The 47,963-nt window shown below is 73.1% G+C and carries 39 protein-coding genes and 2 pseudogenes; 28 read left to right on the top strand and 13 right to left on the bottom strand.

The genetic code is table 11. From position 1 onward, the window contains the following. From EAO77_RS09545 to EAO77_RS09555, 3 genes and pseudogenes are all read left to right on the top strand, one after another. Positions 1-300, top strand: a pseudogene (locus EAO77_RS09545) (SDR family NAD(P)-dependent oxidoreductase); the annotation flags it as partial. Between the two features lie 153 nt (positions 301-453). Beyond that, entirely contained in the window at positions 454-1,731 is a 1,278-nt protein-coding gene (locus tag EAO77_RS09550) for an acetyl-CoA C-acetyltransferase (RefSeq protein WP_147987595.1), read from the top strand. Between the two features lie 82 nt (positions 1,732-1,813). After that, positions 1,814-3,718 carry an AMP-dependent synthetase/ligase gene (locus EAO77_RS09555; RefSeq protein ID WP_147987596.1) on the top strand — a complete coding sequence of 635 codons (1,905 nt, stop codon included), beginning with the start codon at positions 1,814-1,816 and terminating at the stop codon, positions 3,716-3,718. A 143-nt stretch (positions 3,719-3,861) separates the two neighbouring features. On the opposite strand, the gene EAO77_RS09560 is transcribed toward EAO77_RS09555, so the two are convergent. Then, positions 3,862-4,065, bottom strand: a complete 204-nt coding sequence (locus EAO77_RS09560; protein WP_003967102.1) for a cold-shock protein — start codon at positions 4,063-4,065, stop codon at positions 3,862-3,864. A gap of 294 nt (positions 4,066-4,359) precedes the next feature. Between EAO77_RS09560 and EAO77_RS09570 the strand changes: the two genes are divergently transcribed. The 6 genes from EAO77_RS09570 (at position 4,360) to EAO77_RS09595 (ending at position 10,746) form a co-directional block, all read left to right on the top strand. Further along, entirely contained in the window at positions 4,360-5,241 is an 882-nt protein-coding gene (locus EAO77_RS09570) for a menaquinone biosynthetic enzyme MqnA/MqnD family protein (RefSeq protein ID WP_147987597.1), read from the top strand. 104 nt (positions 5,242-5,345) lie between these two features. Then, complete coding sequence (locus EAO77_RS09575) at positions 5,346-6,947, top strand: serine/threonine-protein kinase (protein ID WP_147987598.1); 1,602 nt, start codon at positions 5,346-5,348, stop codon at positions 6,945-6,947. Positions 6,948-7,058: 111 nt separating this feature from the next. After that, positions 7,059-8,258, top strand: coding sequence for a cyclic dehypoxanthinyl futalosine synthase (gene mqnC, locus EAO77_RS09580; protein ID WP_147987599.1), 1,200 nt, complete (start codon positions 7,059-7,061; stop codon positions 8,256-8,258). 7 nt (positions 8,259-8,265) lie between these two features. Then, entirely contained in the window at positions 8,266-8,865 is a 600-nt protein-coding gene (locus EAO77_RS09585) for a hypothetical protein (RefSeq protein ID WP_147989050.1), read from the top strand. A 251-nt stretch (positions 8,866-9,116) separates the two neighbouring features. Further along, positions 9,117-9,809, top strand: coding sequence for a demethylmenaquinone methyltransferase (locus tag EAO77_RS09590; protein WP_147987600.1), 693 nt, complete (start codon positions 9,117-9,119; stop codon positions 9,807-9,809). 25 nt (positions 9,810-9,834) lie between these two features. Continuing rightward, positions 9,835-10,746, top strand: coding sequence for a glutaminase (locus tag EAO77_RS09595; RefSeq protein ID WP_147989051.1), 912 nt, complete (start codon positions 9,835-9,837; stop codon positions 10,744-10,746). 68 nt (positions 10,747-10,814) lie between these two features. On the opposite strand, the gene EAO77_RS09600 is transcribed toward EAO77_RS09595, so the two are convergent. Next, positions 10,815-11,330, bottom strand: coding sequence for a GNAT family N-acetyltransferase (locus tag EAO77_RS09600; RefSeq protein WP_147987601.1), 516 nt, complete (start codon positions 11,328-11,330; stop codon positions 10,815-10,817). Between the two features lie 103 nt (positions 11,331-11,433). Here EAO77_RS09600 and EAO77_RS09605 point away from each other — a divergent pair, with 103 nt between their 5' ends. Then, a complete protein-coding gene (locus EAO77_RS09605) occupies positions 11,434-12,720 on the top strand; it encodes a geranylgeranyl reductase family protein (protein WP_147987602.1) in 1,287 nt (428 codons plus the stop codon). Between the two features lie 25 nt (positions 12,721-12,745). Here the strand turns inward: EAO77_RS09605 and EAO77_RS09610 are convergent, their stop codons facing one another. Next, positions 12,746-13,780, bottom strand: coding sequence for a helix-turn-helix domain-containing protein (locus tag EAO77_RS09610; RefSeq protein ID WP_147987603.1), 1,035 nt, complete (start codon positions 13,778-13,780; stop codon positions 12,746-12,748). 142 nt (positions 13,781-13,922) lie between these two features. Between EAO77_RS09610 and EAO77_RS09615 the strand changes: the two genes are divergently transcribed. Then, on the top strand, positions 13,923-14,798 hold the full coding sequence (locus tag EAO77_RS09615) for an NAD(P)-dependent oxidoreductase (RefSeq protein ID WP_147987604.1): 876 nt from the start codon (positions 13,923-13,925) through the stop codon (positions 14,796-14,798). 35 nt (positions 14,799-14,833) lie between these two features. Here EAO77_RS09615 and EAO77_RS39870 read toward each other — a convergent pair. Beyond that, positions 14,834-14,950: pseudogene (locus EAO77_RS39870) on the bottom strand (NAD(P)-dependent oxidoreductase); the annotation flags it as partial. A gap of 1,117 nt (positions 14,951-16,067) precedes the next feature. Here EAO77_RS39870 and EAO77_RS09625 point away from each other — a divergent pair. Beyond that, positions 16,068-16,853 carry an SDR family oxidoreductase gene (locus tag EAO77_RS09625; RefSeq protein ID WP_147987605.1) on the top strand — a complete coding sequence of 262 codons (786 nt, stop codon included), beginning with the start codon at positions 16,068-16,070 and terminating at the stop codon, positions 16,851-16,853. 231 nt (positions 16,854-17,084) lie between these two features. Here the strand turns inward: EAO77_RS09625 and EAO77_RS09630 are convergent, their stop codons facing one another. Next, positions 17,085-17,873, bottom strand: a complete 789-nt coding sequence (locus EAO77_RS09630; protein ID WP_147987606.1) for a C40 family peptidase — start codon at positions 17,871-17,873, stop codon at positions 17,085-17,087. 692 nt (positions 17,874-18,565) lie between these two features. Here EAO77_RS09630 and EAO77_RS09635 point away from each other — a divergent pair. The 14 genes from EAO77_RS09635 to nuoN all read left to right on the top strand — a co-directional run bounded on the left by EAO77_RS09635 (position 18,566) and on the right by nuoN (position 34,752). Further along, on the top strand, positions 18,566-18,925 hold the full coding sequence (locus EAO77_RS09635; RefSeq protein ID WP_147987607.1) for an NADH-quinone oxidoreductase subunit A: 360 nt from the start codon (positions 18,566-18,568) through the stop codon (positions 18,923-18,925). Between the two features lie 20 nt (positions 18,926-18,945). Further along, positions 18,946-19,500 (top strand): NuoB/complex I 20 kDa subunit family protein, encoded by a 555-nt coding sequence (locus EAO77_RS09640; RefSeq protein WP_030742049.1) that lies wholly within the window; start codon positions 18,946-18,948, stop codon positions 19,498-19,500. A gap of 88 nt (positions 19,501-19,588) precedes the next feature. Beyond that, a complete protein-coding gene (locus EAO77_RS09645) occupies positions 19,589-20,317 on the top strand; it encodes an NADH-quinone oxidoreductase subunit C (protein WP_147987608.1) in 729 nt (242 codons plus the stop codon). A gap of 55 nt (positions 20,318-20,372) precedes the next feature. Further along, entirely contained in the window at positions 20,373-21,689 is a 1,317-nt protein-coding gene (locus tag EAO77_RS09650; RefSeq protein ID WP_147987609.1) for an NADH-quinone oxidoreductase subunit D, read from the top strand. Continuing rightward, entirely contained in the window at positions 21,686-22,519 is an 834-nt protein-coding gene (gene nuoE, locus EAO77_RS09655; protein WP_147987610.1) for an NADH-quinone oxidoreductase subunit NuoE, read from the top strand. Before EAO77_RS09650 ends, nuoE begins: the two co-directional genes overlap by 4 nt. Then, positions 22,519-23,892, top strand: coding sequence for an NADH-quinone oxidoreductase subunit NuoF (gene nuoF / locus EAO77_RS09660; RefSeq protein ID WP_147987611.1), 1,374 nt, complete (start codon positions 22,519-22,521; stop codon positions 23,890-23,892). Before nuoE ends, nuoF begins: the two co-directional genes overlap by 1 nt. A gap of 88 nt (positions 23,893-23,980) precedes the next feature. Continuing rightward, the gene (locus EAO77_RS09665) at positions 23,981-26,485 is read left to right on the top strand and encodes an NADH-quinone oxidoreductase subunit G (protein ID WP_147987612.1); all 2,505 of its coding nucleotides are present in this window, start codon (positions 23,981-23,983) and stop codon (positions 26,483-26,485) included. Positions 26,486-26,490: 5 nt separating this feature from the next. Continuing rightward, entirely contained in the window at positions 26,491-27,855 is a 1,365-nt protein-coding gene (gene nuoH, locus EAO77_RS09670) for an NADH-quinone oxidoreductase subunit NuoH (protein ID WP_147989052.1), read from the top strand. Then, positions 27,818-28,480, top strand: coding sequence for an NADH-quinone oxidoreductase subunit NuoI (nuoI, locus tag EAO77_RS09675; protein WP_147987613.1), 663 nt, complete (start codon positions 27,818-27,820; stop codon positions 28,478-28,480). Before nuoH ends, nuoI begins: the two co-directional genes overlap by 38 nt. Further along, a complete protein-coding gene (locus EAO77_RS09680; RefSeq protein WP_147987614.1) occupies positions 28,477-29,316 on the top strand; it encodes an NADH-quinone oxidoreductase subunit J in 840 nt (279 codons plus the stop codon). Before nuoI ends, EAO77_RS09680 begins: the two co-directional genes overlap by 4 nt. Further along, positions 29,313-29,612 (top strand): NADH-quinone oxidoreductase subunit NuoK, encoded by a 300-nt coding sequence (gene nuoK, locus EAO77_RS09685; RefSeq protein ID WP_147987615.1) that lies wholly within the window; start codon positions 29,313-29,315, stop codon positions 29,610-29,612. The genes EAO77_RS09680 and nuoK overlap by 4 nt, the downstream gene beginning before the upstream one ends. 16 nt (positions 29,613-29,628) lie before the next feature. Then, on the top strand, positions 29,629-31,527 hold the full coding sequence (gene nuoL, locus EAO77_RS09690; RefSeq protein WP_147987616.1) for an NADH-quinone oxidoreductase subunit L: 1,899 nt from the start codon (positions 29,629-29,631) through the stop codon (positions 31,525-31,527). Position 31,528: 1 nt separating this feature from the next. Further along, positions 31,529-33,100, top strand: a complete 1,572-nt coding sequence (locus tag EAO77_RS09695; RefSeq protein WP_147987617.1) for an NADH-quinone oxidoreductase subunit M — start codon at positions 31,529-31,531, stop codon at positions 33,098-33,100. Then, a complete protein-coding gene (nuoN, locus tag EAO77_RS09700) occupies positions 33,097-34,752 on the top strand; it encodes an NADH-quinone oxidoreductase subunit NuoN (protein WP_147987618.1) in 1,656 nt (551 codons plus the stop codon). The genes EAO77_RS09695 and nuoN overlap by 4 nt, the downstream gene beginning before the upstream one ends. Before the next feature lie 604 nt (positions 34,753-35,356). Here nuoN and EAO77_RS09705 read toward each other — a convergent pair. From EAO77_RS09705 to EAO77_RS09730, 6 genes are all read right to left on the bottom strand, one after another. After that, on the bottom strand, positions 35,357-38,029 hold the full coding sequence (locus EAO77_RS09705; RefSeq protein WP_147987619.1) for a fumarate reductase/succinate dehydrogenase flavoprotein subunit: 2,673 nt from the start codon (positions 38,027-38,029) through the stop codon (positions 35,357-35,359). 138 nt (positions 38,030-38,167) lie between these two features. Further along, positions 38,168-38,986 (bottom strand): ABC transporter ATP-binding protein, encoded by an 819-nt coding sequence (locus EAO77_RS09710; protein ID WP_147987620.1) that lies wholly within the window; start codon positions 38,984-38,986, stop codon positions 38,168-38,170. Further along, positions 38,983-39,777 (bottom strand): ABC transporter permease, encoded by a 795-nt coding sequence (locus EAO77_RS09715; RefSeq protein WP_147987621.1) that lies wholly within the window; start codon positions 39,775-39,777, stop codon positions 38,983-38,985. Before EAO77_RS09715 ends, EAO77_RS09710 begins: the two co-directional genes overlap by 4 nt. Next, a complete protein-coding gene (locus EAO77_RS09720) occupies positions 39,774-41,138 on the bottom strand; it encodes an ABC transporter substrate-binding protein (protein ID WP_147987622.1) in 1,365 nt (454 codons plus the stop codon). The genes EAO77_RS09715 and EAO77_RS09720 overlap by 4 nt, the downstream gene beginning before the upstream one ends. Positions 41,139-41,154: 16 nt before the next feature. Beyond that, entirely contained in the window at positions 41,155-41,382 is a 228-nt protein-coding gene (locus EAO77_RS09725; RefSeq protein ID WP_147987623.1) for a ferredoxin family protein, read from the bottom strand. An 87-nt stretch (positions 41,383-41,469) separates the two neighbouring features. Beyond that, positions 41,470-42,240 (bottom strand): GntR family transcriptional regulator, encoded by a 771-nt coding sequence (locus tag EAO77_RS09730; protein ID WP_147987624.1) that lies wholly within the window; start codon positions 42,238-42,240, stop codon positions 41,470-41,472. A 243-nt stretch (positions 42,241-42,483) separates the two neighbouring features. On the opposite strand from EAO77_RS09730, the gene EAO77_RS09735 reads away from it, so the two are divergent. Then, positions 42,484-43,458: a helix-turn-helix transcriptional regulator gene (locus tag EAO77_RS09735; RefSeq protein WP_147987625.1), complete on the top strand. Its 975-nt coding sequence runs from the start codon at positions 42,484-42,486 to the stop codon at positions 43,456-43,458. A gap of 38 nt (positions 43,459-43,496) precedes the next feature. Continuing rightward, positions 43,497-44,360, top strand: a complete 864-nt coding sequence (locus EAO77_RS09740; protein WP_147987626.1) for a carbohydrate-binding protein — start codon at positions 43,497-43,499, stop codon at positions 44,358-44,360. A gap of 119 nt (positions 44,361-44,479) precedes the next feature. On the opposite strand, the gene fahA is transcribed toward EAO77_RS09740, so the two are convergent. Beyond that, the gene (fahA, locus tag EAO77_RS09745; protein ID WP_147987627.1) at positions 44,480-45,706 is read right to left on the bottom strand and encodes a fumarylacetoacetase; all 1,227 of its coding nucleotides are present in this window, start codon (positions 45,704-45,706) and stop codon (positions 44,480-44,482) included. An 88-nt stretch (positions 45,707-45,794) separates the two neighbouring features. Next, positions 45,795-47,885 (bottom strand): CocE/NonD family hydrolase, encoded by a 2,091-nt coding sequence (locus EAO77_RS09750; protein WP_147987628.1) that lies wholly within the window; start codon positions 47,883-47,885, stop codon positions 45,795-45,797. Positions 47,886-47,963 lie beyond the last annotated feature (78 nt).

Here is a 47,963-nt window from a genome sequence, read left to right on the forward strand (position 1 = left end):
CTGGTCCGCCTCACCTCGCCCGATCCGGCGTCGGCCGCCTCCACCCTGCGCTTCCTGCTCTCCCCCAAGTCGGCCTACGTGAGCGGCCAGGTCGTCGAACTCACCGACGCCGCACCGGCCGACGCCGACCCCGACCGCCCCCTGGCCGGCCGGACGGCGCTGGTCACCGGAGCCGCCCGCGGCATCGGAGCGGCCGTCGCCGAGGTCCTCGTCCGCGACGGCGCCCATGTGGTCTGCCTCGACGTCCCGCAGGCCCGGGCCGACCTGGTGCGCACGGCCGACGCGCTGAACGGCACCGCGGGGCGGGCTGGGGCAGGCCGAGCCTGCGGGTGAGGAAACGGCCGGGGGCCGTGCCGGTGAAGTGCAGATAGCGGTCGGCCATTGTCCTGACTCCCTGCTCGGTCGTAGATTTACCCGAGAGTAAGGTTACTCAAGAGTCAGGAGCTGGTCGAGATGGTGTCGATGATGCCTCGCAGGGTCGCCGTGATCGGCGGCAGCCGCATCCCGTTCGCCCGGTCCGACGGTCCCTACGCCACCGCGTCCAACCAGGAGATGCTCGGCGCGGCGCTGGAGGGTCTCGTCGGGCGCTTCGGGCTGACGGACCCGGGCGCGGTCGGCGAGTTCGTCGCCGGGGCGGTCCTCAAGCACAGCCGCGACTTCAACCTCGCCCGGGAGACCGTCCTCGGCTCCGGACTCGACCCGCGCACCCCCGCCTACGACATCCAGCAGGCGTGCGGCACCGGCCTGCAGGCGGTGATCGCCGTCGCCAACAAGATCGCCGTCGGCGGCGTGGAGAGCGGCATCGCGGGCGGCGCCGACACCACCAGCGACGCGCCGCTCGGCGTCAACGACGAGCTGCGCCGCATCCTGCTCGCCGCCCGCCGCGCGAAGACCGCCGGCGCCCGCCTCGCGGCGCTGTCCCGGATCCGCCCCCGGCACCTGGTCCCCGACATCCCGCGGAACGCCGAACCCCGTACCGGCCTGTCGATGGGCGAGCACGCCGCCGTCACCGCCCGCAGGTGGGGCATCTCCCGCGAGGACCAGGACCTGCTCGCCGCCACCAGCCACCAGCGGCTCGCCGCCGCCTACGAACGCGGCTTCCTGGACGACCTCGTGGTCCCCTTCCGCACCCTGGAGCGCGACCAGAACCTGCGCCCCGGCTCGACTCCGGAGAAGCTCGCCGGTCTGCGGACCGTCTACGGCAACGACGGCCCCGCACCCACCATGACCGCGGGCAACTCCACCCCGCTCACCGACGGGGCGGCCACCGTGCTGCTGGCGAGCGAGGAGTGGGCCGAGGCGCGCGGCCTCACGCCGCTGGCCTACCTCACCGCCTACGAGACGGCCGCCGTCGACCATGTCGCCGGTGACGTCACGGGCGGCGAGGACGGTCTGCTGATGGCGCCCGCCTACGCCGTCCCGCGCATGCTGGAACGCGCCGGGCTCTCGCTCGGCGACTTCGATCTGGTGGAGATCCACGAGGCGTTCGCGTCCCAGGTGCTCGCCACGCTCGCCGCCTGGGAGAAGCGGGGGCTGCCGCCCGTGGACCGCGACCGGCTCAACGTCGCCGGGTCCTCGCTCGCCACCGGGCACCCCTTCGCCGCCACCGGCGCCCGGATCGTCGCCACGCTCGCCAAGCTGCTCGCGGAGCGGGAGGGCCCGGCCCGGGGCCTGATCTCGGTCTGCGCGGCGGGCGGCCAGGGCGTGACCGCCGTCCTCGAACGCGCCTGAGCCGCCGTACGCCCCCGCACCCCGCACCCCGCACACCCGCACACCCGCAGGATCCGCCCACACCCCTGACGAGGAGCCGCACGTGTCCGCCGATCTGGTCCCTTCCGCCGCGCCCGCCCTGGTGGAGCCCCACAAGAAGCAGGTGAACGGAGTCGTACGGGAGGTGTCCGTACCGCCGCTGGCGCCTCCGGCCACCCGCGGCTCCCTCGCCGACATCCCCTTCGACAACGAGCGCGACGCCCCGGGCGAGGCCGTCCTCGCCCGGAAGGACGCCGACGGACAGTGGCGGGACGTCACGGCCGCCGAGTTCGCCGCCGACGTGCGGGCCGTGGCCAAGGGGCTCGTCGCGGAGGGGCTGCGGCCCGGTGACCGGCTCGCCATCATGGCCCGCACCACCTACGAGTGGACGCTGCTCGACTTCGCCGCCTGGGCCGCCGGACTCGTCACCGTCCCGATCTACCCCACGTCGTCGGCTTTCCAGGCCCGCTGGATCCTGGAGAACTCGGGCGCGGCGGCCTGCGCGGTGGAGAGCGCCGAGCAGGCCCGCCTGATCAGCCAGGAGCGCAGGCAGCTCCCCGGCCTCGACCACCTGTGGGTCTTCGACACGGGGGCCGTGGGGCAGCTGCGCAAGGCGGGCGAGCGCGCCCGGATACCCGAGGCGGTGCTGACCGCCCGCCGGGAGACCCTCACGCCCGACTCCGTGGCGACCCTGGTCTACACCTCGGGCACCACGGGGCGCCCCAAGGGCTGCGTGCTGACCCACGGCAACTTCTTCGCCGAGGTCGACAACGCCATCGAACTCCTGCACCCCGTCTTCAAGTCGGTCAGCAAGGAGCCCGCGTCCACCCTGCTGTTCCTGCCGCTCTCGCACGTCTTCGGGCGGATGGTCGCCATCGGCTGCCTGCGCGCCCGGGTGCGTCTCGGCCACGCGCCGTCGATCAGGACGGACGATCTCCTCGCCGATCTCGCCGGTTTCCGGCCGACCTTCCTGCTGGCCATCCCCTACGTCCTGGAGAAGGTCTTCAACACCGGCCGCGCCACGGCCGAGAAGATGGGCCGCGCCGCGTCGTTCGACCGGGCCGCGGGGATCGCCCGGCGGTACGGGCAGGCCGTGGAGGCCGCCGAGCAGGGCACCGGACGGGGCCCCTCGCTCGGGCTGCGGGCCGCCCGGGCCCTCTACGACCCGCTGGTCTACCGCCGCATCAGGGCCGCGCTCGGCGGCAAGGTCCGCTACGCGATCTGCGGCGGCTCACCACTCGGCAGCCGGCTCGCGTCCTTCTACGCGGGGGCCGGGATCCAGATCTTCGAGGGCTACGGCCTCACCGAGACCACGGCCGCCTCGACCGTCACCCCGCCGCTGCGGCCCCGGCTCGGCACCGTGGGCTGGCCGCTGCCCGGCACCGCGGTGCGGATCGCGGACGACGGCGAGGTGCTGCTGCACGGCGGCCACGTCTTCGGCGGGTACTGGGACCCCGAGCGGGCGGCCGCCGTGCCCGTCGTGGACGACGGCTGGCTCCCCACGGGCGATCTGGGGGCCCTCGACGAGGGCGGCTATCTGACGATCACCGGCCGGAAGAAGGACATCATCATCACCTCGGGCGGCAAGAATGTCGCCCCGGCCCCGCTGGAGGACTGGCTGCGGGCCCACCCGCTGGTGAGCCAGTGCATGGTCGTCGGCGACGACCGCCCGTACGTCACGGCGCTGATCACCCTGGAGCCGGACGGGCTCGACCACTGGCGGCGGATGAAGAAGAAGGCGGGCGTGCCGCTGGCGGAGATCGTCCGGGACGAGGAACTGCTCGCCGCGCTCCAGCGTGCCGTGGACGAGGCCAACCGGCTGGTCTCGCGGGCCGAGTCGATCCGCAGGTTCACCGTGCTCACCTCCGACTTCACGGAGGAAAGCGGCCATCTGACCCCGTCGCTCAAGCTCAAGCGGGCGGAGATCGCGCGGGACTTCGCGGCGGACATCGACGGGCTCTACCGGTAGGCGCCCGTGCCCGTGCCGGCGCCGTCGGGGGCGGGCTCCGGGCACGAGCCCCCGGGCACAGGCAGGAGCCCTGCCCCGTACGACGGTACGGGGCAGGGCTCCTTGGGTACTGCTAAGTCGTGCGCGATCGCCGACCCTGGCCCTTAGGCCGGGGTGACGTTCTCCGCCTGCGGGCCCTTGGGGCCCTGGGTGACGTCGAAGTTCACGACCTGGTTCTCCTCGAGGGAGCGGAACCCGGACGCGTTGATCGCGGAGTAGTGGACGAAGACATCCGGGCCGCCGCCGTCCTGGGCGATGAAGCCGAAGCCCTTTTCAGCGTTGAACCACTTGACGGTTCCGGTAGCCATAAGCCCTCCTTGGGCCAAAGGGTTGCCCTGCTCCAGAACCTGCAAGAAGTCTGAAAACGACAAAAGCCTGCGGGTTACATGCTCCGCAGGCTCTGTACTGCAAGGGAAACCAAACTGCAACTTGCGTCGAGCCTAGCACGCAGCGTGTGCGCAGCGGTAGAGGTGAAGATCACGTCACCCGTCCGTTTGACCGGGTGCCCGCCGGGCTGACCCGCGACCCCTCCGACGAGGGACGACGTGCCGGTGGTCGGCCCCGGCCGGGCCGCGGGACGGGCACGGGGCTAGCCTCACGATGTGGACAGTCACGGTGAAAGCACAGCAACCGGCATCCGGCGCAGCAGGCCGAGGGTCGGCCACATCCAGTTCCTGAACTGTCTCCCTCTTTACTGGGGGCTGGCCAGAACGGGAACCCTGCTCGACCTGGAACTGACGAAGGACACCCCCGAGAAGCTCAGCGAGCGTCTCGTCCGCGGTGAACTCGACATCGCGCCGGTGACCCTCGTCGAATTCCTGCGCAATGCCGATGAGCTCGTCGCCTTTCCCGACCTCGCCGTCGGCTGCGACGGCCCCGTGATGTCCTGCGTGATCGTCTCCCAGCTCCCGCTGGAGCGGCTGGACGGCCAGCGGGTCGCCCTCGGCTCCACCTCGCGCACCTCGGTCCGCCTCGCGCAGCTGCTGCTGAGCGAGCAGTACGGGGTGGCGCCCGACTACTACACCTGCCCGCCGGACCTGGGCGTGATGATGCAGGAGGCGCAGGCCGCCGTCCTCATCGGCGACGCGGCGCTGCGCGCCTCCCTCCACGACGCCCCGCGGCTGGGCCTGGAGGTCCACGACCTCGGCCGGATGTGGAAGGAGTGGACGGGGCTGCCGTTCGTCTTCGCCGTCTGGGCCGCCCGCAAGGACTATCTGGCCCGGGAGCCCGAGGTGGTCCGCAAGGTGCACGAGGCGTTCCTCGCCTCCCGGGACGTGTCCCTGGAGGAGGTCACCAAGGTCGCCGAACAGGCCGCGCGCTGGGAGGCCTTCGACGCCGAGCTGCTGGAACGCTACTTCACGACACTGGACTTCCGTTTCGGGACCGACCAGCTCGCCGGCGTACGGGAGTTCGCCCGCCGGACGGGGCCGACCACCGGTTTCCCCGCCGACGTGCACGTGGAACTGCTGGCCCCTGCCGGCTGATCCGGCAGCCCGCTCCGCCCGTCCGCCGCCCCAGGCTTTCCTGCCCCCGCGGCACTACTCTGACCCGACGGGCCAGGAGACCAGGACCGACCGGGGGAGTCGACATGCAGCCGCTGGATCCGGGTGAACCGCGCAGCATCGGGGGGTACCGGCTGCTCGGCCGGCTGGGCGCGGGCGGGATGGGACGCGTCTATCTCGGCCGCAGCGCCGGCGGGCGGACGGTCGCGGTCAAGGCCGTCCATCCGCACTTCGCGCTCGACGACGAGTTCCGGGCCCGGTTCCGGCGCGAGGTCGAGGCCGCACGGCGGGTGGGCGGCGAGTGGACCGCACCCGTCCTCGACGCCGGACCCGACGACCCCGTGCCCTGGGTGGCCACCGGATACGTCGCAGGGCCCGCGCTCTCCCAGGCGGTCGCCGCCCACGGGCCGCTGCCCGCGGACGCGGTACGGGTCCTCGGCGCGGGACTCGCCCGCGCCCTGGAGGCGGTGCACGGGCTGGGCCTGGTGCACCGGGACGTGAAGCCGTCGAACGTCCTGCTGACCCTGGAGGGCCCCCGGCTGATCGACTTCGGCATCGCCCGTGCCACCGACGGCACCGCCTCGCTCACCTCGACCGGCGTCTCCGTCGGCTCCCCGGGCTACATGGCCCCCGAGCAGATCCTCGGCAAGGGCGTCACCGGCGCGGCCGACGTCTTCTCGCTCGGGGCCGTCCTCGTCTACGCGGCGACCGGGCAGGCGCCCTTCGCCGGCGACTCCTCGGCCGCCCTGCTCTACAAGGTGGTCCACGAGGAGCCCGAACTGGGCTCCCTGGACGCCTCGATGCGCGAGATCGCCGGAGCCTGCCTGGCCAAGGACCCGGCCGCCCGCCCCGCCCCCGCGGAGCTCGCCGCCCGGCTCGACGAGGCGGGCGCGGACATCGGTCCCGGGAGCTGGCTGCCCGAGCCGGTGGTCCGCACGATCAGCCACGCGGCCGTCGAACTGCTGCACCTGGAGTCCTTCCCCGCCGGCGGGGACGCGGCGGACGCCCCCGGCCCGCCGGCCGTCCCCGCTCCGGCGGGGGCGTTCGGCCCGCCCGTCGAACCCGCCGGCCCGGCGGCGCCGTGGGCGCCCGCCCCGGGGCCGGGCGGGCTGTCGCTCACCGCGAGCGGCGGGCCCCGGGGCCGCCGCGTCAGCTGCACGCTGGCGCTCACCCTCGCCGGCGCGCTGGCCGCCGTGACCCTCGGCGGCGCCTTCGTGCTGGACCTGCTGCCCGGGGCCGGCGGCGGCGAGCGGGGCGCCGACGCCGGCAAGCGGCCCAGTGGGTCGGCGACCGCGTCCGAGGCCCCCGGCTCGGGGGACGCCGAGCCCGGCGGCCGGCTGCCGAAGGAGTTCGCCGGCACCTGGGAGGGCGCGATCACCGCGTCCGGCCTCCCGGCCGGGACGATGAAGGTCACCCTGAAGGAGGCGGGGACCGGCGAGCGCACGGGGGAGGCGGAGCAGACGGACATCCTCGGCAACGTCATCTGCGTGGACGTGCTGACCCTCGCCGAGGCGAAGGACCGCACGGTGCTCGTCGACTCGGAGGCCGGCCCGCGCAGCACCGGCGTCTGCACCACCGGCACCTCCCGGATCCGGCTCGAACTCCGCGGCGACGGACTGCGCTACGTCTCCTCCGACGACCGCGCCGGCCGGCCCACGGGCACCCTCGCCCGCGTCGGCGGCCGGTGACGGGGCCGGGCTCCCGGCGGGGCGCGGACGCCGCGCGCGGCCGCGTCCGACCCGTGGCGTAGCCTGGATCGGTCCGAAGATCCGCAGAAAACCGCCGAAGGGTGACGCCCGGTGACCGAGAAGGCCGACCTTCAGCCCGTCCTGGACCGTGCCGCCGCAGGGGGCCGGATCACCCCGGAAGAGGCGCTCGACCTCTACCGCTCCGCTCCGCTGCACGCCCTGGGCGCCGCGGCCGACGCCGTGCGCCGCCGCCGGTACGCGGGCACCGAGCACATCGCCACGTACATCATCGAGCGCAACATCAACTACACCAACGTGTGCGTGACGGCCTGCCGCTTCTGCGCCTTCTACGCCGCGCCGAAGGACACCGCGAAGGGCTGGACCCGCGACCTCGACGACATCCTGCGCCGCTGCGCGGAGACCGTCGAACTGGGCGGCACGCAGATCATGTTCCAGGGCGGCCACCACCCGGACTACGGCGTCGAGTACTACGAGAAGCACTTCTCGGCGATCAAGAAGGCGTTCCCGCAGCTGGTGATCCACTCGCTCGGCGCCTCCGAGATCGAGCACATGGCGCGGATCTCCGGAGTCTCCGCCGAGGAGGCCATCTCCCGTATCCACGCCGCCGGCCTGGACTCCTTCGCCGGCGCGGGCGCCGAGCTGCTGCCCGAGCGGCCGCGCAAGGCCATCGCGCCGCTCAAGGAGTCCGGCGAGCGCTGGCTGGAGATCATGGAGATCGCGCACGGCCTGGGCGTCGAGTCCACCTCGACGATGCTCATGGGCACCGGCGAGACCAACGCCGAGCGCATCGAGCACCTGCGGATGATCCGCGACGTGCAGGACCGCACGGGCGGCTTCCGCGCCTTCATCCCGTACACGTACCAGCCCGAGAACAACCACCTCAAGGGCCGTACGCAGGCGACCCTGTTCGAGTACCTGCGCATGATCGCCATCGCGCGGCTCTTCCTCGACAACGTCGCCCACATCCAGGGCTCCTGGCTGACCACGGGCAAGGAGGTGGGCCAGCTGTCGCTGCACTACGGCGCCGACGACCTCGGCTCGATCATGCTGGAGGAGAACGTCGTCTCCTCGGCCGGCGCCAGGCACCGCTCCAACCGCCTGGAGATCATCGACCTGATCCGCAAGGCGGGCCGTGTCCCGGCCCAGCGGACCACGACGTACGAGCACATCGTCGTCCACGACGACCCGGCCCAGGACCCGGTCGACGAGCGCGTCGTCTCCCACATCTCCTCCACGGCGATCGAGGGCGGCACGGCTCACCCGGAGCTGAAGCTGCTGGGCGCCGGCTGACGCCGTGGTGCTGACGATCCACGTCGCCGAGGCGTCGCCCGGGTCCGCCGTCCTGGTCGACGGCGGGTCCGTGGTGGGCGTGGGCCCGTACGAGGACCTGGTCGCCGTCCGCCCCGAGGCCAGGGTGCGGCGGTGGCCCGGGATCCTCACACCCGGGCTGCTCAACCCGTACGGTCCCGAACTGCTGGAAGGCTGCTACCACCCGGATCCGCGCGAGGCCGACGCGTTCGGCACCGAGCCGGTCACCGGGGAGCGGGCACAGGCACTCTTCAGGGCGGACGCCTCACGGCGCGGCGCGAGCGCCCGGCGCGGAGTGCAGCGGCTGCTCGCCCACGGCACGGTCGCCGTCGCGGGCGAGCTGCGCAGCCGCGCCGCCCAGGACGCCGTGCGCCGCGCCGGGCTCGCGGTCGGCCGCCGCCCCGGGACGCTGCCGGGGCCCCCGTCCTTCTCCCCGGCGCCGCTCGTCCTGCTCCCGCAGCCGGCGCCCGGCGCCCCCGCCCGCTTCGCCGTGTTCGACGTCCCCGACCGTGCCGCGCTGGTGCGCCGGGGTGCGTCGACCTGCGTGGCCACCGTCATCGCCGGCCGCCTGGTGTACCGGGCCCGCTGAAGGCCGCGCGCGGCCGCGGTCGCGGCGCGTGCGGCGACGCTCTCCTGGGGGCGCAGGACGGCCCCGCCACCGCCAGGACCATCCCCGCGCCCGGGGACGGCCGCTCCCCTCCGCGCGCGCCGGGCGGGGCACGCGGGCTCCCCGGGGGACCCGCCGCCCGTCCGCGCTCCCGCCCGACGCCCCGGAGGTGACCGGGCGGGGATCGCGGGGCAGCCCCGGCCGACGGGGGCGGGGCTGCTTCAATGGGGGTCGTGACCCGAGCAACCCTGGACAAGCAGCCGCACGAAGTCGCCTCGATGTTCGACGACGTGGCGGCGAACTACGACCTCACCAACGACGTGCTCTCGCTCGGCCAGGACCGGCGCTGGCGCAAGGAGGTCGCCAAGGCGGTCGACGCCCGCCCCGCGCAGCGGATCCTCGATCTCGCCGCGGGCACCGGCACCTCGTCCCTGCCGTTCACCGCCACCGGCGCGTACGTCGTGCCCTGCGACTTCTCCCTCGGCATGCTCCGCGAGGGCAAGAAGCGGCACCCGTGGCTGCCGCTGACCGCGGGCGACGCCACACGCCTCCCCTTCGCCGACGGGGTCTTCGACGCCGTGACGATCTCCTTCGGACTCCGCAACGTGCAGGACACCGGCCGGGCGCTGCGCGAGCTGTACCGGGTGACGAAGCCCGGCGGCCGGGTGGTCATCTGCGAGTTCTCGCACCCCACCTGGGCGCCCTTCCGCACCGTGTACGAGGAGTACCTGATGCGGGCGCTGCCCCCGGTCGCGCGCGCGGTCTCGTCCAACCCCGACGCGTACGTCTACCTCGCTGAGTCGATCCAGAGCTGGCCCGACCAGCCCGGTCTCGCCCGGCAGCTCCAGCACGCCGGCTGGTCGAAGGTGGCCTGGCGCAACCTGAGCGGCGGGATCGTTGCGCTGCACCGCGGCACCAAGCCGTAGGGCCGTGGAGCAGCAGGCCGTCGCCCTGGACTACCAGGCGGTCCTGGAGCAGGTCGCCGCCGATGTCGCTCCGCTGGTCGGCAGCGGCCGCCCGGCCGCGTACATCCCGGCGCTCGCCGGGGTGGACCCGGGCCGTTTCGGGATGGCCGTCGCCGATCTGCACGGCACGGTGTACGGGGTGGGGGACTGGCGGCGCCCGTTCTCCGCCCAGTCGATCACCAAGGTGTTCACGCTGGCGCTCGTCCTCGCCGCGGGCGGCGACGCCCTGTGGCGGCGGGTCGGCCGGGAGCCGTCCGGCAACCCGTTCAACTCCCTGGTGCAGCTGGAGTACGAGAACGGCATCCCGCGCAACCCGTTCATCAACGCCGGCGCCCTGGTCGTCACGGACGCGCTCCAGACCCTGACCGGTGACGCGAGCAGCGAACTCCTGGACTTCCTGCGCGAGGAGAGCGGCAACCCGGAGCTCGGCTTCGACCCGGACGTCGCCGCGTCGGAGGCCGCCCACGGCGACCGCAACGCCGCCCTGGCCCATTTCATGGCCTCGTACGGCAACATCGCGGGCCCGGTCCCGGCGCTGCTCGACCACTACTTCTGGCAGTGCTCGATCGAGATGAGCTGTGCCGATCTCACCCTGGCCGCACGGTTCCTGGCCCGCCACGGTCTGCGGGCCGACGGTTCGCGGCTGCTCACCCGCAGCGAGGCCAAGCAGATCAACGCCGTGATGCTCACCTGCGGCACCTACGACGCGGCAGGCGACTTCGCCCACCGGGTCGGCCTGCCCGGCAAGAGCGGCGTGGGCGGCGGGATCGTGGCCGTGGTGCCCGGGCGCTGCACGCTGTGCGTGTGGAGCCCGGGCCTGGACGCCCGCGGCAACTCCGTCGCGGGGGTCGCGGCACTGGACCGCTTCACGACGCTGACGGGGCTGTCGGTCTTCTGACGCCGCCGCCGCGGCGGCGCGGCGGGCGCGGCGGGCGTGGCGGCGTGGCCGCTGCGGCGCGGTGTCGGTCAGGCGAGGGCCAGCCGGAAGCAGTACCCCTGCTGCTTGCCCACGGGGGTCGTGAAGGACTCCGCGAGCTCCATCCCCAGCCGCCGGATCACCGCGATGGAGCGCTCGTTGCGCGCGTTCACCATCGCCACCACCTGCTCCACACCGGCGGCCTTCACCCGCTCCAGGGTGGTGCGGGCCGCGGCCGTCGCGTATCCCCTGCCCCACGCCGTGCGGGCGAGCCGCCAGCCGATCTCGATCTCGCCGACCGGCCCGAAGTCCGTGTGCGGCCACGGCTGGGCGCCCGTGAAGCCGACGACCTCGCCGTCGTCGTCGAGGATCGTCCAGAAGCAGAAGCCGTGTTCGGCGTCGTGCCGCCGCTGGCGGGCGGTGAGTTCCTCGTAGACCGACAGTTCGGCCGACCTGCCGCCGTGGAACTCCATGACGTCCGGGTCGGCGAAGATCCGGTGCCAGGCCAGGGCGTCCTCGTCCGTGGGGACACGCAGCCGGACAGCGGGGAGGGACCTGCCGCTCATAGATGGAGCCCTTCAGTCGGCGGAAGCGTACGCCCCCATAGACTGCACATGTCCTGTGCCGTTCGGTACGCAATATCGAATCGAATCTTCGGGAGATCCCGCCGTGACCGAAGCCCTCACCGAGCACACCGCCGATGTGATCGTCGTCGGCGCGGGCCCCGCCGGCTCCACGACCGCGTACTACCTCGCCAAGGCCGGCCTGGACGTGCTGCTGCTGGAGAAGACGGCGTTCCCGCGCGAGAAGGTGTGCGGCGACGGTCTCACCCCGCGCGCCACCAAGCAGCTGGTCTCCATGGGCATCGACATCTCGGAAGAGGCGGGCTGGCTGCGGAACAAGGGCCTGCGGATCATCGGCGGCGGCGTGCGCCTCCAGCTCGACTGGCCGGATCTCGCCGCGTACCCCGACTACGGACTCGTCCGCAAGCGCGACGACTTCGACGAGCAGCTCGCCCGGCAGGCGCAGAAGGCGGGGGCCCGGCTGTACGAACGGTGCAACGTCGGCAGCCCGGTGATCGACGACCGCACGGGCCGGATCACGGGCGTGCACGCCAAGCTCGGCGAGGAGAAGACCCCGGTCACCTTCCGTGCCCCGCTGGTCGTCGCCGCGGACGGCAACTCCTCGCGCATCTCGCTGGCGATGGGGCTGCACCGCCGCGAGGACCGCCCCATGGGCGTGGCCGTGCGCACCTACTTCACCTCCCCCCGCCACGACGACGACTACCTGGAGTCGTGGCTGGAGCTGTGGGACCGCCGCGGTCCCGGCGAGGACCGGCTGCTGCCGGGCTACGGCTGGATCTTCGGCATGGGCGACGGCACGTCCAACGTCGGCCTGGGCGTCCTCAACACCTCCTCCTCCTTCAAGGAGCTGGACTGGCGCGAGGTGCTGAAGGCGTGGTGCGCGTCGATGCCGGAGGACTGGGGCTACACCGACGAGAACATGACCGGCCCCATCCGCGGCGCCGCGCTGCCGATGGCGTTCAACCGCCAGCCGCACTACACCAAGGGCCTGCTGCTCGTCGGTGACGCGGGCGGGCTCGTCAACCCGTTCAACGGCGAGGGCATCGCCTACGCGATGGAATCCGGCCAGATCGCGGCCGACGTCATCGTCCAGGCCCACGCCCGCCGCACCCCCGCCCAGCGCGAGATGGCCCTCCAGCGCTACCCGAAGGTCCTCAAGGACACCTACGGCGGGTACTACACCCTCGGCCGCGCCTTCGTGAAGCTCATCGGCAACCCGAAGGTCATGAAGATCGCGACGCAGCGCGGTCTCACCCACCCGCTGCTGATGAAGTTCACGCTCAAGATGCTGGCCAACCTCACCGACCCGACCGGCGGCGACGCGATGGACCGCATCATCAACGGCCTCTCCAAGGTGGCCCCGAAGGCGTGAGCCGCGCCGCCGGGGGACGTCCGCGTCACCCGGCGGGGCGGCGCCCCGGTGCGCCGGTCGCGACGAACGACCGGCGGTAGTCACTGGGCGAGACGCCGAACGCCCGGGTGAAGTGGTGGCGCAGGTTCGCCGCGGTGCCGAGGCCGCAGCGTTCGCCGATCCGCTCCACCGGCAGCCCGGTGGCCTCCAGCAGGGACTGCGCGAGGGCGAGCCGCTGCGTCAGCAGCCAGCGCAGCGGCGTGGTGCCGGTGGCGGCCAGCAGCCGTCTGTGGAAGGTGCGGGGGCTCATCCGCGCCCGGCGCGCCAGGTCGGTGACGCTCAGCGGCCGGTCGAGATGCCGGGTGGCCCACTGGAGCACCGGACCGAGACCGTCGTCGTCGGTCTCGGGGAGAGCGTGCTCGATGAACTGGGCCTGTCCGCCGCTGCGGTGGACCGGGACGACGAGGCGGCGGGCGAGCCGCCCGGCCACCCGGGCGCCGAGGTCGCGTCGTACCAGATGGAGGCACAGGTCCAGGGCGGCCGTCGCGCCCGCGCTGGTCAGCACCCGGTCCTCGTCGGTGTAGAGCACGGAGTCGTCGACCCGCACCGCGGGGTGCCGGGCGGCGAGCTGTCCGGTGTGCTGCCAGTGGGCGGTGGCGCGCCGTCCGTCGAGCAGACCGGCGGCGGCGAGGGCGAAGGCGCCCGTGCACAGCGAGACCATGCGGGCGCCCGAGGCCGCCGCGGCACGCAGGGCGTCGACGAGGGCTTCGGGCACCGGTTCGCCGTCGTCGACGCAGGCCTCGGGGACGGAGGGCACGATCACGGTGTCCGCGCCCACGAGGCCGTCGAGCGGGTGGGTGGGACGCGGCGCGAAGAGACCGGGCCCGGGCGGCCCGGTGTCCGGGTCGCCGCAGAGCCGGAGGGTGTACCAGGGGTCGGCCAGGTCGGGCTGCGGGATCCCGAACACCGTGCAGGCGATGGTGAGTTCGTACATCTCCCACAGGGAGAGTCCGACCCGGGGATCGGGGACCACGGCGATCGCGACGACGCCGGGGCCCGGCGGAACGGGGGAGGCGTCCATGGCCCCGACCCTACGGCAGGATCTTTGCGGCAGTGGTCGTTTCTGCCGCTGTCGGGTGGGCGGGACGGTTGCGAGGGTGGAAGCCCTGACCGACCGGACCGACAGGACCGACCGGACCGACCGAAAAACGGAGCACCCACCCATGTCAGACGCCCTCTCCTCCCCAGCCGCTTCCGCGCCCGTCGCCGGGGGCGCCTCCGCCGGCCCGGTGTCCGTGATCGGTCTCGGCCGGATGGGCTCGGCGCTCGCCGGGGCCTTCCTCGCCGCCGGCCGCACGACGACCGTCTGGAACCGCACCCCGGCCAAGGCCGACGCCCTCGTGGAAGGCGGCGCGGTCCGGGCGGCTTCCGTCGCCGATGCGGTGGGCGCGAGCGCGCTCGTCGTGGTCTGCGTGCGTGACGCCGCCGCCGTCCGCGAACTGCTGGAGCCGGTGGCCGCGGACCTGGCCGGCCGCACCCTGCTGAACCTCACCTCCGGCTCGCCCGAGCAGGCCCGCGAGGACGCGGCATGGGCCGCCGGTCACGGCTGCGCCTATGTCGACGGGGCGGTGATGACCACGCCGCCCGGGGTCGGCGACCCGCGGAGCATGATCCTTTGCAGCGGTTCGGCCGCCGCGTTCGCGGAGCACCGGCAGACGATCGCGGTGCTGGGCGACCCCGTGGACCTCGGCGAGGACGCCGGGCTCGCCTCGCTCCACGACGCCGGACTGCTCGGACTGATGTGGTCGGTGTTCGCCGGCTGGCTGCACGCCACGGCTCTGGTCGGCGCCGACGGCGTCCCGGCACGGGCGTTCACGCCGCTGGCCGTCCGCTGGCTGGCCGGGGTGGGCGGCTTCATGGACACCTACGCACCGCAGATCGACGCGGGCAGCTACCCCGGTGACGACGCGACGGTCGACATCCAGCTCGCCGCCGTCCAGCACCTGCTGGAGGCATCCCGGGACCGGGGCGTCGACACGCGTCTGCCGGAACTGCACCGGGACCTGATGGCGAAGACGGTCGCGTCGTCACCGGGGTAGCTGCCCGCGTCGATCTGCGGTGCGTAGGTGTCCATGAAGCCGCCCACCCCGGCCAGCCAGCGGACGGCCAGCGGCGTGAACGCCCGTGCCGGGACGCCGTCGGCGCCGACCAGAGCCGTGGCGTGCAGCCAGCCGGCGAACACCGACCACATCGGTTGACGCTCGCCCCGCGGGCACGGGCAGGGACGGGGCCGTGGCTCAGCACGGTCGGCCGCTGCCCCGCGGGCCGGGGCGGAGTGGCCGCGGGGCAACTCCCGGACGTCGACGCCGCCGGACGTCGACGCCGCGCGGGGCGGGCGACCCCGGTACGGCGGGCCGGAGTCCGCCGCGGGCGGCCGGACGGCGCACGGCTGGTGCCGCGCCGCTCCGCCCCGCTGACCGCACCCGCGGGGCGGCGTCGACGTCCGGGAGTTGCCCCGCGGCCACTCCGCCCCGGCCCGCGGGGCAGCGGCCGACCGTGCTGAGCCACGGCCCCGTCCCTGCCCGTGCCCGCGGGGCGAGCGTCAACCGTCCGGGGCAGGCCCCGCGGCGACTCCGCCCGCGCCGGCGGGGCGAGGGCAGACCGCCGGGCCACCGGGCGACGGCCGACCGTGCTGCGTCACGTCCCCGTCCGCGCCCGCGGGGCGGCGTCGACCGTCCGGGAGTTGCCCCGCGACGACTCCGCCCGTGCCCGCGGGGTGGCAGGCGCGCGGAGCCGGCCCCGCGACGACTCCGTCCGGGGCCGCGGCGCGAGCGTCAACCGTCCGGGGCCGGCCCCCGCCACGACCCGTCTGCCGCCCGCAGGCCGAGCGTCCGGGTCCAGCCCGGCAACGGTTTCCGTCCGGGCGGTTGCCGGACCCCGCCACGACCCGTCTGCCGCCCGCAGGCCGAGCGTCCGCGTCCCGCCCGGCAACGGTCCCCGTCCGTGCCCGCGGGGCGGCGGCCGCCCGGGGGCCCCGGCCCCGCCACGGCGCCGTCCGTCGCCCGCAGGCCGAGCGTCCGGGTCCCGCCCGGCAACGGTCCCCGTCCGGGCGGGAGCCGGCCCCGCAACTACCCCGTCCGCGCCCGCAGGCCGAACGTCCGCGTCCCGCCCGGCAACGGTCCCCGTCCGCGCCCGCGGGGCAGCGGGCGCGCGGAGCCGGCCCCGCGGCGACTCCGCCCGTGCCCGCGGGGCGAGCGTCAACCGTCCGGCCCCGGCCCCCGCCACGACCCCGTCCGCCGCCCGCAGGGCGAGCCCGCCCGGCGGAAACCGGTTGCCCGGGGCGGGGGCGTTCGGCCAGCATCGCGTGGATGACTTCGCCATCCACCGCACCCGGCAGCACCGACGTCGACCGCCCCGTGGCCCTGGTGACCGGGGTGGGCCGCACCGCCGGGATCGGGGCCGGCGTCGCCGAGCGGCTCGCCGCGTCCGGCTGGGACGTCGCCTTCACCTACTGGACGCCCTACGACCGGCGCATGGCCTGGGGTGAGCAGCCCGGCGCGGCCGGCGGGATCACCGCGTCGCTGGAGCGGCACGGGGCGGCCGTGACGGCCGTCGAGGCCGACCTCGCCGACCCGGGGGCCCCCGCAACGGTCTTCGACGCGGCCGAGCGGCTGGGCCCGGTGACCGCCCTGGTGATGTGCCACTGCGAGTCCGTCGACTCCGGGCTGCTCGACACCACGGTCGAGAGCTTCGACCGCCACTTCGCCGTGAACGCCCGCGCCACCTGGTTGCTGGTGCGCGAGTACGGGCGGCGCTTCACCGGCGTCCACGGCACGGGGCGCCTGGTCGCCCTCACCAGCGACCACACCGCGGGCAACCTGCCCTACGGCGCCAGCAAGGGCGCGCTCGACCGCATCGTCCTGGCCGCGGCCCGGGAGCTGGCCCACCTCGGCGTCACCGCCAACGTGATCAACCCGGGCCCCGTCGACACCGGCTGGATGTCCGACGAGCTCCGGGAGGAGCTCCCCCGGCACACCCCGCTCGGCCGCCTCGGCACCCCCCGGGACACGGCCCACCTCGTCGACTTCCTGTGCTCGCCGCAGGGCCAGTGGGTCAACGGACAACTCCTGATGAGCAACGGCGGCCTCGCCTGACGGCCGGCCGCCCGCATGTCGGCCGCACCCGTGCCGCGCTCAGTGGCGAGGCCGGCCGGACCGGGCACGGCGTCCCTCCCGCACCGACCGGACGGTGAGGTTCCGGCGGCGCGACGCGCCCGCGAACCCGCGACGGCAGAACGCCCCCGCGACAGCACGACGGCCGCCGCCCGATCCGGGCGGCGGCCGTCGCCGTGTGTCCTTCGCGCGCCGGAGCGCGCAGGGCGGGCGTCAGAGGACGCGCACCGCACCGCTCGCCGGGTAGCCGGAGAGGTCCTGGATGACGACGCCCTTGCTGGAGTTGGCCGCGTCGAGGTACTGGCCGTTCCCGATGTAGACGCCGACGTGGTACGCCGAGCCGGCGCCGCCCCAGTAGAGGATGTCGCCGAGCTGGAGGTCGGAGGTGCCGACCTGGGTGCCGGCGACCGACTGGTCCTGGGAGACGCGCGGCAGGTCGATGCCGACCTGGCGGAACGCGGCCTGGACCAGGCTGGAGCAGTCCCACGCGTTGGGGCCCGATGCGCCCATCACATACGCGTCGCCCAGCTGGGCCTTGAGGAAGGCGATGACGGTGCCGGCGGAGCCGCTCGCGGGAGCGCTCGCCGCGGAGAGGGTGGTGCGCTCGGAGGTGCGGGAGGCGCGCTCCTGCGCCGCCGCCTCGGCGCGTGCCTTGGCCTCCGCCTTCTCCTTGGCCTCCGCCTCGCGGTCGGCCTCGGCCTTCGCCTGCTTGGCGGCCTTCTCGGCCTTGGCGGCGGCGGCCTCCTCCTGCGCCTGGAGCTCCAGGTCGAGGGCGATCTCCTGCGTGGCCGCGGCGGACTGCGCGACGTGGGCGGAGAGGTCCGCGGAGGTGAGGACGGGCATCTCGATGGTCTCGGTCACCGGCTCGGCGTTCGCCGGCCCGGCGGCACCTGCCACAGCGATGGTGCTGAGGAAGCCACCGGCAACTCCGGCGCGGATCGCGATTTTCGACGGGCCGCGGCGGGGCTTCCGGTGGCTGGGTATGTGAGCGGTGTGGGACATGAGTACAACCGCTATCAGGGCTTCCGGGTTCCCTTCAAGAAACGTGTGTTGCACCACAGTTACGACCGGAACCTGTGAATCCGCTCTGGATGGCCCTTTATTGACGCCGTAACGGGCGAATCGGGCATCCGTGATCACAGCTGTGATCATGTGGTTTCCATAAAAGGTCCGAATTGCCGGAGGCTTACCACCCCGGCCGACCGTTGGCCAAGCCCTCTTTTGTTGAAGTCTTGAGCGAGTGGCGCAGGTCACAGAAAGGTCAACGTCCGGGCGGCCGGGAGCTCGTGAACGCGTGCACGTGTCCACCGCCGTCCGGCCCGTCCCACGGTCGAGTGAGCGGCCGTCCCTTTATCACCCCACCGGCGTCCACTGCCAATTTGCTTGCATACGCCATCGCTTGATAGAGCGGCACCCCCTCCGACCAGCCATGACGGCCCCGGATGTCACGTCTGGTGATCATCCGTGAGCTTCGCGTACGAAGATCACCGCTCAGTGGGCTTCATGATCGTTCGTCGGGTGGTGGAGATCACAAACTCGATGACGAACCCCGTGTCGCAGATCACAGACCGACGGGCATAGGATGCGGGGCAGTCGGGCTTGTGAACTGCCTCACATGTAAGCGATCTTCGAGGCGGCGAACCGGTTGCCCGGTGCGGTCCAACGGTCAAGGACGACTGGAAGGAGCGAGGAGGGTGAATGCCTACGCGCCCATCCTTGTGCTCGGCGCCCTCGGGGCAGGGTTTGCGATCTTCTCCGTGGTCATGGCCACGCTTATCGGCCCAAAGCGCTACAACAGGGCGAAACTTGAAGCGTACGAGTGCGGCATCGAGCCGACGCCCGTCCCGGCCGGAGGCGGCCGCTTCCCGATCAAGTACTACCTGACGGCGATGCTCTTCATCATTTTCGATATCGAGATCGTCTTCCTCTATCCCTGGGCCGTCAGCTTCGACGCCCTGGGGATCTTCGGGCTCGTCGAGATGCTGCTCTTCGTGCTCACCGTCTTCGTCGCCTACGCGTATGTGTGGCGGCGCGGCGGCCTGGACTGGGACTAGAGGGGCGAAGGGGCACTCCCATGGGACTCGAAGAGAAACTGCCGAGCGGCTTTCTGCTGACCACCGTCGAGCAGGCCGCGGGCTGGGTGCGCAAGTCGTCCGTCTTCCCGGCGACCTTCGGCCTCGCCTGCTGCGCCATCGAGATGATGACGACCGGCGCCGGCCGGTACGACCTGGCCCGGTTCGGCATGGAGGTCTTCCGCGGCTCGCCGCGCCAGGCCGACCTGATGATCGTGGCCGGGCGGGTGAGCCAGAAGATGGCGCCCGTCCTGCGCCAGGTCTACGACCAGATGCCCAGCCCCAAGTGGGTGATCTCCATGGGTGTTTGCGCATCGTCGGGCGGAATGTTCAACAATTACGCGATTGTGCAGGGTGTTGATCACATTGTCCCCGTCGACATCTATCTGCCCGGCTGCCCGCCGCGCCCCGAGATGCTGATGGACGCGATTCTCAAGCTCCACCAGAAGATCCAGGGCTCGAAGCTCGGTGTGAACGCGGAGGAAGCGGCCCGCGAAGCGGAGGAGGCGGCCCTGAAGGCGCTCCCCACGATCGAGATGAAGGGGCTCCTGAGGTGAGCGACGCACGCGCGGCCGCCGGGCCGCAGCCGACGACGACAGCCGCACCTCTGCGCCGCGCGGGCGGAGAAGCGACCGGGGGGACACGATGACCGACGAGCCGAACCCGGAGAAGGAACTCTCCGGGCAGAACCTCCCCGGCCAGCGGGGCGACGGCGGCGAGGAGATCCGCGTCCAGCGCGGGATGTTCGGCGCCGGCGACGGAGGGGACACGTCCGGCTACGGAGGGCTCGTGCGCTCCGTGCGGCTGCCCGGAGCGGCGTCGCGTCCCTACGGCGGCTGGTTCGACGAGGTGGCCGACGAGCTGGAGGGCGCCCTGGAGGAGCAGGACCTCCTCCCGGAGAACGCCATCGAGAAGACGGTCGTCGACCGCGGCGAACTCACCTTCCACATCGCGCGCGAGCACCTGCCGACCGTCGCGCGCACGCTCCGCGACGACCCCGCGCTCCGCTTCGAGCTGTGCACCGGCGTCAGCGGCGTGCACTACCCCGAGGACAAGGGCCGCGAGCTGCACGCCGTGTACCACCTGCGCTCGCTCACCCACGGCCGGCTCGTCCGGCTGGAGGTCTCCGCGCCGGACGCCGACCCGCACGTCCCGTCGCTGGTGCCGGTGTACCCGACCAACGACTGGCACGAGCGCGAGACCTACGACTTCTTCGGGCTGGTCTTCGACGGACACCCGGCGCTGACGCGGATCATGATGCCGGACGACTGGCAGGGCTTCCCGCAGCGCAAGGACTATCCGCTCGGCGGCATCGCGGTCGAGTACAAGGGCGCCCAGATCCCGGCTCCGGACCAGCGGAGGTCGTACTCGTGACATCCCTTCCGTCTGCCGACCACCGCCCCTCAACGACTCCCTCCGGGAGGCTGTGATGACCACCGCAAGCGCGCGCGACACCACCGAGGGGCCGGTCTACACGGTCACCGGCGGCGACTGGGACGAGGTCGTCCGGTCCGCGGCCAAGGCCGACGACGAGCGCATCGTCGTCAACATGGGGCCGCAGCACCCCTCCACCCACGGCGTGCTCCGCCTGATCCTGGAGATCGACGGCGAGACCGTCACCGAGGCCCGCTGCGGCATCGGCTACCTGCACACCGGCATCGAGAAGAACCTCGAGTACCGGACCTGGACGCAGGGCACCACGTTCGTGACGCGCATGGACTACCTGACGCCGTTCTTCAACGAGACGGCGTACTGCATGGGCGTGGAGCGGCTGCTCGGCATCGAGGACCAGGTCCCGGACCGGGCGAACATCATCCGCGTCCTGCTGATGGAGCTCAACCGGCTCTCCTCGCACCTGGTGTGCATCGCCACCGGCGGCATGGAGCTCGGTGCCACCACGATCATGATCTACGGATTCCGTGATCGTGAACTCATTCTCGACATCTACGAGCTGATCACCGGACTGCGCATGAACCACGCGTACATCCGGCCCGGCGGCCTCGCCCAGGACCTTCCCCCGGGCGCCGTCGACCAGCTGCGCGAGTTCGTGAAGACCATGAAGAAGAACCTGCCGGAGTACGACAAGCTCGCCACCGGCAACCCGATCTTCAAGGCCCGTATGCAGGACATCGGGTACCTCGACCTCACCGGCTGCATGGCGCTCGGCGCCACCGGGCCGATCCTGCGCTCCGCGGGCCTCCCGCACGACCTGCGCAAGACCGACCCGTACTGCGGCTACGAGACCTACGACTTCGAGGTCCCGACCGCCGACACCTGCGACGCCTACGGCCGCTTCCTCGTCCGCCTTGAGGAGATGCGCCAGTCGCTGCGGATCGTGGAGCAGTGCCTGGACCGGCTGGAGCCGGGGCCGGTCATGGTCGCCGACAAGAAGATCGCCTGGCCCGCGCAGCTCGCGCTCGGCCCCGACGGTCTCGGCAACTCCCTGGACCACATCAAGAAGATCATGGGCACGTCCATGGAGGCCCTGATCCACCACTTCAAGCTGGTGACCGAGGGCTTCCGGGTCCCGGCCGGGCAGGCCTACGCCGCGGTCGAGTCGCCCAAGGGCGAACTCGGCGTCCATGTCGTCTCCGACGGCGGCACCCGCCCCTACCGGGTCCACTTCCGTGATCCGTCGTTCACCAATCTCCAGGCCATGGCGGCCATGTGCGAAGGCGGCCAGGTCGCCGACGTGATCGTGGCCGTCGCGTCCATCGACCCCGTGATGGGAGGCGTCGACCGATGACGGACGTATCGCTGGGCATGCCCGCACTGCCCGCACCCGACTACCCGGCCGACGTACGGGCCCGGCTGGAGGCGGACGGTCGGGAGATCATCGCCCGCTATCCCGGTTCGCGCTCCGCACTGCTGCCGCTGCTGCACCTGGTGCAGTCGGAGGAGGGCCACGTCTCCCGCACCGGCATGCGGTTCTGCGCCGAGCTGCTCGGCCTGACGACGGCCGAGGTCACCGCCGTCGCCACCTTCTACTCCATGTACCGGCGCAAGCCCTCGGGCGACTACCAGGTCGGCGTCTGCACCAACACGCTCTGCGCGGTCATGGGCGGCGACGCCATCTTCGAGGAGCTCAAGGAGCACCTCGGCGTCGGCAACAACGAGACCACCGAGGACGGCAAGGTCACGCTGGAGCACATCGAGTGCAACGCGGCGTGCGACTTCGCCCCCGTGGTGATGGTCAACTGGGAGTTCTTCGACAACCAGACGCCCGAGTCGGCGAAGAAGCTCGTCGACGACATCCGCGCCGGCGAGCAGGTCAGCCCCACCCGCGGCGCCCCGCTGTGCAGCTACAAGGAGACGGCCCGCATCCTGGCCGGCTTCCCCGACGAGCGCCCGGGGGCCGTCGAGGCCACCGGCGGCGCGGGGCCGGCCTCGCTGATCGGGTTGCGCCTGGCCAAGGGCGAAGGGGTCCCGGCACGCGTGGTCCATCCCCGCGGCGAGGTGCCCCGCGAGCGGCCCCAGCCCGGCTCCGAGCACCTGTCCTCGCACGACGCACCGCAGCAGACCTCGGCATCCGACCCGGAGCACCCGGCCGGACCCGTCGGCGAGGAGGGGGAGTGATGACCGTGTCCACCGAATACGGGGGCAGGCCGGAGGCAGGCGGAGACGCGAGCCCGGAGAAGCTGCTCGCCCCCGTGCTCTCGGCCTTCTGGGACGAGCCGGAGTCCTGGACGCTGGAGACGTACCGCAGGCACGAGGGCTACGAGGGCCTGCGCAAGGCACTCGCGATGACGCCCGACGACCTGATCGCCTACGTCAAGGACTCGGGCCTGCGCGGCCGCGGCGGCGCGGGCTTCCCCACCGGGATGAAGTGGCAGTTCATCCCGCAGGGCGACGGCAAGCCCCATTACCTGGTCGTCAACGCGGACGAGTCCGAGCCCGGGACCTGCAAGGACATCCCGCTGCTCTTCGCCAATCCGCACTCGCTCATCGAGGGGATCGTGATCGCCTGCTACGCGATCCGCTCGAACCACGCCTTCATCTATCTGCGCGGCGAGGTCGTGCCCGTGCTGCGCAGGCTGCACGAGGCCGTGCGTGAGGCGTACGAGGCCGGATACCTCGGCACCGACATCCTCGGCAGCGGACTCGACCTCGAACTCACCGTGCACGCGGGCGCGGGCGCGTACATCTGCGGCGAGGAGACCGCACTCCTCGACTCGCTGGAGGGACGCCGCGGCCAGCCCCGGCTGCGGCCGCCCTTCCCCGCGGTCGCGGGCCTGTACGCGTGCCCCACCGTGGTGAACAACGTCGAGTCCATCGCCTCGGTTCCCGCGATCCTCAACAAGGGCAAGGACTGGTTCAAGGCGATGGGCAGCGAGAAGTCCCCGGGCTTCACGCTGTACTCGCTCAGCGGCCATGTCGCGAGCCCCGGCCAGTACGAGGCCCCGCTCGGCATCACGCTGCGCCAGCTGCTCGACATGAGCGGCGGCATGCGGCCCGGCCACCGCCTCAAGTTCTGGACGCCCGGCGGCTCGTCGACCCCGATGTTCACCGACGAGCACCTCGACGTCCCGCTCGACTACGAGGGCGTGGGCGCGGCCGGCTCGATGCTCGGCACCAAGGCGCTCCAGTGCTTCGACGAGACGACCTGCGTGGTGCGGGCCGTCACCCGGTGGACCGAGTTCTACGCCCACGAGTCCTGCGGCAAGTGCACCCCGTGCCGCGAGGGCACCTACTGGCTCGTCCAGCTGCTCCGCGACATCGAGGCGGGCAAGGGCGTGATGACGGACCTCGACAAGCTGAACGACATCGCCGACAACATCAACGGCAAGTCGTTCTGCGCCCTCGGCGACGGCGCCGCCTCGCCCATCTTCTCCTCGCTGAAGTACTTCCGCGACGAGTACGAGCAGCACATCACGGGCAAGGGCTGCCCCTTCGACCCGGCGAAGTCCACGGCCTGGGCCGACCGACACACCACGGAGGTGTCCGCATGAGTCCGGCGCACGCGCCCCGCACCGGCCGCGGCCCCGCGGCGGGCCGCCGCACCACGACGACCGCCCTGCGCAGCGGGGAGGTGCGGGCATGACCGTCACCACGTCCGGATCCGCCGCCGCCGGCGGCGGAGCGGCGGTACCGCCCGAGGACCTCGTCACCCTGACCATCGACGGCGCCGAGATCTCCGTCCCCAAGGGGACGCTGGTCATCCGCGCCGCCGAGCAGCTCGGCATCGAGATCCCGCGCTTCTGCGACCACCCGCTGCTCGACCCGGCCGGCGCCTGCCGCCAGTGCATCGTCGAGGTGGAGGGCCAGCGCAAGCCGATGGCCTCCTGCACCATCACCTGCACCGACGGCATGGTCGTCCGCTCCCAGCTCACCTCGCCGGTCGCCGAGAAGGCGCAGCAGGGCGTGATGGAGCTGCTGCTCATCAACCACCCGCTGGACTGTCCGGTCTGCGACAAGGGCGGCGAGTGCCCCCTGCAGAACCAGGCCGTCTCGCACGGCCAGGCGGACTCCCGCTTCGAGGGGAAGAAGCGCACCTACGAGAAGCCGGTCCCCATCTCCACCCAGGTGCTGCTGGACCGCGAGCGCTGTGTGCTGTGCGCGCGCTGCACCCGTTTCTCCAACCAGATCGCGGGCGACCCGATGATCGAGCTGGTCGAGCGCGGCGCGCTCCAGCAGGTCGGCACCGGCGAGGGCGACCCGTTCGCGTCCTACTTCTCCGGCAACACCATCCAGATCTGCCCGGTCGGCGCGCTCACCTCGGCGGCCTACCGGTTCCGCTCCCGCCCCTTCGACCTGGTCTCCAGCCCGTCGGTGTGCGAGCACTGCTCCGGCGGATGCGCGAGCCGCACCGACCACCGGCGCGGCAAGGTCATGCGCCGCCTCGCGGCCGAGGACCCGGAGGTCAACGAGGAGTGGATGTGCGACAAGGGGCGCTTCGGCTTCCGCTACGCCCAGCAGCGCGACCGCCTCACCACCCCCCTGGTCCGCAATGACGAGGGCGTCCTCGAACCGGCGAGCTGGCCCGAGGCGCTCGCCGCGGCGGCCGGGGGACTCCGCGCGGCGCGCGGCCGTGCCGGTGTGCTCACCGGCGGCCGGCTGACCGTCGAGGACTCCTACGCGTACGCCAAGTTCGCCCGGGTCGCCCTGGACACCAACGACATCGACTTCCGGGCCCGCGCCCACTCCGCGGAGGAGGCCGACTTCCTGGCCGCCGCCGTGGCGGGCCGCGGACGGGACCTCGACGGCGGGGGTGTCACCTACACCGCGCTGGAGCAGGCCCCGGCCGTGCTGCTGGCCGGTTTCGAGTCGGAGGAGGAGGCCCCCGGGGTCTTCCTGCGGCTGCGCAAGGCCCACCGCAAGCACGGCCAGCGCACCTTCTCCCTCGCCACCCACGCCACCCGAGGCCTCGCCAAGGCCGGCGGCACGCTGCTGCCCGCCGCGCCCGGCACCGAGACCGAGTGGCTGGACGCCCTCGCCTCGGGCACCGGGCTCGACGAGGACGGCGCCCGGGCCGCCGAGGCGCTGCGCGCCGACGGTGCGGTGATCGTCGTCGGCGAACGGCTGGCCGCCGTCCCCGGCGGACTCACCGCCGCCCTGCGCACCGCCGCCGCCACCGGCGCCCGGCTGGTGTGGATCCCGCGCCGGGCCGGCGACCGGGGCGCCGTCGAGGCGGGCGCGCTGCCGTCGCTGCTGCCGGGCGGCCGCCCGGCGACCGACCCGCGGGCCCGTGAGCAGACCGCCGAGGTCTGGCGGGTGCGCGAACTGCCGCTGCGCTACGGGCGCGACACCGGCCAGATCGTCGAGGCCGCGGCCACCGGCGAACTGGGTGCGCTGGTCGTCGCCGGTGTCGAGGTCGCCGACCTGCCGGACGTGGCCCGTGCGCGGGAGGCGCTGGACGCCGTCGGCTTCCTGGTCTCGCTGGAGCTGAGGCCGAGCGAGGTCACCGAGCGGGCGGACGTGGTCTTCCCGGTCGCGGCCGTCGCCGAGAAGGCGGGCACCTTCCTCAACTGGGAGGGCAGGGTGCGGATGTTCGAGGCCGCGCTCAAGCCGGAGCAGATGACGCGGCGGCTCGCCCCGACGGACGCCCGGGTGCTGCACATGCTCGCCGACGCCCTCGACGTCCACTTCGCACTCCCGGACCTGAAGGCCGTGCGCGCCGAACTGGACCGGCTGGGCCGCTGGGACGGTCCCCGTGCCGGGGACCCGGCCGAGGCGTCCCGGCCGCTGCCGCGGGCGGGCGAGGGCGAGGCGGTCCTCGCCGGGCACCGGCTCCTGCTCGACCAGGGGCTCCTCCAGCAGGGCGACGAGGCGCTGGCCGGCACCCGGCACGCCGCCGTCGCGCGGCTGTCGCCGGCGACGGCCGCGGAGACCGGCGTGAAGGACGGCGACGCGCTGGAGGTCTCGGGCCCGGCCGGCTCCGTCCGGCTGCCGCTCCAGGTCACCGAGATGCCCGACCGGGTGGTGTGGCTGCCGATGAACTCCGTGGGCGGCGGCGTCGGTGCCGACACCGGTGCCCGGCCCGGCGAACTGGTCCGTATCGCTGCCGTCACCGGCGCGACCGAGGTGACGGAGGTGGAGGCGTGAGCGCAATGACCGTCCTGGCCCTCGAGGACCTGTCGATGTTCGGCCGGGACCCGTGGTGGCTCGTCGTCATCAAGGCGGTGTTCTGCTTCGCGTTCCTGATGATCACCGTGCTGTTCTCCATCGTGTGGGAGCGCAAGGTCGTCGCCTGGATGCAGCTGCGCATCGGCCCCAACCGGCACGGCCCCTGGGGCATGCTCCAGTCGCTCGCCGACGGCATCAAGCTGATGCTCAAGGAAGACGTCGTCGTCAAGCGGGCCGACAAGGTCGTCTACATCCTCGCGCCGATCGTCGCCGCCGTCCCGGCGTTCATGGCGATCGCCGTGATCCCGTTCGGCCCGGCCGGCAACGAGGTGTCGATCCTCGGCCACCGCACCACGATGCAGCTGACCGACCTGCCGATCGCGATGCTCTACATCCTCGCGGTCGCCTCCGTCGGCATCTACGGCATCGTGCTCGCCGGATGGTCGTCCGGCTCGACGTACCCGCTGCTCGGCGGTCTGCGCTCGTGCGCGCAGATGATCTCCTACGAGATCGCCATGGGCGCGGCGTTCGCCTCGGTCTTCCTCTACTCCGGGTCCATGTCGACCTCGGCGATCGTGGAGGCGCAGGCGGACCGCTGGTACATCCTGCTGCTGCCGGTGTCGTTCATCATCTACGTCGTCACCATGGTCGGCGAGACCAACCGGGCGCCGTTCGACATGCCGGAGTCCGAGGGCGACCTCGTCGGCGGCTTCAACACCGAGTACAGCTCGATCAAGTTCGCGATGTTCATGCTGGCCGAGTACGTCAACATGGTCACCGTCTCCGCCGTCTCGGTCACCCTCTTCCTGGGCGGCTGGCGCGCCCCGTACCCGATCTCCACCTTCTGGGAGGGCGCGAACCACGGCTGGTGGCCGATGCTCTGGTTCGTCCTCAAGGTGCAGTTGCTGCTCTTCTTCTTCATCTGGCTGCGCGGCACCCTGCCGCGTGTCCGCTACGACCAGCTGATGAAGCTCGGCTGGAAGGTCCTGATCCCGGTCTCCGTGGTCTGGCTGATGCTCGTCGCGACCGTGAGGGCGCTGCGGAACGAGAACTACGACTTCCAGCAGATCGTGCTCTACGTCGCGGGGGCCGTGATCGCGGTGCTCCTGCTGTCCTTCGTGGCCGACATCTTCCGCGGGCGCAAGGACAAGGAGGCCGAGGCGGCGAAGACCGCGCCCGGTCCGTTCGACCCGATGGCCGGCGGGTTCCCCGTACCGCCGCTGCCAGGGCAGGAGCTGCCGCCGGTGCCGCGCAGGCGCCCGCGGCGGGACCGCGAACTGATCTCCAGTGGCGGACCCGGTACGGACAGTGATGGTCCTCAGGACGGAAAGGAGGCCGACGGTGTCTGAGGGTTCCGAGAGCTCGTTCCAGAATCCGGTCGCCGGCTTCGGCGTGACCTTCAAGGCCATGTTCAAGAAGCGGCTGACCGAGCAGTACCCGGAGCAGCCGAAGGTCACGGCGCCGCGCTTCCACGGCCGGCACCAGCTCAACCGCCACCCCGACGGGCTGGAGAAGTGCGTCGGCTGCGAGCTGTGCGCCTGGGCCTGCCCGGCCGACGCGATCTACGTCGAGGGCGCGGACAACACCGACGAGGAGCGCTACTCCCCGGGTGAGCGGTACGGCCGCGTCTACCAGATCAACTACGCCCGCTGCATCCTGTGCGGACTGTGCATCGAGGCGTGCCCCACCCGGGCGCTCACGATGACCAACGAGTTCGAGCTGGCCGACAGCAGCCGCGAGAACCTCATCTACACCAAGGAGCAGCTGCTCGCCGGTCTGGACGAGGGCATGGTCGACTCGCCGCACGCGATCTTCCCGGGCACGGACGAGCAGGACTACTACCGGGGCCTGGTCACGGAGGCCGCCCCGGGCACGGTCCGGCAGACCGCGGCGTCCCGGGGCGAGCAGGTCCAGGAGGGCGAGTCCACGTTCGGCGAGGACGAGCCCGCGTCGGGGAAGGTGATCGGCGCATGAACGTGCTCGCCGCCTCCGCCACCTCCACCGGCGAGGCCGTCCAGTTCTGGGTCCTCGGCACGGTCGCCGTCATCGGCGCCCTGTGCACGATCCTGATGCGGCGGGCGGTGCACAGCGCGCTGTGTCTCGCCGGGACCATGATCATCCTCGCGGTGTTCTACCTCGCCAACGGCGCCTACTTCCTCGGCATCGTGCAGATCGTCGTCTACACCGGCGCGATCATGATGCTGTTCCTCTTCGTGGTCATGCTGGTCGGCGTCACCGCCGCCGACTCGCTCCAGGAGACGATCAAGGGGCAGCGCTGGCTGGCCGCCCTGTGCGGGCTCGGCTTCGGCATCCTCCTGATCGCCGGCATCGCCAACGCCTCCCTGAAGAACTTCAACGGTCTGGGCGCGGCCAACTCCGCCCGCGGCGGCAACGTCGAGGGTCTGGCCGCCCTGATCTTCACCAAGTACGTCTTCGCGTTCGAGATCACCGGCGCGCTGCTGATCACGGCCGCCGTCGGCGCGATGGTCCTCACCCACCGCGAACGCACCGAGCGGGCCCGCACCCAGCGCGAGCTCTCGGAGGAGCGCGTGCGCGAGGGCAGGCACCTGCCGCCGCTGCCCGCCCCCGGCGTCTACGCCCGGCACAACGCGGTGGACATCGCGGGCCTGCTGCCCGACGGCACCCCGTCCGAGCTCACGGTCAACCGCACCCTGCGCGACCGCGGCCAGATCCGCGACGTGTCGCGCGAGGCGCTGGACGACCTCAAGGCCCTGGAACAGCGCTCCGAGGAGCGGCTCGGACGCGACACGGACGGGCACGACCGGGACGGACAGGAGGTCACGCGGTGAATCCGGTCAACTATCTGTATCTCGCCGCGCTGTTGTTCACCATCGGTGCCGCCGGTGTGCTGATCCGGCGGAACGCGATCGTGGTCTTCATGTGCATCGAGCTGATGCTCAACGCGTGCAATCTCGCGTTCGTCGGCTTCTCTCGGATGCACGGCAACCTCGACGGCCAGATCATCGCGTTCTTCACGATGGTCGTCGCGGCGGCGGAGGTCGTGGTCGGACTCGCGATCATCGTGTCGCTGTTCCGCTCCCGCCACTCGGCCTCGGTCGACGACGCCAGCCTGATGAAGCTGTAAGGGGACGGGACACATCGTGGACAACCTGATCGCGCTGCTCGTCGCGGCGCCCCTGCTCGGAGCGGCGGTGCTGCTCTGCGGCGGCCGTCGCCTCGACACGACGGGCCACTGGCTCGGCACCCTGTTCGCCGCCGCCTCCTTCGTCCTCGCCGCCGTGCTCTTCGCGGACATGCTCGGCAAGGACGCGGACGACCGCGCCCTCACCAGCACGCTGTACAGCTGGATCCCCGTCGAGGGCTTCCAGGCGGACATCGCCTTCCAGCTGGACCAGCTGTCGATGACCTTCGTCCTGCTGATCTCGGGCGTCGGCACCCTGATCCACATCTACTCCATCGGGTACATGGAGCACGACGAGCGGCGCCGCCGCTTCTTCGGCTACCTGAACCTCTTCCTCGCGGCGATGCTGCTGCTGGTCCTCGCGGACAACTACCTGCTGCTGTACGTCGGCTGGGAGGGTGTCGGTCTCGCGTCGTACCTGCTCATCGGCTTCTGGCAGCACAAGCCCAGCGCGGCGACGGCGGCCAAGAAGGCGTTCCTCGTCAACCGGGTGGGCGACATCGGCCTGTCGATCGCCATCATGCTGATGTTCACCACCTTCGGGACCTTCGCCTTCGGGCCGGTCCTCGGATCGGTGGGCGAGACCTCCGAGGGCACGCTGACGGCCATCGGCCTGATGCTGCTGCTCGCGGCGTGCGGCAAGTCGGCGCAGGTGCCGCTCCAGTCCTGGCTCGGCGACGCGATGGAGGGCCCGACCCCGGTCTCGGCCCTGATCCACGCGGCGACCATGGTGACCGCCGGCGTGTACCTCATCGTCCGGTCCGGCGCGATCTTCAACGCCGCCCCCGACGCACAGCTCGCCGTCGTCGTCGTCGGCGCGGTCACCCTGCTCTTCGGTGCGATCGTCGGTTGCGCGAAGGACGACATCAAGAAGGCGCTGGCCGGCTCGACCATGTCGCAGATCGGCTACATGGTCCTCGCGGCGGGCCTCGGCCCGATCGGCTACGCCTTCGCGATCATGCACCTGGTGACCCACGGCTTCTTCAAGGCCGGGCTCTTCCTCGGCGCGGGCTCGGTCATGCACGGCATGAACGACGAGGTCGACATGCGCCGCTACGGCGGGCTGCGGAAGTACATGCCGGTCACCTTCGTGACCTTCGGCCTCGGCTACCTCGCCATCATCGGCTTCCCGGGCCTGTCGGGCTTCTGGACCAAGGACACCATCATCGAGGCGGCGTTCTCCTACGGAGACGGCGCCCGCGCCTGGATCTTCGGCGGCATCGCGCTGCTGGGCGCCGGCATCACCGCGTTCTACATGACCCGCGTGATGATCATGACGTTCTTCGGCGAGAAGCGCTGGCAGCCCGACGCGGAGGGCCACGAGCCGCACCCGCACGAGTCGCCGAAGTCCATGACGATCCCGATGATCGTGCTCGCCTTCGGCTCGGTCTTCGCCGGCGCGTTCTTCGCGATCGGCGACCGGTTCGCCAACTGGCTGGCCCCGGTGACCGAGTTCGAGCACCCGCACCCGGTCATCAGCGTCCCGGCCATCACCGCGTCCACCGTCGTGGTGCTGGTGATCGGCGCGTCGATCGCCTGGGTGATGTACGGGCGCAAGCCGGTCCCGGTCACCGCGCCGCGCGGCTCGCTGCTCACCCGGGCCGCCCGACGCGACCTGCTCCAGGACGACTTCAACCACGTGGTCCTGGTCCGCGGCGGCGAGCACCTCACCCGCTCCCTGGTCTACGTCGACCACACCCTGGTCGACGGCGTGGTCAACGGCACGGCCGCCACGTTCGGCGGGCTCTCCGGCCGGCTGCGCAAGCTGCAGAACGGCTACGCCCGCAGCTACGCGGTCTCGATGTTCGGCGGTACGGCGGTCCTGATCGCCGCGACCCTGCTGATGAGGGCGGTCTGATATGTCCTTCCCGATCCTGACGGCAACGGCGGTGCTCCCGGCGGTGGGTGCGATCGCCACCGCCGCCGTCCCCGCCGCGCGGAGGACGGCCGCCAAATGGCTGGCGCTGCTCTTCTCGCTGGCCACGCTCGTGCTGGCCGCGGTCGTGCTCGTGCGGTTCGAGCCCGGTGGCGACCGCTACCAGCTCACCGAGTCCCACTCCTGGATCGCCGACTTCGGCGTCCGCTACGAACTGGGCGTCGACGGCATCGGCGTGGTGATGGTGGCGCTGACCGCGCTGCTGATCCCCTTCGTCGTCCTCGCCGGCTGGCACGACGCCGACCCGCAGGAGACCGGCAGCAAGCGCTGGCGGCCGACGCAGGGCTTCTTCGCCCTGATCCTGATGGTCGAGGCGATGGTGATCCTCTCCTTCGAGGCCACCGACGTCTTCCTCTTCTACATCCTGTTCGAAGCCATGCTCATCCCGATGTACTTCCTCATCGGCGGCTTCGGCGACCGGGCGCACAGCGGCAGCGAGGAGAACGCGGCGGCCCAGCGGTCCTACGCGGCGGTGAAGTTCCTCCTCTACAACCTGGTCGGCGGTCTGATCATGCTGGCCGCCGTCATCGGGCTGTACGTGGTCGCGGGGAGCTTCTCGCTCTCCGAGATCGCCGAGGCCCGCGCGAGCGGACAGTTCGAGATGGCGCAGAACACCGAGCGGCTGCTGTTCCTCGGCTTCTTCTTCGCCTTCGCCGTCAAGGCCCCGCTGTGGCCGCTGCACACCTGGCTGCCGAACGCGATGGGCGAGGCGACCGCACCGGTCGCCGTGCTGATCACGGCCGTCGTCGACAAGGTCGGCACCTTCGCGATGCTCCGCTTCTGCCTCCAGCTCTTCCCGGAGGCCAGCAAGTGGGCCACCCCGGTGATCATCGTGCTGGCGCTGATCAGCATCGTCTACGGGGCGCTGCTGGCGGTCGGCCAGCGGGACATCAAGCGCCTGGTCGCCTACGCCTCGATCTCGCACTTCGGCTTCATCGTGCTCGGCATCTTCGCGATGACCAGCCAGGCGCAGTCGGGCGCGACGCTGTACATGGTCAACCACGGCATCTCGACCGCCGCGCTGATGCTGGTCGCCGGCTTCCTGATCTCCCGTCGCGGGTCGCGTCTCATCGCGGACTACGGAGGTGTGCAGAAGGTCGCCCCGGTGCTCGCCGGCACATTCCTCGTCGGCGGCCTCGCGACCCTGTCGCTGCCCGGACTCGCGCCGTTCGTCAGCGAGTTCCTGGTGCTGGTCGGCACGTTCTCCGCGTATCCGGTGGCCGGTGTGATCGCGACCTCCGGCATCGTGCTCGCCGCGCTCTACACCCTGGTGCTCTACCAGCGCACCATGACCGGGCCGGTGAAGGCCGAGGTCAGCACCATGCCCGACCTGAAGGCACGTGAACTGGTGGTCGTCGCGCCGCTGATCGCGCTGCTGCTCTTCCTCGGCGTGTTCCCGAAGCCGCTGACGGAGATCGTCAACCCGGCCGTGGAGCACACGATGTCCGACGTACAGAAGCAGGACCCCCGGCCCGAGGTGGAGGCGGCCAAGTGAGCCAGACAGCTGTCCACAGCCTGTGGACAACAGCGGCGGAGGCCGAGCCGCTCGGCAGGATCCCCGCACCCCACATCGAGTACGACCAGCTGGCCCCGGTGCTGATCATCGTGGGTGCCGCCCTCGTCGGCATCCTCGTGGAAGCCTTCGTGCCGCGGCGGGCCAGGTACCACACCCAGCTGTTCGTGACCGTGGTCGCGCTCGCGGCCTCCTTCGCCGCGGTCGTCGGGCTCGCCGCGGGCGGATACGCCACGACGAAGGCGGGCATCGCCGCGATGGGCGCCATCGCGGTGGACGGCCCGGCGCTGTTCCTCCAGGGCACGATCCTGCTGGCGTCGGTCGTCGCGGTCTTCACCTTCGCCGAGCGCCGCCTCGACCCCGAGGCGCACGGCAACCGGATCGACTCGTTCGCCGCCGAACCGGCCGCCGTGCCCGGCAGCGACCAGGAGAAGGCCGCGGTCAAGGCCGGGTTCACCACCACCGAGGTGTTCCCGATCGCCCTGTTCGCGATCGCCGGCATGCTGGTGTTCCCGGCAGCCAACGACCTGCTGACCCTCTTCATCGCGCTGGAGGTCTTCTCCCTCCCGCTCTACCTGCTGTGCGCCCTGGCCCGCCGCAAGCGGCTCATGTCCCAGGAAGCGGCGGTGAAGTACTTCCTGCTGGGCGCCTTCTCCTCGGCGTTCCTGCTCTTCGGCATCGCGCTGCTCTACGGGTACGCGGGTTCCGTCTCGTACGCCCGGATCGCCGACGTCGTCGACGGCAGCGTCCGCTCGATCGACCCGGCGCTCGCCGACACCATGGGCAACGACGCGCTGCTGCTGATCGGCGGCGCGATGATCCTGATGGGCCTGCTCTTCAAGGTCGGTGCCGTGCCGTTCCACATGTGGACGCCCGACGTCTACCAGGGCGCCCCGACCCCGGTCACCGGCTTCATGGCCGCCGCGACCAAGGTCGCCGCCTTCGGCGCGCTGCTGCGTCTGCTCTACGTGGTGCTGCCGGGCCTGGCCTGGGACTGGCGGCCGGTCATGTGGGCGGTCTCCATCGTCACGATGCTGGGCGGCGCGATCGTCGCCATCACCCAGACGGACATCAAGCGCCTGCTGGCGTACTCGTCGATCGCGCACGCCGGCTTCATCCTCGCCGGTGTGATCGCCACGACCCCCTCGGGTGTCTCGTCCGTCCTCTTCTACCTGCTCGCGTACTCCTTCGTGACCATCGGCGCCTTCGCGGTGGTCACCCTGGTCCGCGACGCGGGCGGCGAGGCGACCCACCTGTCCAAGTGGGCCGGGCTGGGGCGGCGTTCGCCGCTGGTGGCGGCGGTCTTCGCGGTCTTCCTGCTCGCCTTCGCCGGCATCCCGCTGACGTCGGGCTTCGCCGGCAAGTTCGCCGTCTTCAAGGCGGCGGCGGAGGGCGGCGCCGGCGCGCTGGTCGTGGTGGGTGTGATCTCGTCGGCCATCGCCGCGTTCTTCTACATCCGGGTCATCGTGCTGATGTTCTTCAGCGAGCCGAAGCCGGAGGGCCCGACCGTCGCCGTGCCGTCGCCGCTGACGATCACCACGATCGGCGTCGGTGTCGCCGTCACCCTGGTGCTCGGCGTCGCCCCGCAGTACTTCCTGGACCTGGCGAACCAGGCGGGCACCTTCGTCCGCTGACCCACCGGCCCACGACACGCCGAAGGTCCGGCGCCTCCCTCGGGGGAGGCGCCGGACCTTCGGCATGCGGGGCCACCGGCCGGGGGCGGGCGCCGCCGCTCGGCGGTGATCGCCGTCGGATCCAGATCGACGGGGAACGGGGCGTCGACCTTCATCCGGTCGTGGAAGACGCCCCGCCGGCGTGCAGGCGCCGGCGCCCGGCTCCGGCTCGACGACGCGGACGACCGGCTTCCCCCGCTGGTTCTGCACCCGCCGGTAGTGGCGGATCCTCGCCCGGGCGTACTCGAGCGGCGCGGTCTCCCGGTCCCGGGTCGGCGACTCGGGCGGGACCACCTCGATGGCGGGCAGCACCGTCTGGACGCACGTGTGTAGGGATCATCCCGTGGTGACCCGCCCAGGTGGCGACGGCCGGACCGCGCGAGGTGGCACCGACCGGCTCGCGCATCGCCGCGCGCGCCGCCGCGAAGGCCGGGCCCCGCGAAGGCCGGGCCGCGATCACCGCCGAGCGGCGGCGCCCGCCCCCGGCCGGTGGCCCCGCATGCCGAAGGTCCGGCGCCTCCCCCGAGGGAGGCGCCGGACCTTCGGCGTGTCGTGGGCCGGTGGGTCAGCGGACGAAGGTGCCCGCCTGGTTCGCCAGGTCCAGGAAGTACTGCGGGGCGGAGGGGTGGCGGAGGAGGGCGAGGACGGTGGCCTTGCGGACGTCGGCGTTGAGGTCCCCGAGGGCCTCGGCGAGGGCCGGCACCGCGTCGGCGGCCGCGGCCGCGCCGAGGGCCTTCGCCGCGCCCGCGCGGACCTGCCAGGCCGGGTCGGCGAGGGCGGCCCGGGCCGCGGCGGCCAGGTCCGCCGGGCAGCCCGCCGTGCCCAGAGCCTCGTAGGCGGCCGCCCGCACCAGCGGGTCCGGGTCGCCGGTCAGCCGCGTCAGGGGCGCCAGTACCCCGGGCACGGTCACCGACGCCAGCCCCCTGGCCGCGGCCACCCGCACCTCGCGGGCCGCGTCGGCGGCGGCGCGGGCCAGGTCCGCCACGGCGTCGACGGAGACCAGCGCCCGCACGGCCGCGATCCGGACGCCGATCTCCGGTGAGGCGAGCGCCCCGGCGTAGGCCGGGGCCGCGCCCAGGCGCAGCTCCCGCAGCACGTCGAGGGCGGCCGCCGGGACGACGGGGTCGGCGGCGGCGAGGGCGGCGAGCAGCAGGTCACGGAGCGCGGGGTCGGGCGGCAGGGTCTCCACCAGTTCGCGCAGCGACTCGGCGGCCGCCGCCCGGACCCCGGCGTCGGTGTCGGCGAGCGCCCCGGCGAGGGCGGGACCGGTGCCGTCGGGGGCGGTCTCGGTGAGCGCGGCGACGGCCGCGCGGCGCACCGCCGGGTCGGGATCGGCCAGGTAGGGCCGCAGGGCGCGGAGTTCGGGGTCGCTCTCGGCGAGTGCCAGCAGTTCCAGGATCCGGGGCGAGGCCGTGGCGGGCCCGGCCTTCGCGGCGGCGCGCGCGGCGATGCGCGAGCCGGTCGGTGCCACCTCGCGCGGTCCGGCCGTCGCCACCTGGGCGAGCGCGACCTCCCCGAGATGACGTGACGGGCCGCCGACGGGGGCGTACTCGTCGACCGGCACCAGGTACGGCGCCACCGGCCGGGCGGTGAACTCCATCGCTCCCGAAGCCGACTTGCGCAGGTCGAGGTGGTGCAGCCAGCCCTCGTCGTCGGTGCCGGGATGGTCGGTCCGCTGGTGGTAGAGGCCCCACCGGGATTCGGTGCGGGCCAGCGAGGCGCGTGCCGCCATCTCCGCGCAGTCGCGAATGAAGGACACCTCCGCGCAGCGCATCAGCTCGTGCGGGGTCGTGGCGCCCATCGCGGCGATCTCGCCGCGCATCCGCTCGAAGTGCTCCACGGCGAGCGAGAGCCGGGCCCCGCTCTTCGGCGGGGCGACGTAGTCGTTGACGAAGCGGCGCAGCTTGTACTCCACCTGGGGCTGCGGCGGCCCGTCGGGGTTGCGCAGCGGCCGGTACACCAGCTCGTGCGCCTCGCGCAGCTGGTCGGCGGGGAGTTCGCCCTCGTACGCGCGGTATTGGGCCGCGTCCTCGCCCGCGAGATCCCCGAAGACGAACGCGCCGATCATGTAGTTGTGCGGGACGCAGGCGAGGTCGCCGGCGGCGTACAGCCGGGGCACGGTGGTGCGGGCGTGGTCGTCGACGCGCACGCCCGAGGCCGAGTGCCCGCCGCACAGGCCGATCTCGGAGATGTGCATCTCGATGTCGTGGGTGCGGTAGTCGTGGCCGCGGTTCGCGTGGAACGTGCCGCGGGTGGGGCGTTCGGTGGTGTGCAGGATGCCCTCCAGCGCGGCCACCGACTCCTCGGGCAGATGGCTGAGCTTCAGGTAGACCGGGCCCCGGTCGGAGGCCAGCTCCTCCGCGAACTCGGCCATCATCCGGCCCGACCAGTAGTCGGAGTCGACGAAGCGCTCGCCGTGCCGGTTGACCTGGTAGCCGCCGAACGGGTTGGCGACGTAGGCGCAGGCCGGGCCGTTGTAGTCCTTGATCAGCGGGTTGATCTGGAAGCACTCGATGCCGGTGAGCTCGGCGCCGGCGTGATAGGCCATCGCGTAGCCGTCGCCCGCGTTGGTCGGGTTCTCGTAGGTGCCGTAGAGGTAGCCCGACGCGGGCAGGCCGAGGCGTCCCGCGGCGCCCGTCGCCAGGACGACGGCGCCCGCCCGGACGACGACGAACCGTCCGGTGCGGGTGTCGAACCCGGCCGCGCCGACGGCCCGCCCGTCGTGGGTCAGCACGCGCACCGGCATCACCCGGTTCTCGATGCGGATGCGTTCGCGCATCTCCCTGCGGCGCAGCTGCCGGTAGAGCACCTTCTTGACGTCCTTGCCCTCGGGCATGGGCAGCACGTACGAGCCCGACCGGTGGACCTGCCGCACCGCGTACTCGCCGTGTTCGTCCTTCTCGAACTTCACCCCGTACGACTCCAGCCGCTGCACCATCGCGAAACCGCGGGTGGCCGTCTGCCGGACGGTGGACTGGTCGACGATCCCGTCGTTGGCGCGGGTGATCTCGGCGACGTAGTCGTCGGGCTCGGCCCGCCCCGGCACGACGGCGTTGTTCACGCCGTCCATGCCCATGGCGAGTGCGCCGGAGTGCCGCACGTGCGCCTTCTCCAGGAGGAGCACGTCGGCTCCGTGCTCGGCCGCCGTGAGCGCGGCCATGGTCCCGGCGGTGCCGCCGCCCACGACGAGCACGTCGCAGCTGATCTCGTCCGCGTCCTCGATGGCCGGAATCCGCATGGCTGGGCCCTTCCTTGTTCCGTGGGTGTGTCGGTCGCCGGCGAGCGGGCGGGGAGACGTCCGTCGTCGGCGGGCGGGACGAGGCGGCGTTCGTCTCGTCGGGGGAGGCGCGGGGAGGCGCGGAGGCGCGCGGAGGCGTCAGCCGTCGCCGCGGGCGGCGAGCGGGCGGGCGTCCTCGTCGAGGGAGGCGAGGACCGTGCGCCGCAGGGCTTCCGTGCGCGGGTCGGTACGGGCGTCCCGGTCCCGGGGCCGGGGCACGCCCAGGACGTCGAGCACCGTGCCGCGGCCGAGGAGCGCCACCCGGTCGCCGAGCAGGAGCGCCTCGTCGACGTCGTGGGTGACGAAGACGACGGTGGCGCCGGTGCCGCCCAGCACCTCGACGAGGAGCTGCTGCATCCCGGCCCGGGTCCGGGCGTCCAGGGCGCCGAACGGCTCGTCCATCAGGACGGCGCGCGGCTCGCCCGCGAGGGCACGGGCCAGCTGGACGCGCTGCCGCTGGCCGCCGGAGAGCCGGTGGGGGTACTTGTCCCCGTGGCCCGTGAGCCCCGTCCGCTCCAGCCACGCCTCGGCCGTCGCGCGCCGGGCGGCACGCGGCACGCCCTTGACGGCGAGCGGCAGTTCGACGTTGCGGCGCACGGTCCGCCAGGGCAGGAGCGCGTCCTCCTGGAAGACCAGCGCCCGTTCCGCGCCGGGCCCGCGCACGGTCTCGCCGTCCTGGGTGACCTCGCCGGAGAGCGGGGGCAGCAGCCCGGCGAGGGTGCGCAGCAGGGTGGACTTGCCGCAGCCCGAAGGGCCGACGACGGCGAGGACCTCGCCGGGGACGACGTCCAGGTCCACGCCCTCCAGCACGGCCCCGCCCTCCCCCCGGCGGCCCAGGGCCGCCGAGCGCAGCCCGAGCCTGGTTCCGGGGGCCGTGCTCGCGGTGGCGTCGACGGCGCCCGCGGTCGTGGTGCTCATCGGTGCTCCTCGGTGGTGTGGGCCGTGCTCCTGGGCAGCCAGCGCGTCACCCGGCGGCCCGCCACCTCGACCGCGGTGGAGGTGAGCCAGCCGAGCACGCCGATGGTGACCATGCCGACGAGGACGCCCGGGTAGTCGACGACCGTGTAGTCCTGCCAGGTGCGGTAGCCCACCCCGTACTCGCCGGAGATCATCTCGGCCGAGATCACGCAGATCCACGACACCCCGATGCCCACGGAGAGCCCGCCGAGGATGCCGGGCAGGGCGCCCGGCAGGACCACCGACCACAGCACCCGGCCGCGGCCGCCGCCCATGGTCCGCACCGCTTCCTCCCAGACGGGCGCCAGGGCGCGGACCGCGTGCCGGGTGGAGACCGCGACCGGGAAGAAGGCCGCGGTGAAGGTGATGAAGACGATGCCCTGCTCGTTGCTGGGGAAGAGCAGGATCGCGACCGGCACCAGGGCGATCGCCGGTATCGGGCGCAGCACCTCCAGCAGCGGTCCGACGACGTCCTCGGCCACCCGCGAGCGGGCGACCGCCGTGCCGACGGCGACACCGGCGAGGGCCGCCAGCAGGAAGCCGGTCACGATCCGGGTGACGCTGTCGGTCAGGTCCTGCCAGTACGTAGCGCCCCCGACGCGCTGCCCGAAGGCCCGCGCCACCTCGGTGACCGTCGGGAACTGCTCGAACCGCAGCCACAGGTTCACGTCGTGGGCGGTCAGCAGCTGCCACAGCCCGAGCGCGCCGGCCAGCGACAGGGCGCGCAGGGTGAGGCGGGCGGCGCGGGTCATGAGGCCCGTTCCAGGGCCTGCTCGTAGGACACGGTGCGGGCTCCGGGGTGCCCGGCGATCCAGTCGGCGGCGGCGGACGGGGCGACGAACGGCAGCAGGCGCGCACCGTCGGCCACCCACACCGCCTTGTCGGCGAACCACTGCGTCCCGGTCGTGGTGTCGGGGACGTACGCCGCCCTGACGGTGCCGTCGCCCGCCGCCACCGCACGGAGCAGGGCGGTGGGATCGTCGTACGGTGTCGTGGTGCCGTCCTTGCGCCACACCTCGCCGCGGGCGGACGGGGCCTTCGCCGCGAGTGCCTCGTCGTAGCCGGCGCCGTGGGTGCGCCGCACGTACCGGTCGTCGACGAAGGAGTCCACGAACGTCTCCGCGTCCACGTCCCCGACGAGTCCGGCGGACGCCAGCACCGGGACGTCCTTCTTCAGCGCGGCGACGAGCTCCGGCTTGAGGGTGGTGTCGAAGGTGGCGATGCCGTGGGCGCCGTTGTAGAGGTAGACGACCTCGGCCGGGAGCCCGGTGGCCTCGGCGACGGACTCGGCCGCGGCGACCGGCTTCTCGCGCAGGTACTCCGTCGCACGGATCTGGGCGCGCAGGAAGTCCTCCAGCACGGCGGGGCGCTTCTCGGCGAAGTCCTCGCGGGCGGTGACCCCGTGGAAGGTCGGCAGGTCCAGGGCCGCGCCGTCGTAGAGGGCCTCGGCCCGCCCCTGGTAGGCGAGCAGTCCCGGCCAGGCCACGAACTGGGAGAGCGCGTCGGCACTGCCGGACTGGAGCGCGGAAGCGCCCACCGCGGGCTGCTGGTTGAGTTTGCGGATGTCCTCGAGCGGGTCCAGGCCCTCCTGCTGGAGGGCCCGCACCAGGGTGCCGTCGGCGGCGGATCCGACGCTGGTGGACACCTTCTTCCCCTTGAGGTCGCCCAGGGAGTCGAGGCGCGAACCGGGTGCGGTGACGATGGTGTTGAGCCCGCCGCGCAGGTTGTAGCCGGTGACGGAGACGAGGCGGGTGGGCCGGTCGAGCTGCCTGCCGCGCGCCGCGTTGAGCAGCAGGGGGAAGTCGCCCATGGAACCGATGTCGATCTTCCCGGCGGTCATCTGGGCGGTGATGGGGGCGCCGGTGGCGTAGTCCTGCCAGCGGACCTCGTAGGTGACGCCGTCGCGTGCGCCGCGCCTTTGAAGTTCCTCCTCGAAGTAGCCGAGGGAGCGCAGCAGGGTGCCGGCGGTGACGGTGTTGATGGTCTTGGACTGGTAGCCGACGGTCACGGTGACGGTGTCCGGTCCGCCGGCGTCCGCGTCGCCGCCGCAGCCGGCCGCGGCGGGGACGAGGAGCGCGAGCGCGAGCAGGGCGCGGGGTGCCGTGCGTTTCATGGGGGACGGGCCTCTCTCAGCGGAGCAGGTAGGGCATGTTGACCGTGACCGCGCCGGTGGGACACCGGGCGGCGCACGGGCCGCAGTACCAGCACTCGTCCACGTGCATGTAGGCCTTGCCGTCGTCCTCGCGGATGGCGAGGGAGTCGAGCGGGCACATGTCGACGCACAGGGTGCAGCCGGTGATGCACTTCGACTCGTCGATGGTCACGGGCACGTCGGCCCGCTGGGGCGCCAGAGGCATGGCGGTCTCCAGGAGTGGCGGGAGAGGGCGGGAGGGGCACGCCGCGGCGTACCGGGGCGGTCGGTCCGCGGGTGCGGGCCGGCCGGGTCAGCCGGCGCGGTGGAGCAGTCCGCTCATGGCGATGCGGTCGCCGCGGAACCGGATGAACTCCAGATCCACGGGGCGTCCGTCGCGCAGATGGGTGAGCCGTTCCAGCATCAGCACGGCGGCGCCGCGCGGCGCCTGCAGGACGGCCGCGGAGTGCGCGTCGGCGTTGACGGCCTCCAGGGTGATGTCCGCCGTGCCGAGCGGCTGCCCGGTGAGGCGTTCCAGCAGCCGGAACACGTCGTTGTGCTCCAGGTCGCAGTCGAGCAGGCCCGAACCGATGTCCATCGGGATGTAGGTGAGGTCCAGGGAGAGGGGCAGACCGCCGAGGCGGCGCAGCCGTTCGATGTAGAGCACCTCGGAGTGCTCGGCGACGCCCAGCCGCCGCGCCACCGGTCCGGGGGCGGTGACCGGGCCCACGGTCCGCACCTCGTTGGTGACGGTGCCGTGTTCACGGAGGGTCTCGGCGAGGCCCTGGAGGCGGTCGAGGCCGTGCGGGTACTTCTCGGCGACCACCACCGTGCCGACACCGGGCTGCCGTTCGATCAGCCCTTCCGCCCGCAGCAGGTCCAGCGCCTGCCGGACGGTGTTGCGCGACACCCGGTAGTCGGCCCCGATGGTGCCCTCCAGGGGGAGGACGCCGCCGGGGAAGCCGGCCGTGCGGATCTGGTGCCGCAGCAGATCGGCGAGCTGCCGCGCCTGGTCCGCGCGCAGCCGTCGCCGGCGGGCGGCGGCGACGGGCACTGCGTGCTCACGGATGCGTTCGGCTGGCATGCGACGGACCCTACCGAGGCGGTGCGCGCCATGGTGTTGCCGCAGTATTGCGCCACCTGAGGCCCTGTCGGCACTGCGCTGACCTGGGGCTTCGTGGAGCGGTCGGAAAGATCTGCCACTTGTGCGCCACCTGGGCCGCCCGTGCGGGGGCCCACGGCCCCGTTCCGCGCCGGGGCGGCGCGTGGCATGGTGTGGCGGCCCAACAGGTCCGGACCAATGGTCCGTCGGTGAGGGAGCGAGACGATGCGCGGCACCACCGTGACACCGGGAACGGCCCCGTGCCGGACGTCCGGGGAGGACGTTCTGCCCATGCACCGGCTGGAGGTGCCGATGCCCAACGCGATGCCCTTCGCGATCGGCACCTTCGACACCATCGGCCCGATGTCACGGGCCGACTTCCCGCACCGCCACACCTTCTGGGAGATCGTCCACGTCACCGGCGGCACCGGCGCCCATGTGGTGGACCTGGCCCGCTGGGAGCTGGCTCCGCCCCACCTGTGCGTGATCGCGCCGGGGCAGGTCCACCACTGGGAGGACGCCCGGCACCTGGACGGCTCGGTCGTGCTGTTCACCGACGGCTTCCTCCGCGACCACCCCGGCGACCGGGACCTGCTGCGCGAGCTCGGCGGACGGCCGTGGCTGACCCTGGACGACGCCGGGCACTCCGGCGTCGCCCGGCTCGTCGCCGAACTCGCCGACGAGTACGCGCGCGGGGCCCAGGGCTTCGACTCCGTGCTGCGCGCGCTGCTCCATGTGCTCGTCGTCCGTGCGTCCCGGATGACGGGGAGCGCCGCCCCGCCGGACGGAGCGGTGCCCGCCCCGTCCGGCGAGAACGGGCCGGGGCGGGCCGCCTCGGTCGCCGGGGAGTTCACCCGGCTGATCGGCGGCAACGACCCGGCCCTGTGGTCGGTGAGCGCCTGCGCCGGCCGGATCGGCGTCACGGCCGGCTATCTGGCCGAGGCGGTCAAGGCGGCCACCGGCCGCACCCCGGGGGAGCTGGTGCGCGCCGCCCGCACCCACGAGGCGCAACGGCTGCTCGCGCGCACCGACCTGTCGGTGCGCCAGGTGGCCGGACGGGTCGGTTTCGGCGACCCGGCCTACTTCTGCCGCTTCTTCCGCAGGGAGACCGGGATCAGCCCCGGGGACTTCCGGCGCGGCGCGGATATTCACCACGAACACCGGATCGAGTCCATCGCCCGCACCGAGCGCCGAGCCTAGGTTCGAAGCCGATCCCGAAGCCCCCACAAGGAGCAGACATGGACGGCGAGACCACCCCCGGCGAGACGTCATCCCGCGCGGAGCAGGGCGCACCCGCCCGGCATCCCAGCCGCAAGACGGTGCTGCGCGCCGCGCTCGCCGCGTCCGTCGCGGCGCCGGCCGTCCTGATGGGCGTCCCGGCGCTGGCCCGCACCGCGGGCGCGGGCGGCACCGCGCCGCAGGTGACCCCCGAGTGCGACGACGGCGACGACCCGACGCCCCCGCAGACCGAGGGCCCCTACTTCAAGCCCTCCTCGCCGCGCCGCACCTCGCTGCTGGAGCCCGGCACCCCCGGCACCCGGCTCACCGTCACCGGATACGTCTTCGGTCTGGCGTGCCGGCCGATCGCGAACACGCTGCTGGACTTCTGGCAGGCCGACGTCAACGGCGCCTACGACAACACGGGCTTCCGCTTCCGCGGCCACCAGTACACCGATGCGAACGGCGCCTTCAGCCTGACCACGATCGTCCCCGGCCTCTATCCGGGCCGGACCCGGCACATCCACGTCAAGGTGCAGGCTCCCGGGCGTCCGGTGCTGACCACCCAGCTCTACTTCCCGGGCGAGCCGCGCAACTCCACGGACACCATCTTCGACCCGCGCCTGCTGATGACCGTGCGGGACGCCGGCGGCGCGAAGGAGGCCGCCTTCGACTTCGTGCTGAACGTGCCGCAGACCCCGGGCCCCTCGCCGACCGGGGGGCCGACCACGCCGCCGCCCGGCGGCAGTTGGGCGGCGGGCACCTCGTACACGGCCGGCACCCGAGTCACCCACGGCGGCGCCGCGTACGTCTGCCTCCAGACCCACCTGGCCCAGCCCGGCTGGGAGCCCCCGGCGGTCCCCGCCCTGTGGCGGGCCGTCTGACCACCGGGCCGCCCGTCACCATCCGACCACCGCGGTACGACGCCGGGCCCCGGCACCCCTGAGCCGGGGGTGCCGGGGCCCGGTCGTGACCGCGTCGCGGGGGAACGGCCCCGGGGCGGTCAGGGCGCCGGAACGATCCTCCCCGTGACCTCGCCGAGTCCCACGCGCACCCCGTCCGGGCCGGGGGCCCACGCGGTGAGGGTGACCTCGTCGCCGTCCTCCAGGAAAGTGCGCTTGCCGTCCGCGAGATCGATCGGGTCGCGGCCGTTCCACGTCAGCTCCAGCAGCGAACCGCGCTGGTGCACCTCGGGCCCGCTGACCGTGCCCGAGCCGTACACGTCGCCGGTGCGCAGCGACGCGCCGTTGACCGTCATATGGGCGAGCTGCTGCGCGGCGGTCCAGTACATGGAGGCGAACGGCGGTTCCGCCACCACCGTGCCGTTGATCGCCACCGAGATCCGCAGGTCGAAGCCGCCGGGCTCCTCCTCCGCGGCGTCGTCGAGGTAGGGCAGCGGCCGGACGTCCCGGGCGGGCGGCGCGGTGCGCGCCGCGTCGAGCGCCTCCAGGGGGGTCACCCACGCGGACACGGACGTCGCGAAGGACTTGCCGAGGAACGGGCCGAGCGGCACGTACTCCCAGGCCTGGATGTCGCGCGCCGACCAGTCGTTGAGCAGGAAGAGCCCGAACACGTGGTCGCGGAAGGCGTCCAGCGGCACCGGGCTGCCGAGCGCGGAGGGGGTGCCGACGACGAAGCCGACCTCGGCCTCGATGTCCAGCTTGACGGAGGGCCCGAAGACGGGCGCCGCGTCGGCGGGGGCCTTCCGCTGGCCCGACGGGCGGACGACGTCGGTCCCGGAGACCACGATCGTGCCCGACCTGCCGTGGTAACCGATCGGCAGATGCTTCCAGTTGGGCGTGAGCGCGTCGCCGTCCGGGCGGAAGATCCGGCCGACGTTGGTGGCGTGGTTCTCGCTCGCGTAGAAGTCGACGTAGTCCGCCACCTCGTAGGGCAGGTGCATCGTCACGGCGCCGACCGGGTGCAGCAGGGGCTCTATGTCCGGCCGGTGGGCCGGGACCGTGACCCACGCGGTGAGCGCCCGGCGCACGTCGCGCCAGGCGGTGCGCCCGGCGGCGAGCAGCGGGCCGAGGCTCGGCTGGGCGAGCAGATCCGCGTACGGGGAGCCGAGCGCGAGGGCGGCCGCCCCTGCGTCGAGCACGTGGTCGCCGATCCGCACGCCGAGCCTGCGGCGCTCCGGTTCGTCCGCTGTGGTGAAAACGCCGTACGGGAGGTTGTGCGGGCCGAAGGGATCGCCCTCGGCCAGATCGAGCGGGCTCTGCTCGGACATCGGTGCCTGCCTCGCTTTCCACGGGTGTGGACGACACGTTACGTGGGCCTCACCGGTGCACGGGAGCGTCCCGGGCCGCCGCCGCGGGTCACCCGGCGGGGGAGGGGAAGCGTTCCTCCCAGGTGCGGTGGAAGACCACCTCGTCCCCGTCGCGGCAGACCAGTTCGTCGGTGGTCGAGAAGCCCTCCGCGTCCCGCACGGTGGTCGAGGTCGCCTCGACCCGGGCGTCCCAGCCCGACGCGGGCCGGTGGAGCCGGACCGTGCGGACGCTGTGCGCGCGGGCGGAGAGGGGATCGCCGTCCCGGATCGTGTACGTCTCGTGCGCCTCCTCGGTGTACTCCAGGCCGTCCGGGTGCACCTGGGTGCCGCCGGGGTGGGGCGTGGACTCCAGCGTCCACAGCCCCTCGGCGACGTCCCGGGTGACCAGCAGGCGCGGCCGGCCGGCGTCGAAGGTCTGGGGGACGGCGACGGCGGGCGGCGCCGCGTGCTCGGGCTCGGGGACGGGCGGCGGCCCGTCCGCCGGGCCGCCGCCCGGCCCGAGCACGGGCAGGGCGAGGCGGGAGCCCGCCGGGTCCAGGACGAAACCGCCGGCCCCCGGCTCCGGCCAGACCCAGGGCCAGTACGCCGACGAGACGGCGAGCCGGATGCGGTGGCCCGGCGCGAAGACGTGCGCGGCCAGCGACAGCGCCACCTCGACGACCCGCCCGGGGCCTGCGCCCGCCTCCGCGCCCGGCGGTTCGCCGCCCCGCGTCCCGCCCGCGCCCGGCGGTTCGCCGCCCCGCGTCCCGCCCGCGGCGGGCGGTTCGCCGCCCGTCCCCGCGCCGCCGGCCGCCGGCTCCCCGGCGGAGCCCGCCTCGTCGCCCCGCGGCAGGAGTACGCCCCGGGTCACGAGCACGGAGGTGCCGTCCGGGGTCACGTCGCACAGCCGGGCCACGACGGGGCCGATCGGCCGCGGCGCGCGCAGGTTCAGGGTCAGCCCGGGCCGGCCGAGGACGGTGACCGGCTCCTCGCCGACGGGGAACTCGAAGCACACCGACCGCGCGTCCTCCTCGCGCTGGTCCGGCGGCAGGTCCCCGGCACTCCCGGCCGGGCGGAAGGCGCCCGCGTCGATGCCCGTGTGCGGGGGCGACGCCACCCGGACGGGGCCGCCGCCGAGGGCGTACGGCACCTCGGTGACCCGCGGCGACGGCCCGCCGGCCGTCGTCCAGCCGCCCCGGGCCGGGGCGGCGGCCCCGAGCCGGCAGCGCAGCGGCGGCCAGGGGGCCTCGTCCGTGTCGCGGTCCCCCAGCCAACGGTCCCACCAGCGCAGCGTCTCCTGGAGGAAGCCGATGCCGTCGTCCGTCCCGGTGGCGCGGTCCGGATAGCCGTGCGGCCAGGGGCCGACCAGGCCGCTCACCCGGCCCTCGGGCAGCCGCTCGACGAGACGCAGCACACTGTCCCTGGCCGGGTCGTGCAGAGCGCCGACCGCGAGCACGGCGGCCCGGACGGCCCGGGTGTCGTCGCCGACACCGGCGCTCTGCCAGTACGCGTCCCGCCGCGGGTGCGCCAGCCAGGTGTGGCCCGCCGGCTCCACCGCCGCGAGGCGGCGCAGCCACGTCTCCCGCCATCCCTCCCCCGTGTACCGCGGGTCGGGCGGCCGCGCCGCGTGCGCGAGGCGGGCCGCCCCGCCGCCGTGCAGGCCCCGGCCGGTCACCGCCCCGCCCAGGTAGGGGCCGTCGCCGTCGTACGGGTCGTCGCTCGCGCAGACGGCCACCACCGCCCGCAGCGGCCCGGGCGCCAGCGCGGCGACCTGGAGCGCGCAGCGGCCGCCCGGCCCGACGCCGAACATGCCCACCCGCCCGGTGCACCACGGCTGCCGGGCCAGCCACTCCACGACGGCCACGCCGTCCGCGAGCTCGCCCGCCCCGCACTCGTCGCCCGGTACACCGCCGCTGTTGCCGTGGCCGCGGACGTCCACCCGTACGGAGGCGTAGCCGTGGCCCGCGTACCAGGGATGGCGTTCCCCGTCCCGTACGGCGGAGGCGTCGGTCAGCCGGTCCGGGGCGTACTCCAGCAGGGCGGGCACGGGCGGGCCGCTCACCGGCCGCCAGACGCGCGCGTGCAGGGTGACGCCGTCCGGGAGGGGGACGCGGACGTCCTCGCGGACCGTCTCGTGGGGGAAGTCGGTGCGGGTGCGCATGGCGGGTCCCCTGCGGGACGGCCCGCGGCGCGGCCCTCCCGCCGGGGCGGTCGGGAGCCCGCGGGGAGGGCCGCGCCG

This window comes from Streptomyces sp. T39 (assembly GCF_008042045.1).
GTDB lineage: Bacteria > Actinomycetota > Actinomycetes > Streptomycetales > Streptomycetaceae > Streptomyces.

Coding starts and splice junctions, on each gene's coding strand:
- EAO77_RS09550 (WP_147987595.1), top strand. CDS start 454: ATGGTGTCGATGATGCCTCGCAGGGTCGCCGTGATCGGCGGCAGCCGC.
- EAO77_RS09560 (WP_003967102.1), bottom strand. CDS start 4,065: ATGGCTACCGGAACCGTCAAGTGGTTCAACGCTGAAAAGGGCTTCGGC.
- EAO77_RS09575 (WP_147987598.1), top strand. CDS start 5,346: ATGCAGCCGCTGGATCCGGGTGAACCGCGCAGCATCGGGGGGTACCGG.
- EAO77_RS09600 (WP_147987601.1), bottom strand. CDS start 11,330: ATGAGCGGCAGGTCCCTCCCCGCTGTCCGGCTGCGTGTCCCCACGGAC.
- EAO77_RS09610 (WP_147987603.1), bottom strand. CDS start 13,780: ATGGACGCCTCCCCCGTTCCGCCGGGCCCCGGCGTCGTCGCGATCGCC.
- EAO77_RS09615 (WP_147987604.1), top strand. CDS start 13,923: ATGTCAGACGCCCTCTCCTCCCCAGCCGCTTCCGCGCCCGTCGCCGGG.
- EAO77_RS09625 (WP_147987605.1), top strand. CDS start 16,068: ATGACTTCGCCATCCACCGCACCCGGCAGCACCGACGTCGACCGCCCC.
- EAO77_RS09630 (WP_147987606.1), bottom strand. CDS start 17,873: ATGTCCCACACCGCTCACATACCCAGCCACCGGAAGCCCCGCCGCGGC.
- EAO77_RS09640 (WP_030742049.1), top strand. CDS start 18,946: ATGGGACTCGAAGAGAAACTGCCGAGCGGCTTTCTGCTGACCACCGTC.
- EAO77_RS09645 (WP_147987608.1), top strand. CDS start 19,589: ATGACCGACGAGCCGAACCCGGAGAAGGAACTCTCCGGGCAGAACCTC.
- EAO77_RS09650 (WP_147987609.1), top strand. CDS start 20,373: ATGACCACCGCAAGCGCGCGCGACACCACCGAGGGGCCGGTCTACACG.
- nuoE (WP_147987610.1), top strand. CDS start 21,686: ATGACGGACGTATCGCTGGGCATGCCCGCACTGCCCGCACCCGACTAC.
- nuoF (WP_147987611.1), top strand. CDS start 22,519: ATGACCGTGTCCACCGAATACGGGGGCAGGCCGGAGGCAGGCGGAGAC.
- EAO77_RS09665 (WP_147987612.1), top strand. CDS start 23,981: ATGACCGTCACCACGTCCGGATCCGCCGCCGCCGGCGGCGGAGCGGCG.
- nuoH (WP_147989052.1), top strand. CDS start 26,491: ATGACCGTCCTGGCCCTCGAGGACCTGTCGATGTTCGGCCGGGACCCG.
- nuoI (WP_147987613.1), top strand. CDS start 27,818: ATGGTCCTCAGGACGGAAAGGAGGCCGACGGTGTCTGAGGGTTCCGAG.
- EAO77_RS09680 (WP_147987614.1), top strand. CDS start 28,477: ATGAACGTGCTCGCCGCCTCCGCCACCTCCACCGGCGAGGCCGTCCAG.
- EAO77_RS09695 (WP_147987617.1), top strand. CDS start 31,529: ATGTCCTTCCCGATCCTGACGGCAACGGCGGTGCTCCCGGCGGTGGGT.
- EAO77_RS09705 (WP_147987619.1), bottom strand. CDS start 38,029: ATGCGGATTCCGGCCATCGAGGACGCGGACGAGATCAGCTGCGACGTG.
- EAO77_RS09710 (WP_147987620.1), bottom strand. CDS start 38,986: ATGAGCACCACGACCGCGGGCGCCGTCGACGCCACCGCGAGCACGGCC.
- EAO77_RS09715 (WP_147987621.1), bottom strand. CDS start 39,777: ATGACCCGCGCCGCCCGCCTCACCCTGCGCGCCCTGTCGCTGGCCGGC.
- EAO77_RS09720 (WP_147987622.1), bottom strand. CDS start 41,138: ATGAAACGCACGGCACCCCGCGCCCTGCTCGCGCTCGCGCTCCTCGTC.
- EAO77_RS09725 (WP_147987623.1), bottom strand. CDS start 41,382: ATGCCTCTGGCGCCCCAGCGGGCCGACGTGCCCGTGACCATCGACGAG.
- EAO77_RS09730 (WP_147987624.1), bottom strand. CDS start 42,240: ATGCCAGCCGAACGCATCCGTGAGCACGCAGTGCCCGTCGCCGCCGCC.
- EAO77_RS09735 (WP_147987625.1), top strand. CDS start 42,484: ATGCGCGGCACCACCGTGACACCGGGAACGGCCCCGTGCCGGACGTCC.
- EAO77_RS09740 (WP_147987626.1), top strand. CDS start 43,497: ATGGACGGCGAGACCACCCCCGGCGAGACGTCATCCCGCGCGGAGCAG.
- fahA (WP_147987627.1), bottom strand. CDS start 45,706: ATGTCCGAGCAGAGCCCGCTCGATCTGGCCGAGGGCGATCCCTTCGGC.
- EAO77_RS09750 (WP_147987628.1), bottom strand. CDS start 47,885: ATGCGCACCCGCACCGACTTCCCCCACGAGACGGTCCGCGAGGACGTC.